The organism is Mesorhizobium sp. M1273 (assembly GCF_040318195.1).
GTDB lineage: Bacteria > Pseudomonadota > Alphaproteobacteria > Rhizobiales > Rhizobiaceae > Mesorhizobium.
This window is the reverse complement of the sequence record NZ_JAMYLV010000020.1, coordinates 57672-107936: the sequence shown is the minus strand read 5'-3', so window position 1 is coordinate 107936 and position 50265 is coordinate 57672. Positions and strand designations below refer to the sequence as shown.

Below are 50265 nucleotides of genomic sequence, written 5' to 3'. Positions count from 1 at the left end.
CGCCACGCGCTGGTAGTCGAACATCAGCTTCGCCCGCTGTTTGGCTTTTACTCCGCCCTGACGGTGCCGAGCGCCGTCTATGGCAGTGACAGCGACTTTGCCGGCGGCAAGCTCGTAGATTCGCTGGTTCTGGCGCGGGCCGGGCAGGCGGTGGACCAGTTCGCCACCCTGGTTTCGGCACGGCAGCCGAAGCGCCAACAGGTCAGTCTGGCCTCAGCCTAAGGGGCAGCGAGTCGTAGACATCCCTGGTCCTTAGGTTAGCCAGACCATACGAGAGAATGCGAAGGAAATGGGTTGGCGAACCCTCCGCTAACATATTGATTTCCCAACAGGGAACGTTGACCCCGCAGGTCGAAGGGTCGCATTTGTTCGCCATGGCATCGTTCGCGCGTTGGAAGCGATGTTAGCATGCAGGCGAGGCATGATGAAAACGGGGAAGGTCTCATGAGTTTCGATGATATCGATCTCAATTTGCTGAGAGTGTTCGACGTGATGATGCGTGAAAGGAGCGTAACGCGCGCAGCTGCCGAATTGGGAAGAACACAATCAGCTGTAAGTCATTCCCTATCAAAACTTCGGTATTTATTGCAGGACGAATTGTTCACGAGAGACGGGGGCGAAATGCGACCGACCCCTCGGGCAGTGGAGTTGCTGTCAGATATTTCTGCTGCGCTGGCTACGATCCGCGCGTCGATCGACCGGCATCAGATCTTCAATCCAGCAACGACGCGACGCAACTTTCGCGTGGGACTCACTGACTATCACGCCATGATATTCATCCCAGGGCTCATACGGGAATTTTCGAGGCAAGCGCCTGGCGCGACGCTGAACGTCATTCCCGCAAACGGACCCGAAATCGGTTCATCGGTCTATTTGAGACAAGTCGACTGTGCGCTGACGGGAGCGGCAATACGCGACGACCCAGGTCTCTTGAAGGTGGAGCTTGGCCAGGATCAATTGTTTTGCGCGGTGTGGAGTGGAAGCAAGATCGCCAGGAACGCAATGACACTGGAAACATATTTGGCCAGTTCTCACCTGCAGATTTCCGCAGATGGTCTGGCAGAAGGCCTCGCGGATGCCGCCCTCAAGCAGCATGGTCTCCGGCGCAATGTCGTTGCGACCATCTCGAATTATCTGGTGCTGCCCTGGGCGCTTCGCGGCACTGAACTGATTACCCATTGCGGCGATGCCATCCTGCAAATTCTGGACGAGAGGAGTGAGGTGACGTTGGTCCCGCCGCCCCTTGCCATATCGAATGTGAATGCCTGGCTCATTGTTCACCGCCAGATGGCGAATGACCCGGGTACCAAATGGCTCCGGGAAATAATTATGAGCATCTACAACGAGTCGCGGACCGAGAGAGACCAAGGGTCAACCGTCGGAGCACCGGGGTTGGCTGCACCATAGGTCGCGCGCGCCGTCGCTCATTCGATTAGCCCGCCCCAAGCAAACTAGCCCGATCAGCACTCAAGCTGCCTTTCACCCGAGAGCGAGCGCCTCCTCAATTATGAATGGCGCTCATTTTTGCAATGAGAACAGTCAATTTGACGAATAGTCATACTTGAGGCCACATTCCCTTCAACAAAAACAGGGGAATACCGAAATGAGATCGATGTTCAAGGGCTTTCTTGCCCTCGCTATCGCGTGCACCGCCTCCTCGGCGTGGTCCGCAACCCTCGACAATGTCAAAAAGAATGGAGTGCTGACGTGTGGCACAAATTCGGCCACGGCTGGCTTCAGCCTTCCCGATAATGAAGGCAAATGGACCGGATTTGTGGTCGACTATTGTCGCGCCGTGGCCGCTGCCGTGCTCGGGGATGCGCAAAAGGTTAAGTTCATCCCATTGACGCCGAAAGATCGCTTCACCGCCTTGCAGTCGGGGGAGATCGACGTTCTTGCACACAACGCAACATGGACATCGTCGCGCGATACGTCTCTCGGCATACTTTTTGCGGGGACGTACTTCTATGACGGTCAGGGATTTATGGTGCGCAAGGCGGACAACATCACATCAGCCAAGGGGCTCGAGGGCGCATCGATTTGCGTCACCCAAGGCACCACGACCGAGTTGAACCTTGCCGACTATTTTCGCTCGCAGTCGATCAAGTACACCACGGTTGGTTTCGCCGACGAGGAAGCTGTCGTGAAGGCTTACGAGGAGGGGCGTTGCGACGTCCTGTCGGCGGACACCTCTACCTTGAACGCATCGCGGCTTCGCATGGCCAAGCCGGACGACAGCATCGTTCTTCCCGAACTGATCTCCAAGGAGCCGCTTGGCCCGGCAGTGCGGCAGGGAGACGACCAGTGGTTCAATGTGGCGAAGTGGACGCTTTACGTCATGGTGGCCTCCGAAGAATACGGGGTCACCTCCAAGAACGTTGATGCTATGAAGTCGTCGGACAATCCCAGCATCCGCCGTCTGCTTGGCGTGGAAGGCAGCATCGGCAAGGACATCGGGCTCGGCGACGACTGGCCGGTCGAGGTGATCAAACAGGTCGGTAACTACGGCGAAGTGTTTGATCGGAATGTCGGCAAGGACTCCCCGCTGAAAATGGAGCGCGGCATGAACGCGCTCTGGAACAAAGGCGGCGTTCAGTACGCTCCGCCGATTCGCTAGGCAAAGCATGGTTGCAAGGCGCTTGCGCGTTACCGCCAGCGCCTTGCACAGATCCCGATAGGAACACGCCATGTCCGATTTGTCGCTTCCAGCGCCCTCGCGCAGGAGCCTATCGCTGCACGATACGAAAGTGCGCGGCGTTTTCTACCAGCTCTTGCTCGCAGGTTGCCTGTTGGCATTGGCTCTGGGCATCGGCATGCAGACCGCATCGAATATGCGGGTCCGGGGGATTCCGCTCTCATTCGATTTTTGGGGTGAGGCTGCCGGCTTCGACATCAATCAAACCCTGATACCGTACGATGCACTATCCACCTACGGTCAGGCCTTCTGGGTGGGAGTGGTCAATACCCTCTACGTCAGCTTCCTCGCAATCTTGCTGGCCACCTTGCTTGGCTTCGTCATCGGCGTTGCCCGCCTCTCGCCGAACTGGATCGTTTCGAAGGTGGCGACCGCCTATGTCGAGCTTGTGCGCAATGTCCCGTTATTGCTGCAGCTGCTGTTCTGGTACAACGCCGTCCTCAAGCCGTTGCCTTCCCCGAAGGCGTCCATCGCCATCCCCGGCGGCATCTATCTCAACAATCGCGGCCTCATCATTCCGGAGATCCAGTGGCATCCGGGGGCGGGGCTTGTGGGCCTGGCATTGGTAGCGGCCGTTTTCTGCTGCATTGCATTCTGGTTCCGCGCCAAGAGTGTCCAGAAACGAACTGGCAAGCAGCTGCCGGTATTTTTGGTCAGCCTGGCGACCTTGATAGGATTTCCGCTGATCGTGTTCCTGGCGGCTGGCGAGCCGGTCTCGTTTGTCGCGCCGCAGCTGCGGGGTTTCAACTTTCAAGGCGGACATCAACTCTATCCAGAGTTTGCCGCTCTCCTGATCGGTCTGTCGGTCTACACCGGATCCTACATCGCCGAGATCGTCCGGAGTGGCATCCAGGCAGTGCCAAAGGGCCAGAGCGAGGCTGCGTATGCGCTGGGGCTGGCGCCGGGCAAGACGCTTCGCCTTGTCGTTGTTCCGCAGGCGCTGCGTATTATCATCCCGCCTTTGACAAGCCAGTATCTCAATCTAATCAAGAACTCGTCGCTTGCGGTGTTCATCGGCTATCCCGACCTCGTTCAGATCTTTGCCGGGACGGTACTCAACCAGACCGGCGCCGCCGTCCAGGTCATGGCGATCACCTTGTCCGTCTATCTCGTTATCTCCCTTGCCACGTCGTTGGCCATGAACGCGTGTAACCGACATTTTGCGATCGTCGAGAGGTGAGGCATGAGCGATCAGTCCATGCATTCGCCAGTTGTCAGCAGCGCGCTCATACCAGCGATGGCGCCCCCCGCTGACGTTTGGCCAGGTCCAGTGACCTGGATGAAAAAGAATCTGTTTTCGACGCCGTTTTCAGGCGCGCTGACAATATGCTTTCTCCTCTTCGCCGTGTGGCTGCTGCGTCACTTTCTGAGCTTTGCGATCTTCGACGCGGTCTGGAGCGGCGGTCGCGAGGCTTGCCGCACGAACAGCCAAGGAGCTTGCTGGCCTTTCATTGCCGAGAAGTTCGACTACCTGCGATACGGCGCGTACCCGGCTTCCGAGCGGTGGCGCGTTGATCTCGCACAGGCTATCGGCGCCATCCTCATCGTTTGGCTCCTGTGGACGAAGGCTCCGCGGCGCAAAGTGGCGGCGTTGCTATTCTTCCTTGTCTACCCCGTTGCCGCGTTCGTTCTCGTGCGCGGGGTCGCCTGGCTCCATTTGTCTGTCATCGATACGACGCTCTGGGGCGGTCTCCTGATCACGTTGCTGATGTCGATTGTGGGCATCGTCTTCTCGCTTCCGATCGGGGTTATCCTGGCGCTTGGACGCAGGTCCGAACTCCCTTTCGTCAAGGCGGTTTGCGTCACATTCATCGAAGTCGTCCGGGGGGTGCCGTTTATCACGGTATTGTTCATGGCGAACTTCATGATGCCGCTCTTCGTCCCGGACTATCTGACGCCTGACCGTCTCCTGCGCCCGCTTATGGCGATAGCGCTGTTCTCGTCCGCCTATATGGCCGAAGTTGTGAGGGCCGGCCTTCAGGCGATCCCGAAGGGCCAATACGAGGCGGCGAAGGCGCTTGGGATCAGCTACTTCGACATAATGCGCCTGATCGTCCTCCCCCAGGCGTTGACGATCGTCATACCGAGCATCGTCTCCACCTTCATCGGTCTGTTCAAAGACACGACTCTGGTCGCCATCGTCGGCATCGCGGATTTCCTGAAAGCCATCGAAACGGCGCGCGTCGATCCGAACTGGGCAGGCCCGACGATCTCATCAACCGGCTACCTCTTTGCGGGACTGGTCTACTGGGGCTTTTGCTTCGGCATGTCCCGTTACTCGCAATCGATGGAGCGCCAATTGGCGCGCGGCCACAAATCTTAGGACGCGACGATGATGCCACAAGCAATGTACGCATCGACGAAGGGACAGCCCTTCAACAAGGCGATGGCCATTGAACTGCGTGACGTCAACAAATGGTTCGGTTCATACCATGCGCTCAGGAACATCAACCTGTCGGTGCCACAGGGGCAGCGCATTGTGATCTGCGGCCCCTCGGGGTCGGGCAAATCGACGATGATCCGGTGCGTCAACCATCTCGAGGAGCATCAGTCGGGCGAGATCATCGTCGACGGCAAAGCGGTAACCGGGGATCTGCGCAAGATCGACGAAGTTCGCAGCAACGTCGGGATGGTTTTCCAGCACTTCAATTTGTTTCCCCACCTCACGGTGCTTGAGAATTGCACGCTTGCGCCTGTTTGGGTGAGGAAGATGCCGCGGACGGCAGCTGAGGAATTGGCGCGCCATTATCTGGAGCGCGTCAGAATTGCGGAAAAGGCGGACAGCTACCCGGGTCAGCTGTCGGGTGGCCAGCAGCAACGTGCTGCAATTGCCCGGGCTCTCTGCATGAACCCGAAGATTATGCTCTTCGACGAGCCAACCTCTGCCCTCGATCCGGAGATGGTCAAGGAGGTGCTCGACACGATGGTGTCGCTCGCCGGTGAAGGTATGACGATGCTGTGCGTGACGCATGAAATGGGCTTCGCGCGGGAGGTGGCTGATCGCGTGGTGTTCATGGACCGCGGGGAGATCGTCGAGATCAATACGCCCCATCAGTTCTTCACCAACTCCCGGTCGGAACGAGCGCGGCAGTTTCTGGCGCAAATCCTCAAATAGGGAAGTCCGCAGACGCAAAGCGGCCCGTAACCGTGGCAGTAGATTTTCCAGGTGAGTATCAAATGGCTTGTGCAGACACGCCCGCATCGGCGGTTGGGCAACAAAATATTGTGGGAATAGATTTCGACCAAATCCACGACCGCCAGCAATTCGGATCCGTCAAATGGGCCAACCAGTGGGACGAGTTCTCTCCTCAGGTGCAAGGCCAGGACCTGCTCTCCCTATGGACAGCGGATATGGATTTTCGTGCCCCGGAAACCGTCATCGCGCGGCTGCGCGAGGCCGCGGACCATGGCATTTACGGCTACACACGCCGCGATCCGCGCCACTATGAGATCGTGCAATCGTGGTTCACACGCCGGCACAACTGGTCGCCGATGCTGGAGACCCTGCTCCCCGCGCCGGCGATCATGCCGTCGGTCGCTGCGATACTGCGAACCTTCACGAAGCCTGGTGACGGCGTCATCGTTCAGTCACCCGTGTACTCGCCCTATTTCGAAGTGGTTCAGGGAAATGGCCGGATTCTGCTCACGAACCGGCTGAGGCTGCAAAACGACAGGTATGAACTCGATCTGGAAGACTTCGAGAAACTGGCGGCCGGCGGCGCCAAGGTGTTCCTGCTGTGCAATCCTCACAATCCTGCCGGAATGGCCTGGACACTCGAAGAATTGACAGCGCTGAACGACATTTGTGAGCGCCATGGGATTTTGGTCATATCCGACGACATTCACTGCGACATAAGGTTGTCGGACCACCCGCACATCGTCTTCTCCTCCATCTCGGACGATGCCGCGGAGAAGTCGTTCATCTGCACCGCTCCGACGAAGACTTTCAACCTCGCCGGGGTGCCTTCGGCAACCATTGCGGTGGCGAGCAAAAAGCGCCGCGAGCAGCTTCTTGCCGCGATGCAGGCCTCATTCATGGTAAATGCAAACTTTTTCGGCCGCCTGGCCCTGGAGGTTGCCTACAGCACCGGCGCGCCCTGGCTCGATCAACTCACATCCTACATCGCCAGCAACATTGATCTGGTTTGTGACTTCGCCGGCGAATACCTTCCAGGCATTACGCCCATGCGGCCCGACGCATCGTTTCTGGTGTGGTTGGACGCGTGCGCGCTCGATCGTAGAGTGGGTGGAATTCAGAAGTTCTTTGTCGATCAGGCCGGGGTCAATCTGTATGACGGCCGCGTCTATGGGCCTGGCGGCGAAGGTTTCATCCGCCTGAATGTCGGCTGCCCGCGTCCTCTGCTGCGCCGAGGGCTGGAGCGGATGTCCAGCGCGCTGGCATCCTTGTGACTGAGCGGAACCAAGCCAGGATGCCCCGAATGCGAATTGCCATCATCAATCCCAACACGACCGCTTCGATGACCAGCGGGATCGTCGCAGCCGCCATGGCGGCGCCGGATCCGGGGACGAAGATAGTGGGCATGCATGCCAACGGCTGGACCTGAAGCGATCGAAGGGCCATTTGACGGTGCACTCTCCGTAGCGGGCCTGCTCAAGCAGGTGGTCGCGGCGGAAATGGACAATGTCGACGCCCGTATCATTGCCTGCTTAGACGAAACGGGTCTCGACGCGGAAAGGGCCATCGCTACCAAGCCCGTCATCGGTATAGGCAAGGCTTCGCTTCATCCGTCAGCCTTGTCGCTCACAGCTTCTGTGTCGTGACCACTCTGTCGCGTTCCGCGCGACTGATTGAAGACAACATTCGCCGTTACGGGTTCTCCCGTCGTTTCCGGCGCGTTCTTGCCTCCGACATCCCGGTCCTCGAGTTGGAGAGATCTGAGAGTGGTGCCTCCGAACGAATTTCGGAGCTCATACGCGAAGGTGGAGGCATAGGCTGCTTTGGCGCCGAGCTGGAGGTGGTCTCCGACCGGTCGCCGAACTGATCACCCGGAATACACCGATGATCATGCTCGGCACGAGCGCCGGCCCAAATGCCGACGCGCAGTATTTGTTCAGCGAGGACATGCTTGGCCACACCGCTGGCCACAGGCCGCGCCACGCCAAGACCTACCGCAACTTCGCCGCCGAATATGAGCGGCTGCAACGCGAGCGTATTGCCGCCTATCGCGAGCTCGTATCCGACGTGCAGACGGGCGCTTACCCGAGCCGCAGCACGTGGTCCCGATCACAGATGAAGAGTTCTCGACCTTCAGCACCTCTCTCGAACTTTAGAAAGCCAAGATACACAACAGGCTGCGAGATTCCCTTGCGGTACGCTGACCGAACGAACCTAATCTGTTTGGTCAGTTCACGACCTCGGTTCTCGCAGGTGGAGGTCAGCTATCTCCGCTCCGGACACAAAGCTGACAGGCTGCCTTCGGCCCCAAATAGCCAATACAGAACTGCAGGGCGAGCGATCAGCGCTTGTCCGCCGGCTGGCTGCTCGTCGTCGAAGGGATGCGGGCGATGACCTTGATCTCGAAATCGAAGCGCGCAAGCCAATTGACGCCCACTGCGGTCCAGTTCGGGTAGGGAGGTGCACCGATTTCTTCCGCTCGGACGGCCAGAACTGTCTCGATCTGTTCGTCCGGGTTGGTGTGGAACGTTGTGACGTCGACGACGTCGTCGAAGCTGCACCCGGCGGCCGCCAAGACCGCGCGCAGATTGGCGAAGGCCCGTCGAACCTGATCCTCGAATACGGGCTCGGGCGAGCCGTCCTCACGGCTCCCGACCTGACCCGACACGAAGAGAAGATCGCCGGACCGAATGGCTGCGGAATAGCGGTGGATATCGTATAACGCGTGCCGGTTGGCCGGGTAGACGGCGTCACGTGTAGGCATCTCAAGTTCCTTTCTGTCTTGATAAGAGGTGGGCACGAGCAGCGGGCCGGAGCCGGGGGTCACAGCCGCGCCAACTCCTCGTCTGTGAAATCCGCCGCAACCGCGATGTCATTCTGCCGGTCGAGCTCCTCGATGCGTCCGCCGAGTGCCTTGCGGATGCCGGCATAGGCCTCGGCACCGAGCACCAGCCGTTTCGGGAGCGGAGCATCCTGATCGGCAAGCCTGATCATTGCGTCCGTCATGCTGTCGGGGTCGCCCTTGATTACCCAAGACCCATGGAGCGCCTCGCGGACCTGATCGGCGGGGGTTCCCTCATAGGCCGCAAGCGGCTTGGTCCGCGCGAGATTGCCGCCGAACCCGGTCCGCGCCGGCCCGGGTTCCACAAGGCTGAATTCGATGCCGAAGGGAGCAGCCTCCTGCGCCACGGATTCGACGAACCCCTCGATACCCCACTTGGTCGCGTGATAGAGGCTGAAAGCCGGATAGGCGATCTGGCCTCCCTCGCTCGATACCTGTAGAATCCGACCACCACCCTGGCTGCGCAGATGCGGCAACGCCGCCTGGATGAGCGTGATCGAGCCGATGAGATTGGTGTCGATGATGTCCCGAACCTGCACATCGCCAGCCTCTTCAGCCGCGCCGAGCAGGCCATAGCCAGCATTGCTGACGACGATGTCGATCCGAGCGGATGCCGCGACGGCCCGGTCGACCGCGGCGCGGACCGAGCTCTGGTCCTTGAGGTCCATTGCGACGATGCGGAGCCGTTCGGGGTAACTTGCACGCAGGTCGGGAAGTGCGTCCTCGCTGCGACTGGCACCGACGACGCGGTCTCCCCTGATCAGGGTCTTCTCCGCCAGCAGCCGGCCTAGACCAGAAGACACACCCGTTATGAGCCAGGCCTTTTCCATTTCTCATTTCTCCAATTGATCCAGGCAGGAGATAGGGCAATCGCATTGCGCGCATTAGCCGTTGAAATCGGCATGGGACAATGCAAAATCCCCATCAATGCCCCGCCCGTCGCTCAACGATCTCACCGCCTTCGTCGCCGTTGCCACACACCGTAGCTTCCGCCGCGCAGCGGACGAGATCGGCACGGCACCTTCCACATTGAGCCATGCGATGCGTGCGCTCGAGGAACGCATGGGCGTGCGACTTCTGAACCGCACCACACGCAGCGTCTCGCCGACAGAAGCCGGGTTCCGGTTGCTCGACCGTCTTCAGCCGGCGCTCGCCTCGCTGGACGAGGCACTCGACAGCGTCGCGGGGTTCCGGGGCAATGTCGCAGGAACGGTCCGCATCAACGCACCGCGATTGGTGGCCGGGCTTCTCGTTCGCTGGGTCCTTCCGCAGATGGCGAAGCGCCATCCGGACGTGACCGTGGACATCGTCGTCGAGGGGCGGCTCATCGATATCGTGTCCAGCGGGTTCGATGCCGGCGTACGCCTCATCACATCGATTCCCAAAGACATGATCGCCGTGCCGTTTGCACACGCGTTGACGTTCATCTGTATCGCGTCGCCTGCCTATCTCGATCGCTTCGGGGAGCCGGGAACGCCCGAGGAATTGCAACGCCACCATTGCATCGGCCACCGTATGCCCAGCGGCAAGCTCTATCGATGGGAGTTCGAACGCGCAGGCCAGGAACTGGTGATCGGGGCAAACGGCCCCATCGTCCTTGATGACGAGGAACTGATGGTCGAAGCCGCAATAGCGGGTCTGGGCATCGCCTATGTGGCGGATTGGGCCGCCGAAGCCGCGTTGTCCGATGGCCGGCTACGCAAGGTCCTGACCGCGTGGACGCCAGCACCGGAAGAAGTTGCGGTCTACTACCCCGGACATCGAGCCGTGCCGCCCGCCCTGCGGGCTTTTCTCGATGTTGTAAAGGACCTGCGGAAGAAAGAACCCTAACCAGATCAACGAAGCCGACGCCCTCGCGCGGAATAGCCGCAGCGGGGCGAAGCGAACAGCTGAAGATCGCGGTCCTGCTCTGACCCAGCTCGCGTCGCATGAGTTCGAGCAACTATTCGAGCGAGAGCTTCTCGCGGGGGCGCAAATTCCTCGATCGGGGCTAGTTTCCCGAGATGAGGCAGGTCACCGTTAAACGCAGGGTCCAATCACTACCTTCCCGTGACCTTCCGAACGTCTGCAAACGAGCAGGGCCGCGCCGCTTTTCTGGGAGCTGTGAAAACGGCCTGGGGCGGGTACCAAGCGTGCGATTCACTAGTTGCAGCTAACGCGGTGGAGGCATTCGCGGCCAGTTGTACTGATGAACTGATGGCTCTCAGAACGCGGTCATCTGCTTAGCTCCGTTCAGCGCACCAGCGCGTCCCGATGACAGCCAGACGGATGCCGGCAGTGCCGCCGACGCTACCCCTTGATCGCCGAGCCGACGATCGAATCCACAAAGAAGCGCTGCAGGAAGACGAAGAGCACCAGTGGCGGGAGCACGGCAAGCGTCGCGCCAGCCATCACCAGTCCCGTGTTGAGAGCGCCTCTGTTGTAGCTGAGCAGGCGACTAAGGCTGATGACGATCGGATATTCGTGTGCATTGCCCTGTAGAACGGTCAGCGGCCAGAGATAGCTATTCCAGTGATAGACGAAGGCAAACAGCGCCAGTGCTGCGATTGCCGGCGCCACGCTCGGCGCGACGATCTTGAACAGGATCAGGAGTTCCGACGCCCCATCCATCCGCGCTGCGTCGATCAGATCGTCGGGCACGCCGGCTATAAACTGGCGCATCAGGAAAATGCCGAACGCATTGGCGAGATTGGGCACGATGATGCCGGCAAGGCTGGCGTTCAGGCCGATTGATCCGACGAGACGGTAAAGCGGGATCAGCGTGACGATCGGCGGCAGGAACATGGTGGCGATCAGCACCGAAAACAGCAGTGAGCGGCCGGGAAAGTGATGCTTGGCGAAGGCGTAGCCAGCCATCATGCTGGTGACCAGAATGCCGGCGGTGGTGATCGTGGCGATCACGAGCGAATTCCACATCGAGCGACCGACATTGATGACGCCGGACACTTTCTCGTACGCTTCGAGGGTCGGCGTGCGGGGTATCCACACCGGCGGCACCTGCATGGTTTCGGCCGGCGTTTTCAGGCTGGAGAGCACCATCCACAACAGCGGGAAGGCGGAGGCCACGGCAACCAGCAGCATCAGCGTGGCGAGCAGTGCTCTGCGGCCCGCCAGGCGTTTGCGCGCCAACCGGCTCGATGCTGAGCGGCCCGGCGCGCTCATTCGTCATCCTTCCGGTTGGCGAATGCAAACAGCGCACACACAATGACGATCAGCGACAGCATCAGCATCACTGCCATGGCCGAGCCCAGCCCGCCTTGTGCCCGCTCGATGCCGACTCGGCGGATATGGTAGGTCAGCACGTTGGTCGAGCCGACCGGCCCGCCTTGGGTGATCAGCGCCACCGGCTCGAACACTTGCACGGCGTTGATGATGGCAATGACGGCGCTGAACAAGAGCGTGCGGCTCAATAGCGGCAAGGTGATGAAGCGGAACTGTTCGCGCCGGTTGGCGCCGTCAAGCGTCGCCGCCTCGTAAAGACTGCCTGGGATCTGGGTCAGCCCGGCAACGGCCAGCACCGTAAAATAGCCGATCTGCTGCCAGACATTGAGGACGACGATCGAGATCAACGCCGATCTTGGCGAGGACAACCAGAGTTGCGGGCCGATGCCGGCGAGACCGAGCACCTGGTTGAGCGGCCCCTCGCTCGGCGAATAGAGCTTCGACCAGACCAGCGTCACGGCGATCATCGGCACCATGTAGGTGGAAAACAACACGGTCCGCAGCGCCGTACCGCCTGCGACATCGCGCTGGTGGACCATCAAGCCGAACACTACCGAAAGGGGCAGGATGAGCATCACCGACAATGCCGTGTAGATGGCGGTGTTGAGCAGCGCTCGCTTGAAATCCCGCCCGACCGAGGTCGGCCCGAATATTTCGCGAAAATTGTCGAAGCCGATGAAGCTCGCATTGGAAAAAGGCGTCTGCGTCGACCAGTCCTGGAATGACAGCCAGATGGTGAGCAGCATCGGCAGCAGGATGAAAACGCCGATCAGTGTCACGGCCGGCGCCAGCATGATGCCCGCCGAGGCACGATAGGTCTTGATCATCGCTCTGCTTCCAAAGCGTCGGGCTCTCGAAACAGCGCCTTCGCTATTTGGCGGCACGCTCCAGGATCGAGACGGCATCGGCCTGCGCGTTCGCCTGCGCATCCTTGGCCGAGAGCTGCCCATACTGCAACGCCTCGAGCGTCTGCTGCAGCGATTCGCTGAATTCCTGGCCGCCCGGGACGACAGGGAAGGGCTTGGCGTCGGCAAGCACGCTGACATAGCCGGACAGGAACTCGGAACCGAGCTTGTCCTTGTGGGCTTCGATGTCGGAGGTCCGCGTCGGCAGGATGCCCATCGACATCAGAATATCCGACATTGCCGATGCGCCGTTCTTGCCGGACTTCGGACTGTTTAGCCACACCAGGAAATCCCATGCCGCTTTTTGTTCGGCCTGACCGGCATTGGCGTTGACGACGGTCATCCATGAATAGGAGATCGAGTGCGGCTTGTCCCCGCTCGGACCGACCGGGATGGGTGCGGTGGCGATATTGGAGAACTTGTCGCCCATGCCGCTCTTCAATGCGCTTTCCCACCAGTTGGCCATGATGATCATGCCGGTCTTGCCGGAGACGAAATTGTCGAGGAAGGGGCCGGTGGTGTTGGCGTCGGCCGTGGCCATCGCCGGATCGCTGGCGCCGGACTTGATCAGGTCCTCGTAAAGCTGGAAAGTCTCACCGGCTTGAGGACTGTCGAGCATCGGTTTGCCGTCCTTGACCAGCTCGCCGCCATTGGAGACCAGCAGCGAGGCGAAGGGATGGACGACGCCCGCCGCCCAGGAATTGATCATGCCGAAGCCTTGCTGGCCGGCATCTTTCCTGGTCAGCTTCTGGGCCGCATCCTTCAATTCGGACCAGGTCTTCGGCGCGGCTGTAATGCCTGCCCGTTTGAACAGCTCCTTGTTGTAGTTCAGCGCGTAGACGTCGATCTCGTTTGGAATGCCGTAAAGCGTGGCGCCAACAGAGGCTGCACTGACGACACCGGCCGGCCACGCACTCTTGACCTCGCCGGCAACTGCATCGGGGGCCGGCGCGACCAGCTTGTCTCGCGCCAGTTCGGGCAGCCACAAATCATAGATGCCGCCGATCGTCGGCCCGTCCGAGCTGCCGCCCTGGGAACGCAGTGTCGTGAGGAGATCGCCGAAGGGGACGGCGCGCACGGTGACGGTCACATCCGGATTGCTCTTGGCATAGTCCTTTGCCGCGGCGTCCAGCAAAGCGACCGTTTCGGGCGACCAGTGGGTCAGATAGGAGATGTTGACCGATTGCGCCCAACCAATGGTGGGCGAGGCCAACAACCCTGCAGCAAGTGCCAGTTTCGAAATCCAAGCCAAAGACATCCGACCCTCCGCATAGCCACACAGCGATGTCCATGACGTTATGACAACCAGAAGCAACGATGCAAGCGCTATCTTCGTGGAGAGCTCCTGCCGGCGTTGCGGCGTTTTCTTGCTCCGGTTTTGTGAAGGAAGATCACAGATCATAAACAGGAGTTTAAGTGCGATGGCTTCGAGCTGTTTCTCACTGCTGGCTATCCCCAAAACCTCTTGCGATCGAAGTCATGTCGTTATAATGACACTGAGCCGCTTTTCGTTGCCGCGGCGGAGACAGGCAGCCTCTCGGCTGCCGGGCGCCGCTTGCAAAGGATGCCGATGTCGAATGGGAGACGGAGCATGGTTCATCGACACGCTGCGCTCAACCCGATCGGCTTTGGCGCCGCGTGCACCGGAGTCTGTACCGCACTGCCGACCAGAGCCGACGACGCCGTGGCGTCGTGGACCTGGCGCTTCGAGGACCGGGCGGCAGCCAGTCGGAGTCGCTCTCGATGACACGCGTTCTGGCCATCGATCTTGGCGGCACCAACTTGCGCGCCGCTATCCATACCGGCGATGTTCGCTGGCTGGAGATGCTCAGCCGCGAGCCCGCACCAGCAAGTCTTGATGCCTTCGTCGCCCGAATCGGTGCCTTGCGCGCCGAGGCCGGTCCGGTCGAGGCACTTGGCTTAGCGGTGCCGGGGCTTGTCGAGGGCTCGGTCTGCCGCTGGATTCCGAACCTGCCCTATCTCGACGGCATCGACATCGCGGCCTTGTTTCCTCGTCTGCGCGTTGCCGTTGGCAATGACGCGCAGGTCGCCATGCTGGCCGAAGCGGTCGAAGGTGCCGCAAAAGGCCTGTCCGATGCCATCCTGCTGGCGATCGGCACCGGTATCGGCTCCGCCGTTCTGGTCAATAACCACATCGTCGCCGGCGTACGTGGCGGCGCCTGCTCATTCGGCTGGGCCTGCGCCGACATCGAGGATGAAGGCGAGGACCGCAGCGGCTGGCTGGAGCGCTTCGCTTCCGGGCGGGCATTCGACGCCGCGGCGCGCCAGATCGGGCTCGCCAATGGCGGCAGGCTGGTCGAGGCGGCCCGGGGTGGCAAGACGGCCGCCCTTGACGCATTGGAGCTGCCGGCGCGCCGGCTGGGCACTGCCTTGGCGGGTGCGGTCGCGCTGCTTGACACCCAGGCGGTGCTGATTTCCGGCGGGCTTGCCGATGCGCTGGACGTCGTCGGACCGCCGCTGCTTTCGGCTCTGCAGCGTCATCTGCCGCCGCATCTGCGCAATGTCGTGCTGCGGTCCGGCGAATTTGGCTCCCGCGCCGGTCTCGTCGGCGCCTCGCTGGCCGGTCTCGCCGGAGCACAGTGGAGGCAGATAAGATGAGCCAAGTCAGCTTTCAGCTGCCCGACCGCCGAAGGCCCGAGCCGCTCTGGTATCAGGTGGAAGAGGCCATCCGCGCCATCGTAAAGAGTGGCGAGTGGGCGACCGGCGACCAGATTCCGGCCGAAGACAGACTGTGCGCCCTGTTCGGGGTGAGCCGCATCACGCTGCGTCACGCGCTGCGCAATCTTGAGGAGCACGGACTGCTCAGGCGCGAACATGGCCGTGGCACCTTCGTGCGCTCCACCACGCTGGTCGCCGGCACCCGCGAACTCACCAGCTTCACCCAGGAAATGGGCAATATGGGCGTGGTCGCCGGCTCGCGATTGCTCGACTGCAGCCTGACCACCGCCAATGCCGCCGCGGCCGGAGCGCTGGAGATCGAGGAGGGCGACCCGGTGGTGCGCATCCGGCGGCTCAGGCTCGGCAACAACGAACCGATCGGTATTCAGACTGCGCAACTCTCGGCCGCGCGCGTGCCCGGCTTTCTCGATGCCGGCCTGTTGCAGGGCTCGCTCTACGAAGCGTTGGAACGCCATTACGGCATCGTGCCGGTCGCGGCGCGCGAAAACTACCGTGTTGGCGCTGTCGGGGCAGCGGATGCCGAGTTGCTCGATCTGCCTGCGGGGAGCCCCGCTTTCGTGGTCGAGCGCATCACCACCGACGAGCGTGGCCCGTTCGAATTCACCGTCTCGGTTATGCGTGGCGACCGCTACGAAATCCGCTCGACGCTGCGTGCCGGTCGCGCCGCGCCAACCGCAAGAAGCTGAGCCATTACCGAAGCCGACACATAACAGGAGTACCGACGTGTCCGATCTCTACATACCTCGCCTTGCCGCCCTCATCGAACAGGCCTCGAAATCCAATGCCGAAGCCTTTGGCGAGGCGGCCAGCCGCTTTGCCGACACCCTCGAGAGCGGGGGGTTGGTTCATCTTTACGGCTCGGGCCACTCGGTGTTGCCGGTCCAGGAAGTGTTTCCGCGCTACGGCAGCTATGTCGGCTTCAATCCGCTGACCGACCCGCGTGTCATGTGGCATAACGTGCTCGGCGCCGGCGGCGTGCGCGAACTTCTGTGGCTGGAGCGGACCGAGAAATACGCCGAGAAATTCCTCGACCACCAGCCGCTGAACAAAGGCGATTCGATCATCATCTTTGGCCACAGCGGCCGCAATTCGTCCGGCATCGACACCGCGCTTTATGCGAAAAAACGCGGCATCTTCGTCGTTGCGATAACTAGCAAGAACAATCTCGACAAGCCGGCGACGCACTCTTCCGGCAAACGGCTTGCCGATGCCGCCGACCTTGTCATCGACACCTGCTCGCCGATCGAGGATGCCATCGTGCCGGTCGAGGGCTGGAGCCGTCCGGTCTCCGGTTCGTCGACCGTGCTTGCCATGATCCTGGCGCATGAGCTGATCGCCCGCACCGCCGATGCGCTTTCGAAACGCGGCATCGAACTGCCGGTTTTTGCTTCGCCGACAATTGCCGGCGTCACACTGCACGACACCGACGTCATCTACGGCGTCTATCGCGAGAAAATGCTCGAGGCACAGAAGAAGCACCTGCCGACCTTCCAGGCGACGATGCGCGGTGAATGACAACCGGGGAGGGCACGCAAAACGCTAGGACGTAACTCATCACCGCGTAGCCAGATGCGAGTTGAGACGAGTTTCAGGGCAGCAAGGTAGTTTTCTGCCAGCTTGTCATCTCGAGTTGCGATGCGACGGAACTGCTTGGCCTTGTGAAGAAGCGTTCGACGAAGTTGCGGGCCTTGTAGAGGAGGGGGCTGAAGCACATCGGGTCCTTGCGGTGGCCTTGGGCGGCATGTTGGCCATGCCTTTTGCTCGGTGACGGCATTGCGCAAGGTGTTGGCATCATAGCCGTTGTCGGCGAGCAGCATGGCACCCTCGGGCAAATCCTTGATAAGTCCGCTGCGTAGGCGATGTCACTCATTTGACCTGCCGTGAGCGTCAGCTTGATCGGCCTGCCTTCGGCGTCGACAAGAGCATGGATTTTGGTCGTCAGCCCGCATCGGCAACGACCGAGACAATGATCTCGATTCCGCTTTTTGCCATCGCACCCTGCTGATGGACGCGAACAATGGAGGTGTCGATCATCTGCACCGTTGCATCATGGGCTTTGGTGATGCCATGCATGAGGCGGTCCCACACACCTGCTTTCCGCCATCGAACGAATTGTAGCAGGTGGTGCGTGGGCCGTAGCGCTCGGGCAGATCGCGCCATGGCGCACCCGATCGCAGCACCCAGAAGATGCCGTCTGCCCGCTGTGCCTGGACGGTGATCGTGCCGAAGAAAACCAGTGCTCCAGCGAACGTTCCTCGTAAATTGCGTTTAACCATGAAAGACGACGATTCGCCCAAAGCATGCAAAAGGGCCCATCGGCTCTCGCGCCGCGATGCAAGGCCAGGAAAGCCTTACGCCAGATCAGTTTGTGAAAAGTCATTGCCCTTGTAAAGCAGGGCAAGCCGGTGAGCCTTCGCGCAAGCGTAGGCAAAACAATCGCCGAAATTGAGATCGGCTTTGTGCCCGACTGCTTTGCCGTATTTCATGCTGGCTTCGATCGCCCGGTCGCCGATATCGCCGGATATCATGATTTCCTTGCCGGCGATCTCGATCAAAAAGGCGTCGACGGTATCACGGGCTTGCGCCAGCATGTCGGCCGTGGGCTTGGCGTTCTTTTTGATGGCTTCGGCCGACGCTCGCGCGAGACCCTGGACTGCCTCGAACCGCACGAGCGGGGAGGTATACAGCGGCTTGGTCGCGGCCGCGAGCCGCTTTTCCAGTTCTTCCGCGCCAGGTTCCTCGTTCAGGATGGCAACGATCACCGAGGCATCGACGAACATCAGTCGTCGCTCCACATTTGGTCGGTGAATTTCTTCATATCGAAATCAGGGTTGGCCGGCCCGATCCGCCGCGCCATTTCCTTGACTTTGGCAAGTCTCTCGCGCAGCGGGACGCTGCCGCGGTTGCGCTCGATCTCGTGGCGCAAGGCGGTTCTGACGGCCTCGGTCTTGCTGCGCGCGTTGGTAATGTGCTGCAGCTCGACGGCCATGGCGTCGACGTCGGGATCGCGAATGAAGAGCGGCATTTTGTATATCCTCATGAGTGATATATGTATATCATAGCGGAGATATACTCGCCAGCGAATTCGCGAGCGGCCTTTTGATAAGGAGGAGAGGGAGGAATGAGCTCGCGAAATTCCGTCGGGAGGTTCGGTTCTGGTGCTCAGTCCTTGGAATTGCTCGGCGTCTGAAACACGTCGCTCCGGCCATGTCACTGTCAATGCCCACATGCCCAAGGCGTATCGACGCTACGTGCGCCGACGCATGCGCATCCCAACATCCGCGGCGACCGATTGATGTCGATAGACCGCCCACGCGCCCGATGAGGCCAGCGCCAGCTGCATCGATTGCGTCAGGTTCATAGGGCCGTAATCCCGGCCCAAGTGAACTCTCTCGTTAGGGCAGCTCGGGGAGTGCTACGGCTGGATGCTCTTGGAAACATCTCGAGCGCATGATCCGGCGGCGAGGATAAACAATCTGAACCACGCGCTGCCTCCACATGATGGCGCGGCGAACTCAACGAAGCCGTGCTGCCATTCGTGGTGAACTGGATAACACGGCCTATCTTCTCGCTCGAAAATTCGGCGGCCTCGACAATCATTGCCGGAGTTACCTCGACGGATCCCTTCGCCGTCTATACGCGTCTCATCGGCTCTCGCGCTGATCCGGATTGACAGCCACCCGCAATTAAAGGGCCGTTTGATGACACCTTGGCCTCCCCAGCAGTATTAGTTCACAAAGCAGGTCGGCACCCCTGCGATCCGCTGGATCCGGTCAGCGTGTGCTTCGGGTTCGGGGTGCAAGATCAGGCGGTGCCATTTGCACGGATGGCGGCGAACCAACCACCACGGCAGGGGCGCCAGATTGCCCACCACGTTGGCTCTCTTCTTCGCGGCTCATACTTTGGTGAGCAGCTTGCATCTCCGGAACGGTGAAAACCGGCACCTCGCCCTTGAAACCCTGGAGGTCAAAGGCGCCCGCCTGGACGACTGGCATCGATGCTCCTGCCGCAAAGCCGGGACCAAGCACCAGCGGGATGCCCAGCTTCTTGGTCGTCGACTCGAGCCGTGCCGTGCGGTTCACCGGAGAGCCGATCGCGGTGTAATCGAAACGCCGTTCGGAGCCGAAATTGCCTACCGAGCAAATGCCCGTCTCGATGGCGACGCCGATTGCAATGGAGGGGTGGCCGTCCGCGCTGAAGGCGGCGTCTTCACGCTTCACCCGTTCGATCAGGGCAAGGCCCGCGTCGAGCGCGCGCTCGCGATGGTCCGGCTGATCAAGCGGCGCGTTCCAGAAAGCGAGCACCGCATCGCCCATGAACTTGTCGATGGTGCCGTCGCGCTTGAGGATCTCATCGGTCGCAATGCCAAGGAAGTGGTTGACCACCTTTGCGATTTCCTGGGTATCGAGTTGTTCGCTCATCGTCGTGAAGCCGCGTATGTCGCTGAGCAGGATCGTGATCTCGCGCTTCTCGCCGGACAGGATCGCTTCGGTGTCTGAGCTTGCGAGGCGCTGCACCACGGAAGGCGACAGATACTGGGAGAACTGCCGTGCCAGGGTGGACCGGCGCTGCTCGCTGCGCCTGTAGAGAACATAGCCTTCGAAGCCGGCTACCAGGATCGTGGCAAGCGCCGGCTGCAGCGGGTCATAGAGTGCACCCTGCAGGCTGTATTCGAAAGCGCCGAACACGAACGGCGTGACAGCAAGCAGCACGAGAGCCAGGGCACCAAGCACGACACGCCCGGCGAGCACTCCGGAAAGTCCGATGAAAATGACGGCACTGAGGACAAACCAGAGCCGCTCCACCGTGCGCGCATGCGGCGGCTCTGTTAGGTACTGCCCGGCAAGCAGCTGGGCGATTGCATCGGCGTGGATGTCCGCGCCTGGTCGCGCTGGACGTGTCGGGGTGGGCAGGTACTGCGTCAGTCCCACGGCCGACAGATCGACAATGGCGATGGCGTCCCGCAGCCGCGGATCACTGCCGCCCGAAAGGATAGTGCTGGCAGATATACGCGGCGTATCGGTGGCGGTTTCCCAGAGGCGGATGCTCCCCTCCGGCTCGAGCGGCACGATGGCGCCGGCCATCCTGAGTGCGTCGAACCCGGCGGCCTTCATCCGGGCTATGTAGCCGTCCTGCCCGGCGTAAAGGCGCAGAAGCTCGAGCGCGAAGGACGGCCACAGCTGCACGCCTTGAGCGGTATTGCGAAGCCACAGCAGCGGCACATGGCGCAGTACGCCGTCGGGATCGGGCAAGGTGCGAATTACGCCGAGGCCCGCGGCGGCGTTCGAGAATTCGCCAAGCGAGCCGGTCAGGCCGGCGAAGCCGGGAAGTGTGTCGGGTACCTGTCCGACGATCGACCAGCCGGCTTTGGGCCCTGCTTCTGAAACCGTCGCCTCGTTGCCCAGGCTGACAGCAAGCGCCGTTCGATTTTTGGCCAGTGCCGCTGCCAGGCGCTTGTCTCCGGCGATGCCCTCAGGCGAGGTGTCGGCCTCGGGCAGCACCAGCGCAAGCCCGATGACCGCGGCGCCGGATTTGGTGATGCCATCGACCAGATCGGCCAAGAGGCCTCGGTTCCAGGGCCATCGCCCATGTGCCTTGAGGCTGGCGTCGTCTATCGAGACGATCACGACAGGATTGCTCGTCGCCTGGCGCGGAGCGAGAAACTGGTAGAAGTCGTACGTGCGTTCGCGCAGGCGCGACAACGGCCCGTCAAAAGCCAAATGGCAAGCGAGCAGCAGGAGCACGACCACAAGGCCGGATACTTTGCGCCTGCCAGCTTGCCGCCAATCAGCCCAGCGCCAACCGACCAAGAGGCTCATGTCGTGCGGCCAGCCCTATTCGCAGTAGTTGCAGCAACCCTCACCCTCACACTCGCCCTTATTCACGCCGCCGCCCACGGGTGGCGTTGGGGTGTCGGGGAACTCCATGACCACTCCTGGCAATGCGCCGTCGGTGGAGTCGCAGATTTTGAGCGAGCCGCCGAGTGCCGACGCACAAAGCGCGCTTACATCCAGTCCCGGACCCGGTTCGCCTGGCAGGCCGGTGCCGGCAATCCGGTCGATGCTGTCCAATATCGGGAAGGTGTCGATTCCGCCGTAGCCGGTCAGCAGCTTGCCATCTTCCGATGTGCAGGCGTAGCCTGGGTTTGTGATGACCAGCCGTTTGCCATTGATCGTGCAGGTCATGCGGCCGGCGCGCAAAATGCCCACGGTCTGGCCGGCTGCCACCAGCACTTCGATGATGCCGCCTCTGGCTCCGAGCACCATATGCGGCGTCGCAACCTGCATGACGCCGCCTTTCGAAACCTGGCCGCCATAGAAACGGGCCAGGCCGCTGTTCATCCCGATGTCGATCTTTCCCGATCCGGAGCCCGGATTGTAGACGAATTCATCGATCGTCAGGCTGGTGTTCGGACCAATCTTGGCGCTCGATTCGTCCCGGAACACCAACATTCCAAGACCGGTGGGATTGCTGCGCAGCTGGTCGCCGAGTTCGACGCCGGCCCCCACGTTCATTGTCCCGCCGTTGTTGCGGACGATGTTGGTCTGGTAGGCCGTCATCGACCCGACCGTCTCAGCGGCGGAAGGTGCCGCAAAGGCAAGGCAGGCGACAAAAATGGCGATCTGACGGTACGGGGTCCTCATCGCGGCCTCTTTCAATTGAGCGTCAACGTGTAGCTCATGAGCATTTCGAACGATTTTCGGTCGCCGTTGGCGATGTCGAAGTTGGTTTGGCGATAGGCGAGATCGACGCTGATCTTCTGCGCCTCCGTCAGCTGAAAATCGCTTTCCGAGGCAATGCGCCAGAAGTCGCTTTTGATATTTGTGCCGATGCCGACGGACAGATCGGGAGTGTTGCTGTGGCCGGCCGAAAAGGCGATCTGGTGCGACCATGCGAAAAGATCCGGTACGTTCATCAACAGGCCGCCATAGCGGACCTCGCCCGTGTAGCTGTGGCCGATTTCGCCAGATCCGGAGGCGAAGTCATTCGAGCCGACCAGCCGCAGTCCGAGCGCCTGGCCATTGCGGAAGCGGTAGCTGCCGCCCGCCTCATAGAAAACCCTGCTATCGGCGAAAATGCCTTGCGAGGCGCTTAGATCGATGTAGCCGCCGCCTGCGAAAAGCGTCGTTTCGACCGTCGGGCGCACCAGAAAGCGCCCACTGACGCCGATGCCGGTCTCGTGGATATCGCTGTCGAAACGATCCGTAACTGTGAACGCCGAAAGCAGCAGGCGCAGCGAATCGATCCCACTGTTCGGCAGCCCCTTGTCCCAGGTGATTGCGGCGTTGCCGTGGATGAAGGTCTTCTCGCTACCTGGAACCGACAGGTCTTCCGTGAAAAAGCGCTGTGTCGCCGTCAATGAGCCTGAAAGGACGAGAGCGTCGGCGCTTGGCGTGCCGAGGTCCCACCGGACAAAGCCTTCCGCCCGCCCATAGGGCGAGACGAAGCTGTCGTCGTCCTGCGCCCCGCCGGGCTCAAAATCGGTAAATGCGCTGAACACGCCGCCGGTCAGGGCGAGTTCCCAGGTGACGCCACGCAACGCGCGCTCGATGCGGGCGAGCAGGCGAACGGCTTCCTGCTGCTCACTTGCGCTCAGACCGCCGACTTCGATGCCGTACTGCACCTGCCGCCGGGCCAATTCATAGGAGCCGACATGATAGTACAATCGGCTGGCCGCCAGTCGGGCGCGCGCATCGCGGGGATATTTGATCAGATACTGCTCGATTGAAGAGATCGCCTGATCGTATTGTCCCGCGTTGACGGCAACCGTGACGAACTGGGCGAGCGTTCCGTTGTCGGCCGGACTGGCGATGCGGGCCGAAAACGCATCATCATAGCCCGTAAAAAGACCTTGTGCGCCGGCCGGCAATACGCCGGTACAAAGCAGCGCTGCGGCGAAGCCGAAGATCGTTCGAAACGAAGATTGCATGCCGAGAACCCACCCCAAACCCGACTAGTGCGAAGGATTTAGCACGACTCAAAGAAAAAGGCGACTGAACTGTCACCAGACCATGCGAGTCTCAGCAGCTGTTGCAGCGGCGCAACAAACTATCGGTTTATTCGTGTTTCGGCTGCGCTGGTTGTCAAAACATCTTCTCAGCGTTGCTGTACATAATTGAAGTATTCGGCACCAGTGGCAACTAACTCGAATCATCATCAGTGGCGGATCGCGCAGCCGACAAGATTAATATTGTTTGCGCGATTCTGCGCGTATCTGGTCACCGAATGAGGCTTCAAGGTCACCCACGGCTCATCCAAAGGTCTTCCGTCGCGTTGCGCAAGGGGTCGGAGAGCAGGTGCTTCTCACGACACGTGCGCGATGCGGCCTGGCTGTTGCTATTTTGTTGAACGCGACGAGGTCAGCTTATCGCCCCGACTCCCAGGGACGCGTCACCGGACGCGTCTTGCTACAGCACAAGCATGGTGGCCAGCCCCAGCATCAGGCCCATGCCTACAATATCGGTCACGGTGGTGAGGAAGATCGCCGAGGCGACCGCCGGATCGGCGCCGACCCGGCGCAGGCCCAGCGGGATCAGCACGCCGGAGATTCCGGACATGAGGCACGATCCGGACATGGCGAGCAGGATCACAAGTGCCAGCATTGGCGCCTGGGCCGCCGACTCCGGTTGCCGCGAGGCGTAGAACCACATCGCTGCAGCCGCCACAAGACCGACGAGCACGCCGTTGGCGATCCCGAGCGCGCCCTCCCTCATCACCAGGTGCAGCTTCGGTCGTTTGTCCACATCCCCCAGGGCAAGGCCACGCAGCGTCATAGCGAGTGCCTGGCAGCCGGTGTTTCCGCTCTGCCCGGCCAAGACCGGGAGGAACGCCGCCAGGGCGACGATCTTCTCGATCGTGCCTGTGAATGAACTGACCACGAAAGCGGCCATGAAGGCCGTCAGCAGGTTCAGCTGCAGCCACGGATGACGCTTCAAGAAGGCTGAAAACAGCGGCGTAAAAGAACGCTCTTCCTTCTGGACACCCACCATCTGGCCAGACTGGGCGGAAATCTCGATGATTTGCTGCTCGAACAAGCGCCAGCCGCGAACCTGCCCGAGCAGCCGGTTCTCCGCGTCCACCACGGGATAGACAGGGTACTGACGGCGTACTGCTGCCTTGCAGGCGTCGCTCAAAGACAGACCGACATTAAGAGCGAACGGCCTGGGCAGCATGATCTGATCCACCGTCGCGTCCGCTTCGCTCAGCATCAGATCGCGCAGGACCACCAGGCCAACTAGTTTATTGCCCTCGTCCGTGACGTAGAGATAAGTGAGCTCGGTCGGCACCTGGGCGCGTCTGACAGCTTCCACCGCGGCAGCAACCGTCGTCGCGACAGGAACGCTGGCCGGAATCGGGTCCATTAGCTCGACGAGCGAGTCGGGGACCGCGAAATCCTTGCCACCGCCATGAGACCTGATGGGCCGCATATGCGGTGGCAAATGCTCGGCCACCTTACGGGCGTGCCCGTCCGGCAACAGCTTTAGTGTGTCGCGGATGAACTCGGGAGATTCTCGGGCCAGCAATTCAGCTGCGTCATCAGGTGCTCGAGCACGCAACGTGCGCACCAACTTCTGAACGTCGTTCTCTTCTTTCATTTGCTGCGGCCCCCAAATTGCTAGTGTCTTGCCTGACAGTATGACACGGATCGGATCGCTCTGTCTGGCGCGCAGTGGCTCAAGCGCCTCGATCCCGAAATCTTCGCCTCTCGGGCGCCGAGTGGACCGAACCCAGACAGATCTGAGCCGTTGCGGCGTACATAAAGGCGAGCTGTAACCTTTGCGTGTCGCCGAGAATTCAACGTGTTGCGAACTTCACCGGTCTTTTCCTGAGATCTGCGAGCACGCCGCAGCAATGAAACGCAAACCCGGAAACTCTGCAGCGGCAGGGCCTCCGGCGGTCGAATTGATTTGCCTCATGCCGCGCATCTTGCCAGTTCCTCCAGCTCTGGAGGCTGATGAATTCGCCACGATGACAAGGTGATTTGCGTAAACCTGTAATAGTTTAGCTTGAGAAGGGGTTCTCAGTATCAAATCTGTCTGAACGAGAGGTGCTCTTGAGAGCTTCCAGGTTCGGGGGCAGGCAGTCTGCTTTGTGAGACTCGAGCTCGTCGCGGTCCGATCCGAGTTAATGTAGGCCCACTGGCAATAGCGTAGACCGCTCGATCGCACCTGGGTGAACGAAGCTCGTTTCGAGAATGGCATCGGTTCTGTAATTGCCATCTCACCTGACAACGATCCGGACCGGCCTGGCATTCCTGGCCGCCCGTCATTGGGGATGCTTATGAGCAAGATTATCGCCGCAGGTTTTACCTCAGTCTCTTTCGATGGCAGATGGAGAGCCTTGAGGCGGACTTTCGCAGCTTTGCCGATATGTGCGTCGAAGCCGTCGGACTGGAACTGACGACCCTCGACCTGATGGTCGGTGGTCGCGTCGTCCCCGAGAGAGCCGAGAGGCTTATCGCGCTGACGAGGAAGTTCGATTTCCGCTATATACAGTTCACCGCGTCGTCTCATCGAACCTCACGGACCCGGCGGTCTACCGTTACCAGATTGATGCTGCCAAGGCCCTGGCGTTGCGCAGACGGCAAATGCGGTTAGCCATCTGAACCTGGTGGCGCTCATCGATTTCAGTCACGCTTACAGTGAATCGACCCATCGCGGCCTGAACTTCCGTGAGCAGCTGCGGGCCATGGCGCCGGTGACGGGCCACCTGCATGTCCATGGTTCCTTCGGGCGCCCACAGGGTCTCCATCGAGAATGCAGCGCTAGGTCCGGGTGACCTGCACTTACTCCTCGGTTGGGGCGATATCGAGTGGGATGACATCTTCAGCGAGCTGGTTTTTCTTGCCGGAGACGTTCTCATCATGAGAATCGGACCCCCTTACCGCAATGAGCAGCCCGGCGGCCTGGCGCAGGCAAAAAACCTTATCGTCCTCAACCATCGCGCTGAGAGCGGAGTGGCGGAATAAGGGTCGGGAAATCCGCCGCGTTGGTGCTGCCAACGTCGGTTAGCTGCCGAACTCGTTGGCAGCGAGTCGTCCGCATTGGAAGATCGACCGTGACGAGTTTTGTCGATCCTGTTTTCGATGAGATTGTAAGAAGAGTGCGCGTGCCGGTCTGCGATACGCCGGCCAGTTGGCCGGTCCGTGGCGGTCGAGCGCGGGCACGGGCCGGAAACGTGCCAGTCACGTACCCGTTGGCCAGCCGGGCCGTCGGCTGATTTCTGCCCTATGCAATTCGCGTGCCCGCGCGCCAATCCGGCTTCGAGGTCGCAGGATGCTCCCGCATTTCGAGTGAGCCCACTCGATCTGCAACAATTACAATCGTAAGTGGCTCTGTAGGTGGACAAACAGCAACCACTGTCGAAGACACTAGGCCGGACATGGATGAACGAAGCCTTTGCCGTCCGTTTGGTGCAAGTCATTTGCTTTCCAGAGGGCGTGCCAGCCGAACGCCAGGCCCGCCGCCATTTTCGGGAATGAATTCGACGCCACCGGCCTCCAACGCACGTTTCAGTGCTTCGATCGTCACCTGGTTGGCCTTCAACATGCCAGCGATTGGCTCAAGCCGCTTAATGGTCGCGACGGAAACTTTTGACTTCGCGGCGAGGGCTTTTTGATCCCATTGCAAAAGTGCGCGGGCGGCCCGCAGCTGCTCACTCGTTATCATTATTATACCTAACGCATCATTTGATGCCAAAAGTCTTGACGATGCCGGCGGTTTCGTTTAAGACCGTAGAGTGGACACTCCACTCGCTAAGCCCCAGACAATACTCGACCGGGGCAGGACGAGCCCGTGTGAAAACGGCCGAATAAGGTGGTGCAACACCTTACCCGGCCTGACCACAACCTAAGCTTCTGAGGAGCTCGGATCATGACTGATTCCGACAATATCACGAGTCTGCCATTCGTCACCCGCAGGCGCGTGCTCGCGGGAACAGTAGTGGCTACTACCGCGTGGACGCTTGAAGGCAACGCGTCCGCAGGCGACGCCGGAAGGACCAAACGGCGTTCTGATCCTGCACTGGCGCTTTGGCGGGAATGGGAGAGAGTCCACAAACAGGCCGAGCGGCTTTGCCGCAGGCAGCAGCGCCTGGAGACAAGGCTTGTCGAGAGCGTCGGCTTTCCCTGTGTGACCGTCCGCCTGGCGGAACGTGAGCAGGTGACGGTCCATTCGATCGAGATGCTCAATGAAGTGCTCGGCAAAGCGCCGGATCTGGCGGCGCTCCGCGATAAGGCCGAAGCTGATTTCGCGGCGCATCAGGCACGCTGGGATGCGGCTGCGGAGAAGACCGGCTACATTGCTACGCTCAGAGCCGAACGCGATGCTGCCGAGCGGACGGAGCATCTTCTGGAAGCGTTCTCAACCACATCTGCTACGAGTCTCGCCGGTGTGGCAGGCAAACTCGATGCCGTATTGCGCGAAGGCGAGGCATGGGAGGAATGCTCCGAATTTCCATGGCCGCAAATCCGCTCTGCGCTCAGTGATCTGGTGCGCATCACCGAGTCCCACGGTGCTGACCGGGTGCGGCGTCGAAGTGTGCGGCATGACTGAGCTGAAACTCTCCGCCATTCCCGATAACCGGTCGGTCAAGATCACGGTCGAACTGCTCGGCGCCGTTCATCGCGGTCTCGTCGCCTATGGCGAATTGCTCGGCCGTGTGACCGGACAGATAGTCGCCGATCCGGCAAAGCGGGTAGTCCGGTCTGACGGCTGGCGGGACCAATACCGATCGCGCAGGAACGCGATGAAGACCGGCAGGGCAGGATTGGCGTTGTCTGGGTGCCAACGGGCGAAGCTGGAGATCTGGATTGGCTTGCCCCTGATCCGAAGCTTACGGCAAACGACACCTTCCGGAACCCTGTTGGCTTCCCCATCGTGGATCAGAGCGACTCCAAGGCCGTTTCCGACAAAGCGCATAAGGATGCCGGCACTGACGTGATGTTCGACGATCGCGGGAAGCTGCACGCCATTTCCAACAGCATCGGCAAGCAGAAATGCTTCGCCCCTACAAACTAGCAACGTCTCCTGGTCCAGCTCCGACCACTCGATCACGGGACGGCATGCGAGAGAATGACTTGAAGCAACAACGACGGCCAGAGTATCCTTCCACAACTTCAGTTCGAATGCGCCGCCATTGGATCGCGAGGAGGAGGTCACGGTGACGTCGACCTCGATGCCGCCCAGAGCCCTGGGCTTGGGTTGGGACCCCTCTATCAAGCTGACGGTCACATTTGGATGACATTTCCCGAACTCAATGATTGCATCCAGCGCTCGCCCGGCGAGGATGAGTCCGTGGGAGCCGATGGAAAGCCTTTGTTGTTCATCCTTGATGCCCGTCCTGGCCAGCGTCAGAGTATTGTCCAGTTCGAGCAGCACGGAGCGCAGACGATCGAGGAAACGCTCGCCGGCCGGGGTTGGGCCAACGCCGCGGGCATGGCGATGAAATATCCTCGTTCCCATCGCGTATTCGAGATCGCGTATGCGCCGGCTGAGCGCAGTGTGATCGATCCCGGCGCGCCGCGCCGCGCGCAGAAAGCTGCCCTCCTCGGCGACAACAAGTGCATAATTGAGGCTCGCGAGTTGAATAGAGCTCCGCATCTCGGCTCAACGTCAAGGGCAGCGACAAATTGCAGACATTTCAGCGCTTTTGGTGCTGGCGAGCTATCCCCAGATCTCAGTATTGACATTGAGTGAAACCATCCCAGCGTCTTTTACGAAGGATCATGGGGACAAGGACGATACCATTCCATTTTTTCGGGCGAACCTTATGACGGGTACGTCGCGCTAGCTCCAGGATAAGAGCGCCACCCGGACTGATTACTTCGCTTGGAAATCCGGTGCTTGAACAAAGACGGAGCGGCGGACCGTCTCGAATTGAAGGTCCGCCGTTCCGGGTCGTTCAGATCACAAGGAACGAACCTGCCGTAAGCGACAGACCTGGAGAGAGAGTGGCGAACTGTATTTGAGCTGCGCCGCCGATGCCGTCGCTGTCGAAAGAGAGCGCTCCGGTTGAACTGTTGTAGATTATATGGTCGGAGCTATCATGCGCAGCCGTGCCAGCAAAGAAAGCATCGGATGAAAGGCCGCCCAACTTAAGCCCGGCAAAAATGGCGTCGTCGAGCTGGATCTTGTCCTGGAGCTTGTTGAAGTCGGTGACCTTGTCGATATTGCCGGCTCCAAGGGCGCTGTTGAACACGAATGCATCATTGCCTCCGTTACCGGTCAAGATGTCAGCACCGCCGCCACCATTGATGACATTGGCGCCGGCATTGCCTTGGACGGTCTGGGCAAAGGCGTTGCCGGTCAGGTTGATTGCAGACGTACCGGACGGATTGGTGGTGGCGAGGAGCTCGATCTGCGAGCCGGCCAACAGGGCGTGGCTCACCGAAGTGAAGACCCGGTCGGTGCCGCCGCCCACCGCCTCGTAAACTCTGTCGCCGGTATTATCGACGTAGAAGGTGTCGTTGCCGCCTTGGCCGGCCATCGTGTCGGCACCGCCGCCGCCATTGATGATATCGCCACCGCCGCCGCCATTGATGACGTTGGCGCCGGCATTGCCCACGATGGTCTGAGCGAACTCGTTGCCGGTGAGGTTGATTGCCGTCGTGCCTGACGGGTTGCTGGTGGCGAGAAACTCGAGCTCCGAGCCGGCTGAAAGCGCGTGGCTCACCGAAGTAAGCACCTTGTCAGTCCCACCACCCGCCCCCTCAACTACCCTATCCCCAGCGTTATCGATATAAAAGGTATCGTTGCCGCCTTGACCGGCCATGGTGTCGGCACCGCCACCGCCATTGATGATATCGCCACCGCCGCCACCATTGATGACATTGGCACCGGCATTGCCCACGATGGTCTGGGCGAACTCGTTGCCGGTGAGGTTGATTGCCGTCGTGCCGGACGGGTTGCTGGTAGTGAGAAACTCGATCTCGGAGCCGGCCGCAAGCGCATGACTTACGGAGGCGAATGCTTTGTCGGTACCGCCGCCCGCGGCCTCGATCTCCTTGTCGCGGATGTCATCGACATAATAGGTGTCATTGCCGCCATAGCCGATCATCGTGTGGCCGCCGGCGCCGTGAAACACATCGTCGCCGCTGGTGCCATACAAGGTGTCGCTTGTGTCGACGGGAGGCGGTTCGGTCCCAGTCGTTGCGAGGTTGTGCTCCCGGAAAACGGCTTGTAGTTCCGGAGAGCTCTCTAATGCGGTGTCGCCGTTCTGCGTTCCCCATTTGTAGGTGTAGTCGAAGGCAGGTGACGGAACCAGCTTGGCCCAATGATCGATCATGATTTGCATCTGTTCGGCGGTGGGCATGACCTGTCTGCCGCCGTCGGAAGTCTCCCAGTTGCCGCCGCCGAAGGCCTGATAGACCGGAACGATGTTGCTGATCGGGATGCCCGACTTCACCGCTGCAGCCACGGCTCGGTCGATCATGTCGTAGTCGACCGTGTCCGTTCCCGTGCGCACCGGATAGGGGTCTATTCCAAAATAGTCGATATGCGTGTTGGCCGGATTGTAGGTGTTGGTAAAATCCGGATTGGTAGGGGATCCCATATTCATCATGGTGACGAAGGTCTTGGCGCCTGGAAAATGCTCATGGATCCAGTCGGATTCCGCCTTCAGGTTCTCGGCGGTTGCATAGGTGCCCCACCTGCCCGTGGGATCGGGCTCGTCAACCAGATAGAACCCAAACACATTCGGATTGCCGAGGAAGGGGGTCATTTTCTCGATGAAGGATGAAGTTACGCCCTCGTGCTCGTTGAGGTACACCAGACCCTTCATGCCGTCCGGCAATGCGTCGACCAGCGAAACATACTGAACGTCAGCCAGATTGAAGCCGGCGGTTGCGATTTCGGTGGCAGAACCACCCGATGCATAGTGCAGAGTTGCCATCCATAATCCCTCATTTTGATTCGATAGCGCCCCGCGGATGTCTGCCTACTAGAGGGTGTATATTAGCGCCAAATCACATACCTGCACGCCCTGATAGAATGGTTGATCGGCGGCACGATTGTCACATTACCGCGAAAAATATACCTACGGATAGTTGCCTTGTTCGATAAAAGCAAAATTCAATTGCGGGGAGGCTCAGGTCGTTTTCGATGTTTATTGGTATCTCTATGGCATTCCCATTTGTTGCTAGGAAATGTATGACAACAATTAAGGTATATTCTGATTGGAAAAACTTGATAAATATTAAAATTTGTAACATAGCAAATTCACACTGAAAGAAAATGTATTTCAATATTGAAGATATGAATAAGAGATACAAACGATTTGATATCTTTATTACAAAAGTTTAAAACTGGAACTTCGTACGCCAAGCCACGGCAGAGAAACGGCCTTTCTCAAAAATATGTATTTTGCCTGCCGGCCAATTGAGCCAACGTTAAGCTAAGATGCTGGCCGGACCACGCACTCTGCCGGCGACACTAATTTGTTGTGGACAGATACTGCAGGTGCTCGCTCACAACCCGATGTCACCCGGCAACTGAGACTGCCGACCTCGGAAAATGTCGAGTTTGGCTTATCTGCCTGCTCGGTACGACTGTCTAGAGCGAGGTTTGTGTCTGAGGTGGGGTGCAACCAGCATACCGGAGTGCTGGGCCGCCATCCTGATGCCCGATCCGCCCGCGGCCGATCTGGAATGAGATCTGAGCGATTTTCGCATGTGAGCCGCTGAAGGCGCGGTCGCGTTCGGGACGCGTCGATCCGGTCGAGCACAGTGATCTCGGCAAAGGTGAAACACTTCGGGCGCGGCGTCTGGCTTGGCGCGCGCCGACATATTGACGAAGAACGTGCGCCAGCTGACCACCGCGATGAGGGCGAGGAACTTCCCCAGCTTTCTAGGCGGTCTCGAGTCTCGCCTACTCGGCACGGCAGCCGGACTTCATTCAACTTGTGCAACACCTCCGCCTTCCTGCGCAGAGCGTACCAGCCGAGCTTCTCGACCGCTACGGAGAGATCTTTGACCAGCAAGTTGGTCGCCAGCATTCAGTTGAACGGCTCGCCATCGGGTGACGGATTCTCTTCGAGGCGGAACTTGCGGACTTTTGCGCTTCTGCTTGCCCACCGGCGGCAAGGTGTTGATGGCGGCGAACTTCACCCGCAGCCAGGTCGTCTCGTCTTGATCAACCGTGATGCGATGACGTTCCGCCCAAGGCGCCGTCGCAAGTTGGGCAAAGACGCGATGAGCGGGATCGCGTGGGGCGGCGTCGGCAGTCCGCTCCGCCAGCCTGTTCGTCTGCACGCGCACGAGGAAGCTGGCACCAAGGTCCTGCGCGGTGCACTAGAGCTCGTAGGTGTCGCTCTCCCGGTCACCCACATGCAAGCAGCGGTCGGGCGCGCCAACGAGCGCGATGGACTAGCGCAGGTTCTCCAGCCAGCGGTAGCGCTCCTTGTCTCGATTGGCACGCGCATGGGATTGATGTGCCGCTTGAGCGCGAGCGTTCCCTTGAACTTCGTTCGTGTCCAGAACTTCGCCGCGTCAGACCGAGGGGTGTCCGGGTGAGGGTGACGGCCTGGCTCGAATGCATCAGCATCCCGCACAAGGTCAGCACGTTGGGCTGCCCGGCCTTGAGCGCCCGGGTTGATGGTTCTGGTGAAGCCGATTTTGCCCGGCTACGCGCGGCTGTAGATAAATTCGGTCGTGTCCTGCAGGATCAGAACCGGACCTTCGCTCGGAGGCGACGAATTCAACGTGGCGGTAACTCGTCCGCTCCGCCGTCCGCTCGCCTTCTCGGCCCCGATCGCCTCCGTCATCTCGGCTTCAAGAACCTCCTGCACGACACTCTGCAATGCCTGGCGAAAGCCGTCCTCATCCGACAACAGCAACGCTTTCAACTCGCCTCTGCTCAGTCTAACGTCTCGATTGGTCATGGCACTTCCCCTTCCACGGGAATCGGTGATCGCAACGTCATCTGTGGACGCCCCGTGTGCGTAAGAAGAATCTTCGAAAGGCAGTATAGCGGCGCGTAGTCGGGTGCTGACATCTGTCCGGCCTCTGATGCGGCCTTCCATTTGCCGCCGGCCCGTATGGGAGTTCGCCGATCGGATCCATATCACTACCGCGCGCTCGAAGCGCTCTGTGCTGAACTGGTTTTTCCGATCCGCTATGTGCCGAGCCGTGTGGCCAATCTCGAAAGCCGCATTGTCAAGTGCAATGGTGCAACGAAGAAATCGCCGAGCTTCGAACGCGGCGAGACACCAAGGAGCCAGAACACCACTAGCCATGGCAACGTTTACGCACGCGCCTGGGCCGGTAGAGGTCGACGACAACATCAACATGAGTCGTTCGCAGATCTAACAATCGGAGAGGGACTGCCTGCGAGCAGTTCGCTTAGGCTCCTGTTGTCAGGTTTGGCGCCCTTTTTCGGCGATTTCAATCGCGTGTTCGTGGCCATCGAATGGGCACATTGTCGTATTCGCCGTTGGCAAAATATGTCTTATCAACGCGGACCAAACCTTCCTCGGTCCAATCTGCGTCAATGCTCAGGTCCAACTTTCCGCCACCAGCAGCCCTATAATCATATGCGAACGACCCGACAGCACGTGTGGTCCCCAACACTCGGTTGGCGGCTGAAATTAAACGCAGAGAACACTCGACCCCACCGGCGATCGCGCTGATGCCGTACGAAATTTGCTGCTCCGATTTTACTCTCACGACATTGCCCGTAAGGATCGCAATGACGCCATCGGCAATGCCCCCTAGTTGAAGCCCATTACCGAACCCCGCAATTTCGACGACGTTTCCGCAAAGTGCGTACATGCTCGCACTCGTTCCGCGAATCCCGATTGGGTTTGCGTCGCCCGGAGCCGCACTGATCGAAACTGTATTGCTTGCTACGTTAATTGCATCCGAATCACCGGATCCTCCCCCGAGCAAAATGCCAACTCGGGGGATGCTTGGGCGCGCACAAAATTCGATCGTGTTGCCGACGATCACAATGCCGTGCTGGGCACCACCGTCGCCGGTACCGATGCCGCACACCGTGATCCCGTTGATCCGGTTGTAGGCGACCGTAATGCGATCTCCGGATGCGCCAATACCCGTTCCCACATCGGTCAGAAAGTTGCCCTCGATAAGGGCCTCCGTAGCATTGACCTGGATTGCAGGGAGTCCAACGTATGCAGCGGCAGGATGGCCAACATTTTTGACCCGGTTGTTTCTGACGATCAGCCGCTTTGTCTTGGTGACGTCGCCACCCTGCCAAATACCTTCGAAGGCGGTATTCTCGATCCAGTTCTCAGTGATGGAAATGTCTTCGGCGTCCTCCAAGTAAATCAGCTTCGGCGTATGAGTTTGATCCGCGTCTATCGTTCCAACTAGCCGAAGATTCCTGATCGAAACATGATGGACTTTGTATACAGTGATCAGGCCGAAATTTGCCGTGACGTCCAGCAACCAGCCAGTCCTCGCGCAGAAAATCTTGCTGTCGTAGCCTTCACCGGAGAGATGAACACCAGACGGGGGGCGTAGGGCTGCCGAGATCAGGTAATTTCCGGCTGGGAAGAAGACAGCCATTCCGCTGTTCAACGCGGCCTGGATGGCCGCGGTGTCATCGGTAACACCGTCGCCTGCCGCACCAAATTTGTCGTCCCTGACGCTGATGATTCCGAGAGCGTTTGGTGAAGCGGCAAGTTGTGTTGTCACGGATTGTGTGGCTGCGGCCATTCTTGTCACCTCGTGTTCCAGCACTTTGGTTTCATTTTTCATCTAATGTCTGCCCAATCACTTGCCGGTAGAGAGAGCCCGGCAGGACATCACTCGACTTCTGCCGCCCAGGAGGCAGGAGATGGGTTTGCGTGAACGACAGCCCCTTCTTTAACGTGGATTCGCGGCTTCACCTGCGAGCGGCGTATAGGATCACTTCTCAAAGCCGCTCGCCAGGATCCTGGCTTCTAAACGGATTTGCAGCAATTCACTTTGCGATGAGCGATCGAGCCGCCGGGTTCCTCAGCCTCAACGGGTACGAAGTGGATCATCCCTGGGGAAGGTGGCCCGCGTCTTCGGCAAACTGCAGCCGCACTAGATGGGGTAACGGGCCTCTGGCGCCGCGGCCAGCGCTGCTTCGTCAGGAATTGTGAACGCGCTGGAGGGTGAAGGTGTGGGGCTCACCGGGGTTTGCTGCCCAGAGGACCTTGTAGACCATCGACAACCCGTTCGGCACCAAGTTGTCACCTATGTCTTCCTCAGAAACAGCCGCAGCGGGGTGGGCTCCATCCTCTGCAGGGCATATTCAAGCGATTTGGCACGAAGCCGGACGTTGCTGAGAACCCGCTGCCGGTAGCGTTCTTCGTAATAAGAGGCTCCTGGGTCAGCGTAGTCCATGCGATGGAGAAGGGCGTTGTAGATGGTCGACCTTGAACAACCCGAGCTCTAGGCGGCGACCGGCTTGGGCCGGAGTTGAAGCTGAGCGATCAGGAGCGACAAAAAACCCTTCAGCCACCTGAGCAGGAGGGAGAAGTTGTAGCCGGCGGCGGCCAGGATGGTGTTGACGGCGTCGCCCTGCTGGCCGGCGAGGCAGTTGCGGCACATTCGGTGCTCGGCCTTGATGTGGCCGATCACTGGCTCGACCGCCGACCGGCGTTTGATGGCCGGAGTGACGCGGCGTTTCTGGCTGCTCGTGAAGACCCTGAACTTGTGGCTTTGCGGTGCGTTGTGGCCGGGTGCTTTTGCATGCAGAGCGAACTGGCCACCCTTGGAGCGCTTCAGCGTGGTGGCCACCGACACCTTCACTCCGAACTCGTAGGGCATATGCGCCTTGCCTTACCGATGCATTCCACCTCGTGCGCGTGCAGGCTGTAGAACTTGCGCCGCGCTGGCGCTGACGCTGCACGAGAACGGTGGCGGCCTGATAGAGCGGCCGTTTGAAAAGCGCGTCCAGTTCCGCATCGCCGGCGACCTGGCGGGAGATGGTTCGGCCGAGAAGGTCTTGAGCCTGCGCAGGGCCTTGTTGGCCCGCTTGAACTGCTTGGCGTGGGCATAGCGCTGGTGCTTGATCAGCGCCAGCTTGCCGACCCCACATAGGTCTGGCGCAAATTGAGCCCAGTCTTCCTGGCCAGCCGCACCATTCGCTCACTCGCCCGGTGGATGAGCTTGGCGTCGGTCGGGAACATCACGTTCTTCGGCTGCACGGTGGTGTCGACGATCACCTGGCGCGTGTCGGACGGCTTGATCGCCCCGGCCTTGACCGCGATGCTGAGGCTTTCTTGCACGAGCGCCACGATCCGCTCCTCGCCCATGCGGGCTGCGCCAGCGCGTCATCGACGAGCGATCGAACGGCAGCGCGTGGCCGAAGAATTCCTCGCCGCAAAGATACTGGAAGTGGGGGTCTCCACCCAGCGCTCGCACAGCACCTCGTCCGACAGGTTGAAAGTGTGCTTTAAGATGGCCAGCCCCGCCATCAGCCGGGTCGGCAGGGGCGGCATGCCGGGGCCGTCCGAATAGACCGCGCCGAAACGCTCCTCCAGCATCGGCCAGTCGATCGCCTGCGCCAGCCGCACCAACTCGTGCTTCTTGTTGACGATCTGATCGAGCCTGGAGCGGAACAGATCCTGTTTTCCCGTCTCGCGCTTCTCGCGTAGCCTGGACATTCGCCGTCCCCTCGGTTCGCCGCCGCCGAACCGAGTGATGGAGCGGATGCCCCACCCGACGGGATCGCAATGTGCCAGCACCTTGCCCCAGAGATCTTGTTGTGCGGCGCTAGGCTCACGGTAAAGTGCTTGGAGGTCGGCCAAGCTGGGAGCTCCGTGCCGCACTCGCTGACCAGCTTGAGCGCCAGGTACTGCCCGATCCCATGGACTTGTGTAAGATCGACGCCAAGGATCGCATGCAGGGCCTCGCGCATTGGAACCCCCGCCTCACAGGCCTGTGGCCGCTTATAGCCGGTAGGCGGTAGCGCCGCTGGCGGCGCCGTATAGGCGTCCTTCATGCGTTCCGAAACCACTGCGATCCGCTCATCGCACCCGGCCACCTTGACTTGGTATATCTCGTATAGCTCCAACGCTTGCGCCAGAGCGAAGACATACGCCACTGTCTTGACTCCGCACTGCTCAAGCCATGCGGCGAGGCGATGCAGATTGGCCGTGAAGGTTCCGAATGTCCGTACCCGCTCGGGATCGCACCGGGGCGAGACCGCGGCCAGATGTATGGTGCTCCGATGTCGATGGCAGCTGCATTGGGATGGACCGGGGTGAGATTTCTTTTCCGGCGGGGCTGCGTCTTGCGCGTCATGGCATACTCCTCCTTAGCAAGGCTGGAGGGCTGGGCTGCGCGAAAATATCAATTTCCTAATCCGGATCGCCACAGGTGGCGTCACCACTTTCAAATCCGCAGGAGCCCATGGGCCACGTTAGCTAACGGGGTCGAGCCCACCAAAGACCGGACGGGCGCTCCCTCTACGGCTATCATAGGGCTCCGCTGTTTCTTCCGCCACAGGCGGACTGCCGTCCTATGTCTCCGGGTTGGACAATGTAAAATTGGCTGGGGCGCCAGGATTCGAACCTGGGAATGTCGGTACCAAAAACCGATGCCTTACCACTTGGCGACGCCCCAACAGCCGGAGCGTGCCCGCTGTGCGAGCGGCCTTATATGACGAGCCGGGAGAAAGCTCAATGCCGACATATGACTATGCGCGACCGATTCACCAGTTTTGCAATCGTCACTTTGATCGGACCTATTCACCCCACACCGCCATTTCATTGCCGGCCGGATCGACGAAATGGAACCGCATGGGGCCGCCGGGGAATGAAAAGATCGGCTTGACGATGGTGCCGCCGGCATTCTCGACGGCGGTCAATGTTTCCTCCAGCCTTTCGGAATAGAGCACGGGCAGCGGCTTGACCGGCGCATCTTGGCCATCCCCCTGAAAACCGCCGTCCAGCCCTTCGGCAAAGGCTGAATAGGTCGGCCCGTAATCGGTGAACGACCACGAGAAGACCGCGCTGTAGAAAGCCTTCACCCTGCCCAGCGTTCCGCCTGTCGCCGGCATTTCCAGATAATCGAGCTTTCCGGTCATTCTCATCGTTCAGCCTTTTGTTCACGTTATGTTCAAACAAAGCTTTCCAAAAAGCAAGTCTTTTCGGCGCCGCTTTTCATTAATCGATTGTAGAGGCCGGCCGGCTTGGTCGATGCCTTGCCTTTCGCACTGCAGCATCATATCGCTCGATTTGTCAGTATTTCCAATCTCCTGCAACCGGGGAGCAAGCATGACCAAATGGGTCTACACCTTTGGCGATGGAGCGGCGGAAGGCCGTGCCGGCGACCGCAATCTGCTCGGCGGCAAGGGCGCCAATCTTGCCGAAATGTGCAGCCTGGGCCTGCCGGTGCCGCCAGGCTTCACCATCACCACCGAGGTCTGCAACGCTTATTACGCCAACGGCCACGCCTATCCGGCCTCGCTGGAAGCGGATGTGGCGGTCGCCCTCGATCACGTCGGTCGGCTGACCGGGCGCCGTTTCGGCGATCCATCGAAACTGCTTTTGGTGTCGGTGCGCTCCGGTGCCCGCGCTTCCATGCCCGGCATGATGGACACCGTGCTTAATCTCGGCCTCAACGATGAGACGGTCGAGGCACTTGCCGCCGATTCAGGCGATGCGCGGTTCGCCTATGACAGCTACCGCCGTTTCATCCAGATGTATTCCGATGTCGTCATGGGCCTCGACCATGAGGTCTTCGAGGAAATCCTCGAAGACCAGAAGGGTGGGCTCGGCCATGAGCTCGACACCGAGCTGACAGCCATCGAATGGCAAGGCGTGATCGCGCTCTACAAGGCCAAGGTCGAGGAGGAGCTCGGCAAGCCGTTTCCGCAGGATCCACACGAGCAGCTCTGGGGCGCTATCGGCGCGGTGTTTTCCAGTTGGATGAACAACCGCGCCATCACCTACCGGCGCCTGCACGACATTCCCGAAAGCTGGGGCACGGCGGTCAACGTCCAGGCCATGGTCTTCGGCAATATGGGCGACACCTCGGCCACTGGCGTCGCCTTCACCCGCAATCCATCGACAGGCGAAAAGCAGTTATATGGCGAGTTCCTGGTCAACGCGCAGGGCGAGGATGTCGTTGCCGGCATCCGCACGCCGCAGAACATCACAGAGGCGGCGCGCATTGCCGCCGGCTCCGACAAGCCGTCGCTGCAGAAGCTGATGCCGGACGCCTTCCAGGCTTTCGTCAGCATCTCCGACCGTTTGGAAAAACATTACCGCGACATGCAGGATCTCGAATTCACCATCGAGCGCGGCAAATTGTGGATGCTGCAGACCAGGTCCGGCAAGCGCACCGCCAAGGCGGCGCTGAAGATTGCCGTCGACATGGCCAGGGACGGATTGATTTCGAAGGAGGAGGCCGTCGCTCGCATCGATCCGGCCTCGCTCGATCAGTTGCTGCATCCGACGATTGATCCGAAGGCGGCACGCGACATCATCGGCGTCGGCCTGCCGGCTTCGCCGGGTGCTGCCACCGGCGAGATCGTCTTTTCCTCCAATGACGCCGAGGAGGCGAAGGCGCAAGGCCGCAAGGCGATCCTGGTCCGCATCGAGACCAGCCCCGAAGACATCCACGGCATGCATGCGGCCGAAGGCATCCTGACGACGCGCGGCGGCATGACCAGCCACGCTGCCGTGGTGGCGCGCGGCATGGGCAAGCCTTGCGTTTCGGGCGCCGGCTCGCTGCGCGTCGACTACAAAGCCGGCACACTGATGGCGATGGGCGCGACCTTCCGCAAGGGCGATATCATCACCATTGACGGCGGCAATGGCCAGGTGCTGAGAGGCGCGGTACCGATGCTGCAGCCGGAACTCTCGGGCGATTTCGCCGCCATCATGGAATGGGCCGACGGCGCGCGCCGCATGAAGGTGCGCACCAATGCCGAGACGCCGCTGGATGCGCGCATGGCGCGGTCCTTCGGCGCCGAAGGCATCGGTCTTTGCCGCACCGAGCACATGTTCTTCGACGGCGACCGCATCGTTGCCATGCGCGAGATGATCCTGGCCGATACCGAAAAGGATCGGCGAACGGCGCTGGCCAAGCTGTTGCCGATGCAGCGCTCGGATTTCCTCGAACTGTTCGAGATCATGGCCGGGCTGCCGGTGACGATCCGCCTGCTTGATCCACCGCTGCACGAATTCCTGCCCAAGACCGAGGAGGAGGTGGCCGAGGTCGCCGCCGCCATGAATGTGTCGCCGGACAAGCTCCGGCGACGCACCGAAGCGTTGCACGAGTTTAATCCGATGCTCGGCCACCGCGGCTGCCGGCTTGCCATCTCATATCCCGAAATCGCCGAGATGCAGGCACGAGCCATTTTCGAGGCGGCCATCGAGGCCGGCAGGAAGGCCGGCGCGCTGGTGGTCCCCGAAATCATGGTGCCGCTGGTCGGGCTGGTGAAGGAGCTCGACTTCGTCAAGGCACGCATCGATGCGGTCGCCAAAAGCGTGATGGAGGAGACCGGTGTCAGGATCGACTATCTGACCGGCACGATGATCGAACTGCCGCGTGCCGCGATCCGCGCCCAAATCATCGCCGAGGCGGCCGAATTCTTCTCCTTCGGCACCAACGATTTGACCCAGACCACGTTCGGTATCTCGCGCGACGACGCGGCCTCGTTCCTCGAGACCTACCGGCAAAAAGGCATCATCGAGCAGGACCCGTTCGTGTCGCTCGACATAGAGGGCGTCGGCGAGCTGGTGCGGATGGCCGCCGAAAAGGGCAGGGCGACGCGGCCCGACATCAAGCTCGGTATTTGCGGCGAGCATGGCGGCGACCCGGCCTCGATCCATTTCTGCGAAAAGGTCGGCCTCGACTACGTCTCGTGCTCACCATACCGGGTGCCGATCGCCAGGCTGGCCGCCGCGCAAGCGGCGGTGCAGGCTGCAAAGAATGGCCGCGGATAGGAGTTGGAGTCCACCGGCATCTGACCTTACTGATTTGTAACCGAATTCACGCGAACGTGCGTCTGTCGGCTCCAAATCCCGACATCGTTTCTGCCCAGTTTCCGGCCCCCGAACCCGCCCCGGTGCCAGAAACAGATGTTGCAGAACCCGCCCACGCACGTCCGCTCGATTCTCATCCTCCAGACGAAATTCATCGGCGATCTTGTCCTCGCTTCCGCGCTCGCCAGAAACCTGCGCCTCCAATATCCAAAGGCCAGGATCGTGTTCCTTTGCGAGGCGAACTTTGCCAGTTTCCTGTTGGCTCATGGCATCGCCTCGGACGTGGTGGCGTTCCGACGCGTACGCATGCGTGGCACCCCTGTGCAGCGTGGTCGCGAGCTTTACGCGATGGTGCGCGCTCTGCGCCGGTTCCGGTTTGACCTGACCATCGACCTGGCCGATTCCAAAACCTCACGCATGATCGTCAGGCTCGTCAATGCCAAGACCCGCGTCGGATATGATCCTCCCGAAAAACCGTTGCGCTGGCTGGAACGCCAGCCCGCCAACGTCCTGGCCAAGCCGTTTGGCTTTGGTGGCCAGCATTATCTCTACCGCTATCTTTCGCCGCTTGAGGCGCTTGGCCTGGAGTTGCGTGCGCCGGTCCCAACGATTGAGCCGCTGCCGCTGGAGACCGCCAGGGCATTGGCGCTTCTCGACCGGCATCATCTCCGGCGTAACGCCTTCATAGCCGTTCATGCAGGAGCGAGTTTCCGGGGGCGGCAATGGCAGCCGGAACGTTTTGCGCTGGCCATCGACGAGATCTCGCGGCAGACCGGGTTGGACTTCCTGCTTGTCGGAGGCCCCGACGAGTGGGCATCTGCCGAGCGCATCATCGCCAAGGCCGCTTCGCCGGTCGTCAACGTGGTCGGGGCGCTGTCGCTTGCAACGCTGCTGGCGGTCCTCGGCCAGGCACGCCTGTTTCTGGGGAACGAGAGTGGTCCGATGCACATGGCCGCCGCCGCCGGAACGCCGGTTGTCGGCCTGTTCGGCCTGACCGACCCGGCCGTCTGGGGGCCTGTCGGCGTGGCCAGTGTTACGCCGCGGCCCTCCATGCCTTGCGAGTGCATAGCCAGGGACCTGTGCCGCCGACCCGATCCGAGCAAGGCTTGCTGCGTCTGGCGACTTGAGGTCAAAGCGGTTGTCGACGCGGTGCGCGCGATCCTTTCACGGAAGGTTAAGGACGTGGAGCACGCATTGTGACCTCGCCCTTGCCAAAGGTCAGGCCGGCGGTCAAATTGCCGCTGCCGACGCATTTGCAGGGGCACCGTCCCGATTTCCGCCTTGATGCCGGTCTTGGGTCGCCGCTTCAACTTTGATCCGGCCGACCTGGAAATAATCGATGCGCCTGTTCCAAAAGTATTTTTGCGCCATCGCGATATCGCTGTGGGCTGTCTCTCCTGGCAACGCCCGGTTGCTCGTCGCACCGACGCTGCACATCAAGGCCGAGGCGGACGGCGGCCGCGTCGCGCTGACGCTCGATGCGTGCGGCGGAAGGACCGACACAAGGATTCTCTCGGCGCTGGTGGAAAACAAGATTCCTGCCACCATTTTCGTCACCGGCATTTGGCTGAAGCACAACGCCGCCGCCGTCGAGATCATGCGGGCGCATCCAGAACTGTTTGAATTGGAAAACCATGGCGGCCGCCATGTCCCGGCCGTCGACACGCCGCAAAAGATCTACGGCATTCGCAGCGCCGGCAGCCCGCAGGCGGTGCTGGCCGAGGTGGAATCGGGTGCTGCCGCGCTTGCCGTGACCGGCGAACCGGCGCCGAAATGGTTTCGCGGCGCAACCGCCGAATACAGCCCGTCGGCAATCGCGATGATACGCAAGCTTGGTTTCAAGATCGCCGGATTCTCAATCAACGGCGATGGCGGCTCATTGCTCGGCGCAAAAGAGACCGCCCGGCGCATTGCCGCGGCAAAGGACGGCGACGTCATCATCGCTCACATCAACCAGCCGACCCATGCGGCCGGCGAAGGCGTGGTGCAGGGACTTCTGGCGCTGAAGGCCAAGGGCCTCACCTTCGTGCGGCTCGACGATGCCGACGGCATCGGCGATGAAGGCACCACCGACTAATCAGTCGGGCGTAGCCTTGATCGTCACCTTGTTTGGATAGAACGCACCGTGATCGCGAATGTCTGACATCTCGTCGAACGGCCGCTCATAGCCCCACATCGCATCCTTGCCTGCATCGCCGGCGGGCAGCACGCTCCAATAGCTGGCATCGCCCTTGTAGGGGCAGTGGGTCGAGAGCTCGGTCTTACCAAGCTGCTTGAAGTCGATGTCGCCGAACGGAATGTAGAAAACAGGGGGATAGGGAGGTTCGGTCAGCACCTTGACCTTGCTGGATGAGGCGATAACGGTATCGCCGACGCGCACCGTCACGGTGCCCTTATAAGGCTCGACGGTGATGACCTTGTCCGGATTGCGTTGAAATCCCGGTGCCGGATTTGCGATCTGGTCCATATCGGATCTCCTTGCCTTTACCCCAAGATGTGTCTGGCAAGCGCGTTGCGCAAGAGCTGCCACCAGGCGGGCGTCGCCCGGGGGCTCGCGCTTCTTTCCGATACCTCGCCTGGAATTAGGCGGCGGCCTGGAATGCGTCCATCAGCCCGGCGTAGGCGGCGGCAATGCCGGCCACCGGATTGGTGCTTTTCGCGGTGGTCTCGACCTTCAAAGCACCACCGCTGGTCGGCAAGGTGAGCAGCAGGAACTGGCGATTGCCGCCATCGCCGACCGATGCGGCGGCGACGTGCTGGGCTTCGCCCTCGTTCTCGACGCACATCTTGAACAAGAGCGTGCCGCCGACAGCTTCGAGGGCGCCGCCGACGACCTCGACGAATTCATCTTCGGAAACGGTTTTTGCGTCAGGGACCAGATCAGCCTGCGCCACATCGGCCGCAACCAGATCGGCCAGACTTTCGGCAAGCGTATTTTCCAAGGCTTTGTCGTCGAGCTGCGCGTCCATGCGAACCTCTTTCATTCGCCACTCGCGCCCCGCCGTTAATCAACGTTAACGCCGAGCATGGCCGGATTGTGGCGAATTCGGCCTCAATTGGCTCCATGCCCGCTCCAGCCCGATCCTGGCTGGACAATCCGCCGGTTCGTCCCACAATGGCGAAAAAATAACGGGAGGAACAAGATGCTCGGGCTGATGCAGAAATGGCCGCTGCTTTGCCATAAGCTGATCGACAATGCCGACAGGCAGCACGGCAGCCGCGAAATCGTGTCGCGTTCGATCGAGGGGCCGATCGTGCGCAGCACATATGCCGAAATCCATGATCGTGCCCTGAAGGTCGCCGAGCGGCTCGAGCGTGATGGTTTCGGGCTTGGCGATCGCATCGCGACCCTGGCCTGGAACACCGCGCGCCACATCGAGGCCTGGTACGGCATCATGGGTGTCGGCGCCATCTATCACACGCTCAACCCGCGGCTCTTTCCCGAGCAGATCACCTGGATCATGAACAATGCCGGGGACAAGGCGATCTTCGTCGACCTGACCTTCCTGCCTCTGCTCGAAAAGATCGCCGGCGCGGTCAAGTCGCTGAAGCAGGTTATCGTGCTGACTGACAAAGCGCATATGCCGGAGACTGCGCTGCCCAATGTGGTTGCGTACGAAGAATGGCTTGCTGAAGCCGACGGCAACTTCGCCTGGAAGACTTTCGACGAAAACACCGCCGCCGGTATGTGCTACACCTCGGGCACCACGGGCGATCCGAAAGGCGTCCTCTACAGCCATCGTTCGAACGTGCTGCACGCCATGATCGAAGCGATGCCCGACGCCATGGGCCTGTCGTCGCGCGATACCGTATTGCCGGTCGTGCCGATGTTTCACGCCAACGCCTGGGGCCTTGCCCAGAGCGCGCCGATGATCGGCGCCAAGCTGGTCATGCCCGGCTGCAAGATGGATGGCGCTTCGATCTATGAGCTGCTCGACACCGAGAAGGTGACCTTCAGCGCCGCCGTGCCGACGGTGTGGATGATGCTCCTCCAGCATCTGGAAGAAACCGGCAAGAAACTGCCCTATCTGCAGAAAGTCGTCATCGGCGGCGCGTCCTGTCCACGCGCGATCACGACGAAGTTCCAGGACAATTACGATGTCCAGGTCGTCCACGCCTGGGGCATGACCGAGATGTCGCCGCTCGGCACGCTGTGCACCTTGAAGCCGGATTACGCCGGGCTGAAGGGCGAGGCTCGCCTCGCCGTCCAGCAGAAGCAGGGCTTTACGCCGTTCGGCATCGAAATGAAGATAACGGATGACGACGATAACGAGCTGCCATGGGACGGCAAGACCTTCGGCCGACTCAAAGTCCGCGGGCCGGCCGTCGCGCGCGCCTATTATGGCGGCATCGGATCCGAACAGTTTGATGAAGACGGCTGGTTCGATACCGGTGATATCGCGCATATCGACCCCGGCGGCTACATGCAGATCACCGATCGCGCCAAGGACGTGATCAAGTCGGGCGGCGAATGGATCTCGACCATCGAGCTCGAGAACCTCGCTGTCGGCCATCCCGACGTGGCGGAGGCGGCCGCCATCGGCATTCCGCATTCCAAATGGGGCGAGCGGCCTTTGCTCGTGATCGTACGCAAGCCGGGCAGGGAGCCGACCAAGACGGATATTCTCGCTTTCATGGACGGCAAGGTGGCGAAGTGGTGGATGCCGGACGACGTCGCTTTTGTCGGCGAAATCCCACACACGGCTGCCGGCAAGATCCAGAAGATTACCTTGCGCCAGCAATTCCGGGATTATCACCTGCCGACGGATTGACCGGAGATGCGGCGTCTTTGCGCCTTCAAGCCGCCACTGAAAGGCACTATGCCTGTGTTCGGGTTGGGGCAGCGCGGAAAACAATGACGGGAATTCCCGAGCGACAGACGTCGAGGGCTGCCAGCTGGTCGCGGCGCGCCGGCGCGTTTTCGGCAATCCTGCTGCTGACCGCTCTCATCGGCCATCGCTATGACCTCGTCGAGACCCAAGCTTTCCTATGGGTGCTTGGCATTGTCGCCTTGCTGGCTGCGTTTGCGCTTCTGTTCGCCGGGTTTGCCTTTGCGCGATTGTGGAATTTCGGCGATCGCGGCGGCCGCGACCTGACCGTCGGCGCCTTGCTGGCGGTTCTGGTGCTCATCCCTTACGGCGTTGTGGCCTATTGGGTGGCCACCTATCCGCCGCTACGCGACATCTCGACGGATCTGGACGACCCACCGGTGCTCGATATTTCTACCCGGACAAAGGATATGAACGAGCTTTTGCCGCCGACACCCGGCGAGCAGCGCCTGCAAATCGAAGCTTATCCGCTTGTTACCGGACGCAGCTACACCTTGCCTTTCGATCGCGTTCTGGAGGCGGTCAAAACGGTGCTCGATCGGCGCGGCTGGCAGCTCACGGCGCCGTTTCCAGACGCAGCAGGGCAAAGCGACGTGACGGTCGATGCGCTGGCCAAGAGCTTGCTGGTTGGTCTTCCCGCCGATGTCGCCATCCGCGTGACCGACGATGGCGACGCGGTCATCGTCGATATGCGCTCGGCCTCGCGTTACGGCCGCTATGACCTTGGCGACAATGCAGCGCGCATCATCGATTTCCTTGCCGAGCTCGACCAGGAAGTCGCCGGCCAGGTGGGCGTGGCGCCGGCGGGGTGATACCCGAAGTGTACTACTTTGCCGGCGAATAGATGCCGTCGAGAGCCGGCGCACCGTCGGTGTGGACCAGACCGCGCGCCACCAGGTCTTCCAGATGGGCAAGCACCGACAGGCTGGCCGCCCCATGCAGGCGCGGGTCGGTGTCTCGATAGATCGCCTCCACCATGTCCTTGATTGCCCGGTCGCCGCTGTTGATCCGCTCCAGAATTGCGCGTTCGCGCATTTTGCGATGCGTTTTCAATCCGCGCATGAAGCTGCGTGGCTCGGTCACCGGCCCACCATGACCGGGCAGCAGCAGCCGGTCGTCACGTTCGATCAGCCGATCGAGCGATGTCATGTACTCGGCCATCGCGCCATCCGGCGGTGCGACGATCGTGGTTGCCCACGCCATGACGTGATCGGCCGAGAAAAGGATGCCGGTTCCTTCCAGCGCGAAGGCCGCGTGATTGGCGGTATGGCCGGGCGTCAGCACCGTCCGGATCGCCCAGCCGTCACCGTCGATCACCATATCGTCCGGCAGCGCGATATCAGGAACAAAGTCGGTGTCGGCGCTGGCATCGAGCGGACTGACCTCGCCGGTACGCAACGGCCGCGCCGGACGATGCCGGCCTTCCGCCAGAACCGCCGCACCCGTATGCTGCTTTAACCGAGGCGCCAGCGGCGAATGGTCGCGATGCGTGTGGCTGACGAAGATATGGCTGACCGGCCTGGTCCCGATCGCTTCGAGCAGTGTTCGAAGATGTGCCTCGTCATCAGGACCCGGATCGATCACCGCCAGCGTCTCGCGCCCGACGATATAGCTGTTGGTTCCGTGAAAGGTGAATGGGCTTGGGTTCGGGGCGGTGACGCGTTGAATACCAGGCGCAACGGCTACGCCCTGGCCATAGGCCGGATCGAAGCTGGTATCGAATTTCAGCGCCATGGCGAACGTCGCGACCTTTTTTGGGAGGAGGGCAAAACCGATTGCCGCATAGCACGGAAGCCAATATAGGAAAACGCAAGGCCGCGTTCGGCGGCAATCCGGAACGGGGAAGACCATGGCAATTGCAACCACGATGCGTCCGCTCATTTCTCTCGCTTTGCCCGAAAAAGGCACGGCCCGCCTGGCGGGACAGCTTTTGCTGGCGATCGCCGGAACGCTGCTGCTGATCTTGTCGGCCAGGACCAAGGTCATGCTCGGACCGGTCGATATCTCGATGCAGACGCTCGCCGTCTTGCTGATCGCTGCCGCCTTCGGCATGCGCCTTGGCGTCGCCACGCTGCTTCTCTACATGGCTGAGGGCGCGCTGGGGCTTCCGGTCTTCCAGAGCACGCCGGAAAAGGGCATCGGCATCGCCTACATGCTCGGTTCGACCGGCGGTTATCTTGCCGGCTTCGTCGTCATGGCGGCGATCGTCGGCTGGGCTGCCGACCGTGGCTGGGATCGCCATCCTATCAAGCTCTTCAATGCCATGCTGGTGGCCGAGATCGTCATGATGGCAATGGGCTTTGCCTGGCTGGCGCTGTTGATCGGCCCGGAAAAATCCTGGCAGTTCGGGGTGGTACCCTTTATCGTCGGTGATCTGATCAAGGTTGCGCTGGCCGCGAGCCTGGTGCCGGCTGTCTGGTCGCTGTTGAAGCGTTCGTGAAGCCGGTCGAGCGGTGATAACCTGTTCTGCGCGACAGTGATTTTTCGCCGTAGTTGGTGTGGCCGTGCAGGATCTTTGTCGCTGTCGGCAGACTTGTGCGCGACGCCATCCGTCACATTAGCTTCAAGTCGACGGACTAAGTACCAGAACCAACGGGCGATTCGTCACGACCAGCGTAACCAAGCACCTACATATGGAAATAAATTGCTCGACATAGCATCTCAGCCAGCTGAAAAAGAAAGCGACTCGGTGATTATTTAGGCACAGCTAAATTTCTGGACAATGTGTAGGAAATTCTTAACCCAACCGCCTTGACTTTAGTGGCTTGGTTGCTTGCTGGTATCCACACACTGTCGTAACCGTTGACCTGAGATCATGCCGCCGACCGCCGAAGGAAGACACGTGAGTAGTGCGGAAAAAACAACGAGCAAGGCAACAGCCCTGTCGCGTGGGCCGACCGCCGCGCCGGCAACGCGCTGGTATGCGGCCAGCGTCTTTCCCGGAAAGGAGCATGTCGCAGAGCGGCATCTCCGGATCCAGGGATTCGAGCCCTTTGTGCCTCGCTGCGAGAAAACCGTGCGTCATGCCCGGCGTCTCGAAACCCGGTCGGCGGCCTATTTCCCGGGCTATATGTTCATCGCCCTTGACCTCGGACTGCAACGTTGGCGTTCGGTCAATGGAACATTCGGTGTGCGTTCCCTCGTCACGCAAGGCGACCGGCCTTTGCCGGTCCCCTCGGGTCTGGTAGAGCGTTTCATTGCATTGACCGGTAAGGACGGGCTGCTTGATTTCAGTGGAGGCCTCGCAGCCGGTGCCTCGGTCCGAATCCTTTCGGGCCCTCTCGCGGAACAGATCGGTCGCCTTGACCGGCTCGATCCAGCCGGAAGAGCCCGGGTTCTAGTGGCCATCATGAATGGCGAAATCCCTGTAGATCTGGATGCCAGGGATCTCGTAGCAATCGCGTAGCCGCGAACAGCAAGGCGGCGTCGTGATGTAAATTGTTATAGGATGCGCTCTCGGGTTTTCACCCGGGAGTGCGGTAGCCGTCGTTCGGTGGGGAAAGGGCGCTGTCTGGCGAGATCGTTTCATCGGCGCTGATGGAGAGTACACGGTATGCGAATAACAATGATTGGTGCCGGCTATGTGGGGCTCGTCTCGGGCGCCTGCTTCGCCGACTTTGGCCATCAGGTCTGCTGCGTCGACCGGGATGCGGAAAAGCTTGCCATGCTCAAACTTGGCAAGATACCGATCTACGAGCCGGGGCTTGACGACCTCGTCACCACCAACACCGCGCAAGGCCGCTTGCGTTTCGACGACAATCTGGCCGATGCCGTTTCTCAATCGGATGTCGTCTTCATAGCCGTGGGCACGCCGTCACGGCGTGGCGACGGGCACGCCGATCTGTCCTTCGTCTACGACGCGGCCGCTGAAGTCGGCCGCGCGCTCAAGGGATTTACGGTCGTGGTGACGAAATCGACCGTCCCCGTCGGTACCGGCGATGAGGTGGAACGAATCATTCGCGAGCAAAATCCCACCGCTGATTTTGCGGTGGTCTCCAATCCGGAGTTTC

The 50265-nt window shown here is 60.6% G+C and carries 45 protein-coding genes, 1 tRNA gene and 4 pseudogenes (1 of these 50 cut by a window edge); 26 read left to right on the top strand and 24 right to left on the bottom strand.

What is annotated here, in order from left to right:
* From NKH30_RS21010 to NKH30_RS33205, 10 genes are all read left to right on the top strand, one after another.
* A partial coding sequence (locus NKH30_RS21010) for an NADPH-dependent FMN reductase family protein (RefSeq protein ID WP_502911494.1) occupies nucleotides 1–222 on the top strand: 222 nt, incomplete at its 5' end.
* A 222-nt stretch (nucleotides 223–444) separates the two neighbouring features.
* The gene (locus tag NKH30_RS21005) at nucleotides 445–1407 is read left to right on the top strand and encodes a LysR family transcriptional regulator (protein ID WP_352818433.1); all 963 of its coding nucleotides are present in this window, start codon (nucleotides 445–447) and stop codon (nucleotides 1405–1407) included.
* Nucleotides 1408–1603: 196 nt separating this feature from the next.
* Entirely contained in the window at nucleotides 1604–2617 is a 1014-nt protein-coding gene (locus NKH30_RS21000) for an amino acid ABC transporter substrate-binding protein (RefSeq protein WP_352503547.1), read from the top strand.
* A gap of 70 nt (nucleotides 2618–2687) precedes the next feature.
* Entirely contained in the window at nucleotides 2688–3875 is a 1188-nt protein-coding gene (locus tag NKH30_RS20995; RefSeq protein ID WP_352542699.1) for an amino acid ABC transporter permease, read from the top strand.
* Between the two features lie 18 nt (nucleotides 3876–3893).
* Nucleotides 3894–5018 (top strand): amino acid ABC transporter permease, encoded by a 1125-nt coding sequence (locus NKH30_RS20990; RefSeq protein WP_502911496.1) that lies wholly within the window; start codon nucleotides 3894–3896, stop codon nucleotides 5016–5018.
* Between the two features lie 63 nt (nucleotides 5019–5081).
* Nucleotides 5082–5810, top strand: a complete 729-nt coding sequence (locus NKH30_RS20985) for an amino acid ABC transporter ATP-binding protein (RefSeq protein WP_502904356.1) — start codon at nucleotides 5082–5084, stop codon at nucleotides 5808–5810.
* A gap of 62 nt (nucleotides 5811–5872) precedes the next feature.
* Nucleotides 5873–7105 (top strand): MalY/PatB family protein, encoded by a 1233-nt coding sequence (locus tag NKH30_RS20980; protein ID WP_352542702.1) that lies wholly within the window; start codon nucleotides 5873–5875, stop codon nucleotides 7103–7105.
* 29 nt (nucleotides 7106–7134) lie between these two features.
* A complete protein-coding gene (locus tag NKH30_RS33215) occupies nucleotides 7135–7260 on the top strand; it encodes a hypothetical protein (RefSeq protein ID WP_352871706.1) in 126 nt (41 codons plus the stop codon).
* Nucleotides 7241–7477: an aspartate/glutamate racemase family protein gene (locus NKH30_RS33210; RefSeq protein ID WP_502904354.1), complete on the top strand. Its 237-nt coding sequence runs from the start codon at nucleotides 7241–7243 to the stop codon at nucleotides 7475–7477. The genes NKH30_RS33215 and NKH30_RS33210 overlap by 20 nt, the downstream gene beginning before the upstream one ends.
* Nucleotides 7478–7715: 238 nt before the next feature.
* On the top strand, nucleotides 7716–8225 hold the full coding sequence (locus tag NKH30_RS33205; RefSeq protein ID WP_502907945.1) for a 3-methyl-2-oxobutanoate hydroxymethyltransferase: 510 nt from the start codon (nucleotides 7716–7718) through the stop codon (nucleotides 8223–8225).
* Here NKH30_RS33205 and NKH30_RS20970 read toward each other — a convergent pair.
* Both NKH30_RS20970 and NKH30_RS20965 read right to left on the bottom strand, forming a co-directional pair.
* Nucleotides 8173–8595 (bottom strand): RidA family protein, encoded by a 423-nt coding sequence (locus NKH30_RS20970; protein ID WP_352542720.1) that lies wholly within the window; start codon nucleotides 8593–8595, stop codon nucleotides 8173–8175. The two genes, NKH30_RS33205 and NKH30_RS20970, sit on opposite strands and share 53 nt — an antisense overlap.
* A gap of 59 nt (nucleotides 8596–8654) precedes the next feature.
* A complete protein-coding gene (locus NKH30_RS20965) occupies nucleotides 8655–9503 on the bottom strand; it encodes an SDR family oxidoreductase (protein WP_352996879.1) in 849 nt (282 codons plus the stop codon).
* A gap of 97 nt (nucleotides 9504–9600) precedes the next feature.
* Here NKH30_RS20965 and NKH30_RS20960 point away from each other — a divergent pair, with 97 nt between their 5' ends.
* Entirely contained in the window at nucleotides 9601–10503 is a 903-nt protein-coding gene (locus NKH30_RS20960; RefSeq protein WP_352996891.1) for a LysR family transcriptional regulator, read from the top strand.
* Nucleotides 10504–10962: 459 nt separating this feature from the next.
* Here NKH30_RS20960 and NKH30_RS20955 read toward each other — a convergent pair whose 3' ends face one another.
* From NKH30_RS20955 to NKH30_RS20945, 3 genes are read right to left on the bottom strand one after another with little or no spacing between them, the layout of a single operon-like run.
* Complete coding sequence (locus NKH30_RS20955) at nucleotides 10963–11835, bottom strand: carbohydrate ABC transporter permease (RefSeq protein WP_352686026.1); 873 nt, start codon at nucleotides 11833–11835, stop codon at nucleotides 10963–10965.
* Nucleotides 11832–12722, bottom strand: a complete 891-nt coding sequence (locus NKH30_RS20950; protein ID WP_352832289.1) for a carbohydrate ABC transporter permease — start codon at nucleotides 12720–12722, stop codon at nucleotides 11832–11834. Before NKH30_RS20950 ends, NKH30_RS20955 begins: the two co-directional genes overlap by 4 nt.
* A gap of 43 nt (nucleotides 12723–12765) precedes the next feature.
* On the bottom strand, nucleotides 12766–14058 hold the full coding sequence (locus NKH30_RS20945; RefSeq protein WP_352996876.1) for an ABC transporter substrate-binding protein: 1293 nt from the start codon (nucleotides 14056–14058) through the stop codon (nucleotides 12766–12768).
* Between the two features lie 485 nt (nucleotides 14059–14543).
* On the opposite strand from NKH30_RS20945, the gene NKH30_RS20940 reads away from it, so the two are divergent.
* The 3 genes from NKH30_RS20940 to NKH30_RS20930 are packed head-to-tail and all read left to right on the top strand — an operon-like array spanning nucleotide 14544 to nucleotide 17015.
* Nucleotides 14544–15419, top strand: a complete 876-nt coding sequence (locus NKH30_RS20940; RefSeq protein ID WP_352996874.1) for an ROK family protein — start codon at nucleotides 14544–14546, stop codon at nucleotides 15417–15419.
* Entirely contained in the window at nucleotides 15416–16186 is a 771-nt protein-coding gene (locus NKH30_RS20935; protein ID WP_352678684.1) for a GntR family transcriptional regulator, read from the top strand. Before NKH30_RS20940 ends, NKH30_RS20935 begins: the two co-directional genes overlap by 4 nt.
* A gap of 37 nt (nucleotides 16187–16223) precedes the next feature.
* Nucleotides 16224–17015, top strand: a complete 792-nt coding sequence (locus NKH30_RS20930; RefSeq protein ID WP_352996872.1) for a sugar isomerase domain-containing protein — start codon at nucleotides 16224–16226, stop codon at nucleotides 17013–17015.
* Between the two features lie 423 nt (nucleotides 17016–17438).
* Here NKH30_RS20930 and NKH30_RS33200 read toward each other — a convergent pair whose 3' ends face one another.
* The 8 genes and pseudogenes from NKH30_RS33200 to NKH30_RS20895 form a co-directional block, all read right to left on the bottom strand.
* Nucleotides 17439–17573 carry a hypothetical protein gene (locus tag NKH30_RS33200; RefSeq protein ID WP_352980035.1) on the bottom strand — a complete coding sequence of 45 codons (135 nt, stop codon included), beginning with the start codon at nucleotides 17571–17573 and terminating at the stop codon, nucleotides 17439–17441.
* Between the two features lie 29 nt (nucleotides 17574–17602).
* Nucleotides 17603–17695, bottom strand: a pseudogene (locus NKH30_RS33195) (transposase); the annotation flags it as partial.
* Nucleotides 17696–17851: 156 nt separating this feature from the next.
* Nucleotides 17852–18280, bottom strand: coding sequence for a type II toxin-antitoxin system VapC family toxin (locus NKH30_RS20920; protein WP_352475136.1), 429 nt, complete (start codon nucleotides 18278–18280; stop codon nucleotides 17852–17854).
* A complete protein-coding gene (locus NKH30_RS20915) occupies nucleotides 18280–18525 on the bottom strand; it encodes a type II toxin-antitoxin system VapB family antitoxin (protein ID WP_023678723.1) in 246 nt (81 codons plus the stop codon). Before NKH30_RS20915 ends, NKH30_RS20920 begins: the two co-directional genes overlap by 1 nt.
* A 748-nt stretch (nucleotides 18526–19273) precedes the next feature.
* Nucleotides 19274–21319 carry a CHASE2 domain-containing protein gene (locus NKH30_RS20910; RefSeq protein ID WP_352979996.1) on the bottom strand — a complete coding sequence of 682 codons (2046 nt, stop codon included), beginning with the start codon at nucleotides 21317–21319 and terminating at the stop codon, nucleotides 19274–19276.
* 15 nt (nucleotides 21320–21334) lie between these two features.
* Nucleotides 21335–22159, bottom strand: coding sequence for a FecR family protein (locus NKH30_RS20905; RefSeq protein WP_352818467.1), 825 nt, complete (start codon nucleotides 22157–22159; stop codon nucleotides 21335–21337).
* The gene (locus tag NKH30_RS20900) at nucleotides 22156–23430 is read right to left on the bottom strand and encodes a tetratricopeptide repeat protein (protein ID WP_352818470.1); all 1275 of its coding nucleotides are present in this window, start codon (nucleotides 23428–23430) and stop codon (nucleotides 22156–22158) included. The genes NKH30_RS20905 and NKH30_RS20900 overlap by 4 nt, the downstream gene beginning before the upstream one ends.
* Nucleotides 23431–23908: 478 nt before the next feature.
* Nucleotides 23909–25096, bottom strand: coding sequence for a magnesium transporter (locus NKH30_RS20895; RefSeq protein WP_352818472.1), 1188 nt, complete (start codon nucleotides 25094–25096; stop codon nucleotides 23909–23911).
* A 685-nt stretch (nucleotides 25097–25781) separates the two neighbouring features.
* Here NKH30_RS20895 and NKH30_RS20890 point away from each other — a divergent pair.
* Nucleotides 25782–26469: pseudogene (locus NKH30_RS20890) on the top strand (IolE/MocC family protein).
* A gap of 451 nt (nucleotides 26470–26920) precedes the next feature.
* Here NKH30_RS20890 and NKH30_RS20885 read toward each other — a convergent pair.
* Nucleotides 26921–27169, bottom strand: a complete 249-nt coding sequence (locus NKH30_RS20885; RefSeq protein ID WP_254820110.1) for a helix-turn-helix domain-containing protein — start codon at nucleotides 27167–27169, stop codon at nucleotides 26921–26923.
* A gap of 204 nt (nucleotides 27170–27373) precedes the next feature.
* On the opposite strand from NKH30_RS20885, the gene NKH30_RS20880 reads away from it, so the two are divergent.
* Nucleotides 27374–28054, top strand: coding sequence for a hypothetical protein (locus NKH30_RS20880; RefSeq protein ID WP_352996870.1), 681 nt, complete (start codon nucleotides 27374–27376; stop codon nucleotides 28052–28054).
* Nucleotides 28047–28139 (top strand): annotated as a pseudogene (locus NKH30_RS20875) (DUF2274 domain-containing protein); the annotation flags it as partial. The gene NKH30_RS20880 and the pseudogene NKH30_RS20875, both read left to right, overlap by 8 nt.
* Here the strand turns inward: NKH30_RS20875 and NKH30_RS20870 are convergent.
* Both NKH30_RS20870 and NKH30_RS20865 read right to left on the bottom strand, forming a co-directional pair.
* Nucleotides 28139–29101, bottom strand: a complete 963-nt coding sequence (locus tag NKH30_RS20870) for a LysR family transcriptional regulator (protein WP_352996868.1) — start codon at nucleotides 29099–29101, stop codon at nucleotides 28139–28141. The pseudogene NKH30_RS20875 and the gene NKH30_RS20870 overlap by 1 nt on opposite strands.
* 301 nt (nucleotides 29102–29402) lie before the next feature.
* Nucleotides 29403–31391 carry a calcium-binding protein gene (locus NKH30_RS20865; RefSeq protein WP_352996866.1) on the bottom strand — a complete coding sequence of 663 codons (1989 nt, stop codon included), beginning with the start codon at nucleotides 31389–31391 and terminating at the stop codon, nucleotides 29403–29405.
* A 1075-nt stretch (nucleotides 31392–32466) separates the two neighbouring features.
* Here NKH30_RS20865 and NKH30_RS20860 point away from each other — a divergent pair.
* Nucleotides 32467–33009, top strand: coding sequence for a hypothetical protein (locus NKH30_RS20860; RefSeq protein WP_352996864.1), 543 nt, complete (start codon nucleotides 32467–32469; stop codon nucleotides 33007–33009).
* Nucleotides 33010–33119: 110 nt separating this feature from the next.
* Here NKH30_RS20860 and NKH30_RS20855 read toward each other — a convergent pair whose 3' ends face one another.
* The 5 genes and pseudogenes from NKH30_RS20855 to NKH30_RS20835 all read right to left on the bottom strand — a co-directional run bounded on the left by NKH30_RS20855 (nucleotide 33120) and on the right by NKH30_RS20835 (nucleotide 38524).
* Nucleotides 33120–33341 (bottom strand): hypothetical protein, encoded by a 222-nt coding sequence (locus NKH30_RS20855; protein ID WP_352996862.1) that lies wholly within the window; start codon nucleotides 33339–33341, stop codon nucleotides 33120–33122.
* Nucleotides 33342–33879: 538 nt separating this feature from the next.
* Nucleotides 33880–35214 (bottom strand): glycosyl hydrolase family 28-related protein, encoded by a 1335-nt coding sequence (locus NKH30_RS20850; RefSeq protein WP_352996860.1) that lies wholly within the window; start codon nucleotides 35212–35214, stop codon nucleotides 33880–33882.
* 663 nt (nucleotides 35215–35877) lie between these two features.
* Nucleotides 35878–37094, bottom strand: a pseudogene (locus NKH30_RS20845) (IS5 family transposase).
* Nucleotides 37095–37980: 886 nt separating this feature from the next.
* Nucleotides 37981–38055, bottom strand: a tRNA-Gln gene (locus tag NKH30_RS20840).
* 121 nt (nucleotides 38056–38176) lie between these two features.
* Nucleotides 38177–38524 carry a VOC family protein gene (locus tag NKH30_RS20835; protein ID WP_352996858.1) on the bottom strand — a complete coding sequence of 116 codons (348 nt, stop codon included), beginning with the start codon at nucleotides 38522–38524 and terminating at the stop codon, nucleotides 38177–38179.
* Nucleotides 38525–38708: 184 nt separating this feature from the next.
* Between NKH30_RS20835 and ppdK the strand changes: the two genes are divergently transcribed.
* The 3 genes from ppdK to NKH30_RS20820 all read left to right on the top strand — a co-directional run bounded on the left by ppdK (nucleotide 38709) and on the right by NKH30_RS20820 (nucleotide 43503).
* Nucleotides 38709–41387: a pyruvate, phosphate dikinase gene (gene ppdK / locus NKH30_RS20830; RefSeq protein WP_352996856.1), complete on the top strand. Its 2679-nt coding sequence runs from the start codon at nucleotides 38709–38711 to the stop codon at nucleotides 41385–41387.
* A gap of 135 nt (nucleotides 41388–41522) precedes the next feature.
* Nucleotides 41523–42626 carry a glycosyltransferase family 9 protein gene (locus NKH30_RS20825; RefSeq protein WP_352996854.1) on the top strand — a complete coding sequence of 368 codons (1104 nt, stop codon included), beginning with the start codon at nucleotides 41523–41525 and terminating at the stop codon, nucleotides 42624–42626.
* Between the two features lie 139 nt (nucleotides 42627–42765).
* Nucleotides 42766–43503 (top strand): polysaccharide deacetylase family protein, encoded by a 738-nt coding sequence (locus NKH30_RS20820; RefSeq protein WP_352996852.1) that lies wholly within the window; start codon nucleotides 42766–42768, stop codon nucleotides 43501–43503.
* Here the strand turns inward: NKH30_RS20820 and NKH30_RS20815 are convergent, their stop codons facing one another.
* Entirely contained in the window at nucleotides 43504–43893 is a 390-nt protein-coding gene (locus NKH30_RS20815; protein WP_352996850.1) for a DUF427 domain-containing protein, read from the bottom strand.
* 115 nt (nucleotides 43894–44008) lie between these two features.
* Entirely contained in the window at nucleotides 44009–44395 is a 387-nt protein-coding gene (locus NKH30_RS20810; protein ID WP_352996889.1) for a hypothetical protein, read from the bottom strand.
* Between the two features lie 174 nt (nucleotides 44396–44569).
* Here NKH30_RS20810 and NKH30_RS20805 point away from each other — a divergent pair, with 174 nt between their 5' ends.
* Both NKH30_RS20805 and NKH30_RS20800 read left to right on the top strand, forming a co-directional pair.
* Nucleotides 44570–46198 (top strand): fatty-acid--CoA ligase, encoded by a 1629-nt coding sequence (locus NKH30_RS20805; RefSeq protein ID WP_352996848.1) that lies wholly within the window; start codon nucleotides 44570–44572, stop codon nucleotides 46196–46198.
* 83 nt (nucleotides 46199–46281) lie between these two features.
* Nucleotides 46282–47067, top strand: a complete 786-nt coding sequence (locus NKH30_RS20800; protein ID WP_352996846.1) for a DUF1499 domain-containing protein — start codon at nucleotides 46282–46284, stop codon at nucleotides 47065–47067.
* A 13-nt stretch (nucleotides 47068–47080) separates the two neighbouring features.
* Here NKH30_RS20800 and NKH30_RS20795 read toward each other — a convergent pair whose 3' ends face one another.
* Complete coding sequence (locus tag NKH30_RS20795) at nucleotides 47081–47989, bottom strand: MBL fold metallo-hydrolase (protein WP_352996844.1); 909 nt, start codon at nucleotides 47987–47989, stop codon at nucleotides 47081–47083.
* A gap of 115 nt (nucleotides 47990–48104) precedes the next feature.
* Between NKH30_RS20795 and NKH30_RS20790 the strand changes: the two genes are divergently transcribed.
* The 3 genes from NKH30_RS20790 to NKH30_RS20780 form a co-directional block, all read left to right on the top strand.
* Nucleotides 48105–48695, top strand: a complete 591-nt coding sequence (locus tag NKH30_RS20790; protein ID WP_352979972.1) for a biotin transporter BioY — start codon at nucleotides 48105–48107, stop codon at nucleotides 48693–48695.
* Between the two features lie 402 nt (nucleotides 48696–49097).
* Entirely contained in the window at nucleotides 49098–49661 is a 564-nt protein-coding gene (gene nusG / locus NKH30_RS20785; protein WP_352996842.1) for a transcription termination/antitermination protein NusG, read from the top strand.
* Nucleotides 49662–49808: 147 nt separating this feature from the next.
* A protein-coding gene (locus NKH30_RS20780) for a UDP-glucose dehydrogenase family protein (RefSeq protein WP_352996840.1) crosses the window boundary here: on the top strand, nucleotides 49809–50265 show its 5' portion. The gene runs 863 nt beyond the window's last position; the window shows 457 of its 1320 coding nt (coding positions 1–457); it begins with the start codon at nucleotides 49809–49811; its stop codon lies beyond the right edge, outside the window.

Excerpts from the sequence above, each read along its gene's own strand:
- NKH30_RS20880 (WP_352996870.1), top strand. The coding sequence starts at position 27,374 with ATGACTGATTCCGACAATATCACGAGTCTGCCATTCGTCACCCGCAGG.
- NKH30_RS20915 (WP_023678723.1), bottom strand. The coding sequence starts at position 18,525 with ATGCCGCTCTTCATTCGCGATCCCGACGTCGACGCCATGGCCGTCGAG.
- NKH30_RS20865 (WP_352996866.1), bottom strand. The coding sequence starts at position 31,391 with ATGGCAACTCTGCACTATGCATCGGGTGGTTCTGCCACCGAAATCGCA.
- NKH30_RS20790 (WP_352979972.1), top strand. The coding sequence starts at position 48,105 with ATGGCAATTGCAACCACGATGCGTCCGCTCATTTCTCTCGCTTTGCCC.
- NKH30_RS20825 (WP_352996854.1), top strand. The coding sequence starts at position 41,523 with ATGTTGCAGAACCCGCCCACGCACGTCCGCTCGATTCTCATCCTCCAG.
- NKH30_RS20805 (WP_352996848.1), top strand. The coding sequence starts at position 44,570 with ATGCTCGGGCTGATGCAGAAATGGCCGCTGCTTTGCCATAAGCTGATC.
- NKH30_RS33210 (WP_502904354.1), top strand. The coding sequence starts at position 7,241 with ATGCCAACGGCTGGACCTGAAGCGATCGAAGGGCCATTTGACGGTGCA.
- NKH30_RS20940 (WP_352996874.1), top strand. The coding sequence starts at position 14,544 with ATGACACGCGTTCTGGCCATCGATCTTGGCGGCACCAACTTGCGCGCC.
- NKH30_RS20955 (WP_352686026.1), bottom strand. The coding sequence starts at position 11,835 with ATGAGCGCGCCGGGCCGCTCAGCATCGAGCCGGTTGGCGCGCAAACGC.
- NKH30_RS20835 (WP_352996858.1), bottom strand. The coding sequence starts at position 38,524 with ATGAGAATGACCGGAAAGCTCGATTATCTGGAAATGCCGGCGACAGGC.
- NKH30_RS20895 (WP_352818472.1), bottom strand. The coding sequence starts at position 25,096 with ATGAAAGAAGAGAACGACGTTCAGAAGTTGGTGCGCACGTTGCGTGCT.
- NKH30_RS20950 (WP_352832289.1), bottom strand. The coding sequence starts at position 12,722 with ATGATCAAGACCTATCGTGCCTCGGCGGGCATCATGCTGGCGCCGGCC.
- NKH30_RS21005 (WP_352818433.1), top strand. The coding sequence starts at position 445 with ATGAGTTTCGATGATATCGATCTCAATTTGCTGAGAGTGTTCGACGTG.
- NKH30_RS21000 (WP_352503547.1), top strand. The coding sequence starts at position 1,604 with ATGAGATCGATGTTCAAGGGCTTTCTTGCCCTCGCTATCGCGTGCACC.
- NKH30_RS20970 (WP_352542720.1), bottom strand. The coding sequence starts at position 8,595 with ATGCCTACACGTGACGCCGTCTACCCGGCCAACCGGCACGCGTTATAC.
- NKH30_RS20810 (WP_352996889.1), bottom strand. The coding sequence starts at position 44,395 with ATGGACGCGCAGCTCGACGACAAAGCCTTGGAAAATACGCTTGCCGAA.
- NKH30_RS20960 (WP_352996891.1), top strand. The coding sequence starts at position 9,601 with ATGCCCCGCCCGTCGCTCAACGATCTCACCGCCTTCGTCGCCGTTGCC.
- NKH30_RS20910 (WP_352979996.1), bottom strand. The coding sequence starts at position 21,319 with ATGAGCCTCTTGGTCGGTTGGCGCTGGGCTGATTGGCGGCAAGCTGGC.
- NKH30_RS20995 (WP_352542699.1), top strand. The coding sequence starts at position 2,688 with ATGTCCGATTTGTCGCTTCCAGCGCCCTCGCGCAGGAGCCTATCGCTG.
- NKH30_RS20945 (WP_352996876.1), bottom strand. The coding sequence starts at position 14,058 with ATGTCTTTGGCTTGGATTTCGAAACTGGCACTTGCTGCAGGGTTGTTG.
- NKH30_RS20795 (WP_352996844.1), bottom strand. The coding sequence starts at position 47,989 with ATGGCGCTGAAATTCGATACCAGCTTCGATCCGGCCTATGGCCAGGGC.
- NKH30_RS20815 (WP_352996850.1), bottom strand. The coding sequence starts at position 43,893 with ATGGACCAGATCGCAAATCCGGCACCGGGATTTCAACGCAATCCGGAC.
- NKH30_RS20935 (WP_352678684.1), top strand. The coding sequence starts at position 15,416 with ATGAGCCAAGTCAGCTTTCAGCTGCCCGACCGCCGAAGGCCCGAGCCG.
- ppdK (WP_352996856.1), top strand. The coding sequence starts at position 38,709 with ATGACCAAATGGGTCTACACCTTTGGCGATGGAGCGGCGGAAGGCCGT.
- NKH30_RS20885 (WP_254820110.1), bottom strand. The coding sequence starts at position 27,169 with ATGATAACGAGTGAGCAGCTGCGGGCCGCCCGCGCACTTTTGCAATGG.
- NKH30_RS20900 (WP_352818470.1), bottom strand. The coding sequence starts at position 23,430 with ATGCAATCTTCGTTTCGAACGATCTTCGGCTTCGCCGCAGCGCTGCTT.
- NKH30_RS20850 (WP_352996860.1), bottom strand. The coding sequence starts at position 35,214 with ATGAAAAATGAAACCAAAGTGCTGGAACACGAGGTGACAAGAATGGCC.
- NKH30_RS33205 (WP_502907945.1), top strand. The coding sequence starts at position 7,716 with ATGATCATGCTCGGCACGAGCGCCGGCCCAAATGCCGACGCGCAGTAT.
- NKH30_RS20965 (WP_352996879.1), bottom strand. The coding sequence starts at position 9,503 with ATGGAAAAGGCCTGGCTCATAACGGGTGTGTCTTCTGGTCTAGGCCGG.
- NKH30_RS20980 (WP_352542702.1), top strand. The coding sequence starts at position 5,873 with ATGGCTTGTGCAGACACGCCCGCATCGGCGGTTGGGCAACAAAATATT.
- NKH30_RS20920 (WP_352475136.1), bottom strand. The coding sequence starts at position 18,280 with ATGTTCGTCGATGCCTCGGTGATCGTTGCCATCCTGAACGAGGAACCT.
- NKH30_RS20800 (WP_352996846.1), top strand. The coding sequence starts at position 46,282 with ATGACGGGAATTCCCGAGCGACAGACGTCGAGGGCTGCCAGCTGGTCG.
- NKH30_RS20985 (WP_502904356.1), top strand. The coding sequence starts at position 5,082 with ATGGCCATTGAACTGCGTGACGTCAACAAATGGTTCGGTTCATACCAT.
- NKH30_RS20990 (WP_502911496.1), top strand. The coding sequence starts at position 3,894 with ATGCATTCGCCAGTTGTCAGCAGCGCGCTCATACCAGCGATGGCGCCC.
- NKH30_RS33200 (WP_352980035.1), bottom strand. The coding sequence starts at position 17,573 with ATGCATGGCATCACCAAAGCCCATGATGCAACGGTGCAGATGATCGAC.
- NKH30_RS20820 (WP_352996852.1), top strand. The coding sequence starts at position 42,766 with ATGCGCCTGTTCCAAAAGTATTTTTGCGCCATCGCGATATCGCTGTGG.
- NKH30_RS33215 (WP_352871706.1), top strand. The coding sequence starts at position 7,135 with ATGCGAATTGCCATCATCAATCCCAACACGACCGCTTCGATGACCAGC.
- NKH30_RS20870 (WP_352996868.1), bottom strand. The coding sequence starts at position 29,101 with ATGCGGAGCTCTATTCAACTCGCGAGCCTCAATTATGCACTTGTTGTC.